46 protein-coding genes and 1 tRNA gene are annotated in these 57,671 nt (G+C 70.3%); 32 read left to right on the top strand and 15 right to left on the bottom strand.

What is annotated here, in order from left to right; translation table 11 throughout:
- Positions 1-150: 150 nt before the first annotated feature.
- On the top strand, positions 151-849 hold the full coding sequence (nth, locus tag H4F98_RS10020) for an endonuclease III (protein ID WP_182687295.1): 699 nt from the start codon (positions 151-153) through the stop codon (positions 847-849).
- A 36-nt stretch (positions 850-885) separates the two neighbouring features.
- On the opposite strand, the gene H4F98_RS10025 is transcribed toward nth, so the two are convergent.
- Positions 886-1,740, bottom strand: coding sequence for a 2OG-Fe(II) oxygenase (locus H4F98_RS10025; protein ID WP_182687297.1), 855 nt, complete (start codon positions 1,738-1,740; stop codon positions 886-888).
- A gap of 306 nt (positions 1,741-2,046) precedes the next feature.
- On the opposite strand from H4F98_RS10025, the gene H4F98_RS10030 reads away from it, so the two are divergent.
- The 24 genes from H4F98_RS10030 to rnt all read left to right on the top strand — a co-directional run bounded on the left by H4F98_RS10030 (position 2,047) and on the right by rnt (position 27,199).
- The gene (locus H4F98_RS10030; protein ID WP_182687299.1) at positions 2,047-3,480 is read left to right on the top strand and encodes a hypothetical protein; all 1,434 of its coding nucleotides are present in this window, start codon (positions 2,047-2,049) and stop codon (positions 3,478-3,480) included.
- A 139-nt stretch (positions 3,481-3,619) separates the two neighbouring features.
- Entirely contained in the window at positions 3,620-6,313 is a 2,694-nt protein-coding gene (locus tag H4F98_RS10035; RefSeq protein ID WP_182687301.1) for a TonB-dependent receptor domain-containing protein, read from the top strand.
- 171 nt (positions 6,314-6,484) lie between these two features.
- Positions 6,485-7,312, top strand: coding sequence for a type II secretion system protein N (locus H4F98_RS10040; RefSeq protein WP_182687303.1), 828 nt, complete (start codon positions 6,485-6,487; stop codon positions 7,310-7,312).
- Positions 7,309-9,387, top strand: coding sequence for a type II secretion system secretin GspD (gene gspD / locus H4F98_RS10045; RefSeq protein ID WP_425487591.1), 2,079 nt, complete (start codon positions 7,309-7,311; stop codon positions 9,385-9,387). The genes H4F98_RS10040 and gspD overlap by 4 nt, the downstream gene beginning before the upstream one ends.
- A complete protein-coding gene (gspE, locus tag H4F98_RS10050; protein ID WP_182687305.1) occupies positions 9,384-10,880 on the top strand; it encodes a type II secretion system ATPase GspE in 1,497 nt (498 codons plus the stop codon). Before gspD ends, gspE begins: the two co-directional genes overlap by 4 nt.
- Positions 10,867-12,075 carry a type II secretion system inner membrane protein GspF gene (gene gspF / locus H4F98_RS10055; protein WP_182687307.1) on the top strand — a complete coding sequence of 403 codons (1,209 nt, stop codon included), beginning with the start codon at positions 10,867-10,869 and terminating at the stop codon, positions 12,073-12,075. The genes gspE and gspF overlap by 14 nt, the downstream gene beginning before the upstream one ends.
- Positions 12,076-12,112: 37 nt before the next feature.
- The gene (gene gspG, locus H4F98_RS10060) at positions 12,113-12,571 is read left to right on the top strand and encodes a type II secretion system major pseudopilin GspG (protein WP_182687309.1); all 459 of its coding nucleotides are present in this window, start codon (positions 12,113-12,115) and stop codon (positions 12,569-12,571) included.
- Entirely contained in the window at positions 12,568-13,032 is a 465-nt protein-coding gene (locus tag H4F98_RS10065; RefSeq protein ID WP_182687311.1) for a GspH/FimT family pseudopilin, read from the top strand. The genes gspG and H4F98_RS10065 overlap by 4 nt, the downstream gene beginning before the upstream one ends.
- Positions 13,016-13,402: a type II secretion system minor pseudopilin GspI gene (gene gspI, locus H4F98_RS10070; RefSeq protein WP_182687313.1), complete on the top strand. Its 387-nt coding sequence runs from the start codon at positions 13,016-13,018 to the stop codon at positions 13,400-13,402. Before H4F98_RS10065 ends, gspI begins: the two co-directional genes overlap by 17 nt.
- 41 nt (positions 13,403-13,443) lie before the next feature.
- Positions 13,444-14,043, top strand: coding sequence for a type II secretion system minor pseudopilin GspJ (gene gspJ, locus H4F98_RS10075; protein WP_343064759.1), 600 nt, complete (start codon positions 13,444-13,446; stop codon positions 14,041-14,043).
- Positions 14,040-15,044, top strand: a complete 1,005-nt coding sequence (gene gspK / locus H4F98_RS10080; protein ID WP_182687315.1) for a type II secretion system minor pseudopilin GspK — start codon at positions 14,040-14,042, stop codon at positions 15,042-15,044. Before gspJ ends, gspK begins: the two co-directional genes overlap by 4 nt.
- Positions 15,041-16,219: a type II secretion system protein GspL gene (gene gspL / locus H4F98_RS10085; RefSeq protein WP_182687317.1), complete on the top strand. Its 1,179-nt coding sequence runs from the start codon at positions 15,041-15,043 to the stop codon at positions 16,217-16,219. The genes gspK and gspL overlap by 4 nt, the downstream gene beginning before the upstream one ends.
- Positions 16,216-16,722 (top strand): type II secretion system protein GspM, encoded by a 507-nt coding sequence (gene gspM / locus H4F98_RS10090; protein ID WP_182687319.1) that lies wholly within the window; start codon positions 16,216-16,218, stop codon positions 16,720-16,722. Before gspL ends, gspM begins: the two co-directional genes overlap by 4 nt.
- On the top strand, positions 16,719-17,453 hold the full coding sequence (gene gspN, locus H4F98_RS10095) for a type II secretion system protein N (RefSeq protein ID WP_182687321.1): 735 nt from the start codon (positions 16,719-16,721) through the stop codon (positions 17,451-17,453). Before gspM ends, gspN begins: the two co-directional genes overlap by 4 nt.
- 274 nt (positions 17,454-17,727) lie before the next feature.
- Positions 17,728-18,885: an OprO/OprP family phosphate-selective porin gene (locus H4F98_RS10100; protein ID WP_182687323.1), complete on the top strand. Its 1,158-nt coding sequence runs from the start codon at positions 17,728-17,730 to the stop codon at positions 18,883-18,885.
- A 402-nt stretch (positions 18,886-19,287) separates the two neighbouring features.
- Positions 19,288-20,379, top strand: coding sequence for a phosphate ABC transporter substrate-binding protein PstS (gene pstS, locus H4F98_RS10105; RefSeq protein ID WP_182687325.1), 1,092 nt, complete (start codon positions 19,288-19,290; stop codon positions 20,377-20,379).
- Positions 20,380-20,545: 166 nt separating this feature from the next.
- Positions 20,546-21,514 (top strand): phosphate ABC transporter permease subunit PstC, encoded by a 969-nt coding sequence (gene pstC, locus H4F98_RS10110; protein ID WP_182687327.1) that lies wholly within the window; start codon positions 20,546-20,548, stop codon positions 21,512-21,514.
- A 26-nt stretch (positions 21,515-21,540) separates the two neighbouring features.
- Complete coding sequence (pstA, locus tag H4F98_RS10115; RefSeq protein WP_425487597.1) at positions 21,541-22,401, top strand: phosphate ABC transporter permease PstA; 861 nt, start codon at positions 21,541-21,543, stop codon at positions 22,399-22,401.
- 34 nt (positions 22,402-22,435) lie between these two features.
- Positions 22,436-23,251, top strand: coding sequence for a phosphate ABC transporter ATP-binding protein PstB (gene pstB, locus H4F98_RS10120; protein WP_246373080.1), 816 nt, complete (start codon positions 22,436-22,438; stop codon positions 23,249-23,251).
- Positions 23,252-23,342: 91 nt separating this feature from the next.
- Complete coding sequence (gene phoU, locus H4F98_RS10125; protein WP_182687333.1) at positions 23,343-24,053, top strand: phosphate signaling complex protein PhoU; 711 nt, start codon at positions 23,343-23,345, stop codon at positions 24,051-24,053.
- Positions 24,054-24,426: 373 nt separating this feature from the next.
- Positions 24,427-24,843, top strand: a complete 417-nt coding sequence (locus tag H4F98_RS16845; RefSeq protein ID WP_182687335.1) for an HvfA family oxazolone/thioamide-modified RiPP metallophore — start codon at positions 24,427-24,429, stop codon at positions 24,841-24,843.
- A 13-nt stretch (positions 24,844-24,856) separates the two neighbouring features.
- Positions 24,857-25,729 (top strand): HvfB family MNIO-type RiPP peptide maturase, encoded by an 873-nt coding sequence (locus H4F98_RS10135; RefSeq protein ID WP_182687336.1) that lies wholly within the window; start codon positions 24,857-24,859, stop codon positions 25,727-25,729.
- Positions 25,710-26,483, top strand: a complete 774-nt coding sequence (locus tag H4F98_RS10140; protein ID WP_182687338.1) for an HvfC family RiPP maturation protein — start codon at positions 25,710-25,712, stop codon at positions 26,481-26,483. The genes H4F98_RS10135 and H4F98_RS10140 overlap by 20 nt, the downstream gene beginning before the upstream one ends.
- A 53-nt stretch (positions 26,484-26,536) precedes the next feature.
- Positions 26,537-27,199, top strand: a complete 663-nt coding sequence (rnt, locus tag H4F98_RS10145) for a ribonuclease T (protein ID WP_182687340.1) — start codon at positions 26,537-26,539, stop codon at positions 27,197-27,199.
- Between the two features lie 19 nt (positions 27,200-27,218).
- Here rnt and sugE read toward each other — a convergent pair whose 3' ends face one another.
- The 4 genes from sugE to H4F98_RS10165 all read right to left on the bottom strand — a co-directional run bounded on the left by sugE (position 27,219) and on the right by H4F98_RS10165 (position 31,448).
- Positions 27,219-27,536 carry a quaternary ammonium compound efflux SMR transporter SugE gene (sugE, locus tag H4F98_RS10150; RefSeq protein ID WP_182687341.1) on the bottom strand — a complete coding sequence of 106 codons (318 nt, stop codon included), beginning with the start codon at positions 27,534-27,536 and terminating at the stop codon, positions 27,219-27,221.
- A gap of 149 nt (positions 27,537-27,685) precedes the next feature.
- Entirely contained in the window at positions 27,686-28,444 is a 759-nt protein-coding gene (gene rlmB, locus H4F98_RS10155) for a 23S rRNA (guanosine(2251)-2'-O)-methyltransferase RlmB (protein ID WP_182687342.1), read from the bottom strand.
- A gap of 70 nt (positions 28,445-28,514) precedes the next feature.
- Positions 28,515-30,962 (bottom strand): ribonuclease R, encoded by a 2,448-nt coding sequence (rnr, locus tag H4F98_RS10160; RefSeq protein WP_182687343.1) that lies wholly within the window; start codon positions 30,960-30,962, stop codon positions 28,515-28,517.
- 399 nt (positions 30,963-31,361) lie between these two features.
- Positions 31,362-31,448, bottom strand: a tRNA-Leu gene (locus H4F98_RS10165).
- A gap of 261 nt (positions 31,449-31,709) precedes the next feature.
- Between H4F98_RS10165 and rnk the strand changes: the two genes are divergently transcribed.
- The 3 genes from rnk to H4F98_RS10180 all read left to right on the top strand — a co-directional run bounded on the left by rnk (position 31,710) and on the right by H4F98_RS10180 (position 35,136).
- Positions 31,710-32,123, top strand: a complete 414-nt coding sequence (gene rnk, locus H4F98_RS10170) for a nucleoside diphosphate kinase regulator (RefSeq protein ID WP_182687344.1) — start codon at positions 31,710-31,712, stop codon at positions 32,121-32,123.
- 89 nt (positions 32,124-32,212) lie between these two features.
- A complete protein-coding gene (gene parC, locus H4F98_RS10175) occupies positions 32,213-34,456 on the top strand; it encodes a DNA topoisomerase IV subunit A (RefSeq protein WP_182687345.1) in 2,244 nt (747 codons plus the stop codon).
- A gap of 23 nt (positions 34,457-34,479) precedes the next feature.
- Complete coding sequence (locus H4F98_RS10180; RefSeq protein ID WP_182687346.1) at positions 34,480-35,136, top strand: thiopurine S-methyltransferase; 657 nt, start codon at positions 34,480-34,482, stop codon at positions 35,134-35,136.
- A 43-nt stretch (positions 35,137-35,179) separates the two neighbouring features.
- Here the strand turns inward: H4F98_RS10180 and asnB are convergent, their stop codons facing one another.
- On the bottom strand, positions 35,180-36,889 hold the full coding sequence (gene asnB / locus H4F98_RS10185) for an asparagine synthase B (RefSeq protein WP_182687347.1): 1,710 nt from the start codon (positions 36,887-36,889) through the stop codon (positions 35,180-35,182).
- 400 nt (positions 36,890-37,289) lie between these two features.
- Between asnB and H4F98_RS10190 the strand changes: the two genes are divergently transcribed.
- A complete protein-coding gene (locus H4F98_RS10190; protein WP_182687349.1) occupies positions 37,290-39,698 on the top strand; it encodes a penicillin acylase family protein in 2,409 nt (802 codons plus the stop codon).
- Between the two features lie 16 nt (positions 39,699-39,714).
- Here H4F98_RS10190 and dapE read toward each other — a convergent pair whose 3' ends face one another.
- From dapE to map, 5 genes are read right to left on the bottom strand one after another with little or no spacing between them, the layout of a single operon-like run.
- The gene (dapE, locus tag H4F98_RS10195; protein ID WP_182687351.1) at positions 39,715-40,845 is read right to left on the bottom strand and encodes a succinyl-diaminopimelate desuccinylase; all 1,131 of its coding nucleotides are present in this window, start codon (positions 40,843-40,845) and stop codon (positions 39,715-39,717) included.
- 17 nt (positions 40,846-40,862) lie between these two features.
- Positions 40,863-41,216, bottom strand: coding sequence for an arsenate reductase (locus H4F98_RS10200; protein WP_182687353.1), 354 nt, complete (start codon positions 41,214-41,216; stop codon positions 40,863-40,865).
- 2 nt (positions 41,217-41,218) lie between these two features.
- Positions 41,219-42,100, bottom strand: coding sequence for a 2,3,4,5-tetrahydropyridine-2,6-dicarboxylate N-succinyltransferase (gene dapD, locus H4F98_RS10205; protein WP_182687354.1), 882 nt, complete (start codon positions 42,098-42,100; stop codon positions 41,219-41,221).
- Positions 42,097-44,718 (bottom strand): [protein-PII] uridylyltransferase, encoded by a 2,622-nt coding sequence (gene glnD, locus H4F98_RS10210; protein ID WP_182687356.1) that lies wholly within the window; start codon positions 44,716-44,718, stop codon positions 42,097-42,099. Before glnD ends, dapD begins: the two co-directional genes overlap by 4 nt.
- Positions 44,715-45,491, bottom strand: a complete 777-nt coding sequence (gene map / locus H4F98_RS10215) for a type I methionyl aminopeptidase (protein WP_182687358.1) — start codon at positions 45,489-45,491, stop codon at positions 44,715-44,717. The genes glnD and map overlap by 4 nt, the downstream gene beginning before the upstream one ends.
- A gap of 349 nt (positions 45,492-45,840) precedes the next feature.
- On the opposite strand from map, the gene rpsB reads away from it, so the two are divergent.
- Entirely contained in the window at positions 45,841-46,662 is an 822-nt protein-coding gene (rpsB, locus tag H4F98_RS10220) for a 30S ribosomal protein S2 (RefSeq protein ID WP_182687361.1), read from the top strand.
- Positions 46,663-46,811: 149 nt separating this feature from the next.
- Entirely contained in the window at positions 46,812-47,684 is an 873-nt protein-coding gene (gene tsf / locus H4F98_RS10225; protein ID WP_182687362.1) for a translation elongation factor Ts, read from the top strand.
- A 1,047-nt stretch (positions 47,685-48,731) separates the two neighbouring features.
- Here tsf and H4F98_RS10230 read toward each other — a convergent pair.
- From H4F98_RS10230 to H4F98_RS10245, 4 genes are all read right to left on the bottom strand, one after another.
- A complete protein-coding gene (locus H4F98_RS10230) occupies positions 48,732-51,950 on the bottom strand; it encodes an autotransporter domain-containing protein (RefSeq protein WP_182687364.1) in 3,219 nt (1,072 codons plus the stop codon).
- A 162-nt stretch (positions 51,951-52,112) separates the two neighbouring features.
- Positions 52,113-54,908: a TonB-dependent receptor gene (locus H4F98_RS10235; protein ID WP_182687366.1), complete on the bottom strand. Its 2,796-nt coding sequence runs from the start codon at positions 54,906-54,908 to the stop codon at positions 52,113-52,115.
- Between the two features lie 151 nt (positions 54,909-55,059).
- Positions 55,060-56,037 carry a FecR family protein gene (locus tag H4F98_RS10240; RefSeq protein WP_182687368.1) on the bottom strand — a complete coding sequence of 326 codons (978 nt, stop codon included), beginning with the start codon at positions 56,035-56,037 and terminating at the stop codon, positions 55,060-55,062.
- Positions 56,034-56,618: an RNA polymerase sigma factor gene (locus tag H4F98_RS10245; RefSeq protein WP_246373088.1), complete on the bottom strand. Its 585-nt coding sequence runs from the start codon at positions 56,616-56,618 to the stop codon at positions 56,034-56,036. Before H4F98_RS10245 ends, H4F98_RS10240 begins: the two co-directional genes overlap by 4 nt.
- Positions 56,619-56,915: 297 nt before the next feature.
- On the opposite strand from H4F98_RS10245, the gene pyrH reads away from it, so the two are divergent.
- The gene (gene pyrH, locus H4F98_RS10250; protein WP_182687372.1) at positions 56,916-57,638 is read left to right on the top strand and encodes a UMP kinase; all 723 of its coding nucleotides are present in this window, start codon (positions 56,916-56,918) and stop codon (positions 57,636-57,638) included.
- The last annotated feature ends 33 nt before the right edge of the window (positions 57,639-57,671 follow it).

Consider the following 57,671-nt stretch of genomic DNA (forward strand, 5'->3'; position numbering starts at 1 on the left):
GACTGCGCAGGCTGGCCGCCGCGCGCGCCGCGCGGCGTGCGATGCCGGCATCGCCGGGCGGCGAAAGCAAGCGGGCACCCTTGCCGGGCGCGGCGGCGGCCGCCCTCGCCCGCGCCCGGGCACGCGCGGCCGAACGCGGGAAGTCCTGACATGGCATCGCAGGCAAGCGCGTCGCCGGCGCGGCGATCGCGGGCACGGCGCCTCAAGCCGGCGCAGGTCGAGGAACTGTTCCGCCGGCTCAAGTGGCTCGACCCCAAGCCCACCACCGAGCTGGAATTCTCAAGCCCCTACGAACTGCTGGTGGCGGTGACGCTGTCCGCGCAGGCCACCGACGTGGGCGTCAACAAGGCGACCCGCAAGCTGTTCCCGGTCGCCAATACCCCGGAGGCGATCGCCGCCCTCGGCGTGGACGGGCTCAAGCCCTACATCTCGACGATCGGGCTGTACAACACCAAGGCCGCGAACGTGGTCGCGATGGCCGAACAACTGATCGAACGGCACGCCAGCGAGGTTCCGCGCGAGCGGGCCGCGCTCGAAGCGTTGCCCGGCGTGGGCCGGAAGACCGCCAACGTGGTCCTCAACACCGCCTTCGGCGAGCCGACGATGGCCGTGGACACGCACATCTTCCGCGTGTCCAACCGCACCGGCCTGGCGCCGGGCAAGACCGTCAGGGCGGTGGAGGATGGCTTGCTGAAGGTCGTCCCGGCGCACTACCTGCACGATGCGCACCACTGGCTGATCCTGCATGGTCGCTACGTGTGCAAGGCGCGCAGGCCCGACTGCCCGCGTTGCCCGATCCGCGACCTCTGCCTGTACAAGGACAAGACGCCCGGCGAGCCCGAAGCCTGACCGGTCGCCTCCGTCGCGACGCGGATGCCACCACGTTCAACGATGCGCGCGCTCGCGCAGCCACTTGGTCGCCACCCACTTCTCGCCTTCCAGGACCGGAGCGCCGCCGTGCAGGCTCAGGGTCATCGGGTGCGGACGGTCGTAGCTGAAGAACACCGCGTTGCCCTTGACCGCGGCCACCTCGAACCCCGCTTCGGGGAACGTCGTCGCACCGCCCCGCGAAGGCGTGTTGAGGTACATCACCAGCGACGCGACGCGTTGCCCTCCGCGCTCCAGCAACACGCCCGCGCCCGGTTGCGCGGGATCGAAGTAATCGTGGTGCGGCTTGTATTCGGCGCCCACGCCATAGCGCAGGACCTGCATGCCCTCGCCGTTCTCCAGCGGCCAGTCGAGCAGGCGGGACAGCCGGTCCTCCACGCGCTGCAGCAAGGCATTGGCGCCGCGCGCGAAGCAGGTGCCCTGGCTGGTGCGACCCACGTGCACCTCGTCGCCGCCGGTCGCCATGTTGACGGTCGCCGAACGCGACAGCCGCGGACGCGCCATCTCGACGAGCGCATCGCACTCGTCGTCGGAGAGCACGTTGGCGAATGCGATCACCCGCGGATGGCGCAGCTGCGAGACGACGCGCACCTCGCGGTCGCCCGCGCGCAACGAGGACGCATCGTTCAGTCCAAGCGGCGCGGGAACGCGACTGGCCGGCGGCAGGCCGTCCTCGCGCTCGCGCTGTTCGACGAAGCCACGCAGCGCATGCTCGACCGCATCGATCGCGGCCTGTTCCTGCCAACCGCGATCCAGCAAGGGCTTGAGTACGGCCTCGGGCGGCGAGCCCGCCCTCACCTGCTCGAATATCCACCGTTCGAGCGCATCGTCGATACGCGCCTGGCCTGCCATCGCGGTCGCTCCCGCAGGTCGTTCCGCCTGCCCGGCCTTCCACTTTGCTGCCGTTCGATGACAAACGCGTGTCGGTTCGAGCACGAATTCCCGCACGCGCTCGCTTCATGAAATCCATGCGAATCCTGCAAGCGATCTGTCACATCACGAGCCTATAACTTTTCACCGATTCGTCACCGGGCACGACATCGACACGCGTCGACACAGCGCCAACCAGGGGAGCGGAACAGGGCCGGCCTCGCGCCACGGCGGTCCTGTCCGGGCCATGCACGTTCGAACCCACTGAAACGATCGGAGAGCAACACGATGACTTCTGGCAACAACTACCGGACCTTGCTGGTCACGTTCGGCGCCGTGCTGGCGTTGACGGCCTGCGGCGGCGGCGCCGACCGCGTCGCCTCGCCGGGCGAAGGCTCGTTCCCGCCGCCGCCGGTAACGCCGCCGCCCCCGCCGCCGCCGGCCCCGCCGCCGCCGCCGAGCGGTGCCGTCTGCCCGACGGGTACCACCGACGTCGGCGAGATCGCCGGCCTGACCGCCTGCGAACTCCCGGCCCGCATCATCGGCGACGTCACCCTTGAGAAGCTCGACGGCATCGTGTATTCGCTCAACGGCCGTACCGACGTGGGCGAGGACATGGGCGGCGACGTCGCCAATCCGTACCCGCAGGCGCGCCAGGGCATCCTGCGCATCGAACCGGGCGTGACCGTGTTCGGTTCGGCGGGCGCCGACTTCCTGATGGTCAACCGCGGCTCGCAGATCTTCGCCGAAGGCACCGCCGCCGAACCGATCGTGCTGACCAGCCGCGAGAGCGTCGAGGGCACCACCGACGTGAACTCGATCGGCCAGTGGGGCGGCCTGGTGCTGCTGGGCCGTGCCGCGATCAGCACCTGCCCGGGTACCGCGCAGCCGGGCACCGCCACCTGCGAGGCGCAGGTCGAGGGCGCCAATGGCTACTTCGGCGGCAACAACGACACCGACAACAGCGGCGTGCTCAAGTACGTGCGCGTCATGCATTCGGGCTTCGAGGTCCTGCCGGACGTCGAGCTCAACGGCATCACCATGGCGGGCCTGGGCAGCGGCACCACGGTCGACTACGTGCAGGTGCACAACAGCTCCGACGACGGCATCGAGTGGTTCGGCGGCAAGGTCAACGCCAAGCACCTGGTGATGACCGGCAACGACGACGACAGCTTCGACACCGACTCCGGCTACCGCGGCGCGATCCAGTTCGGCCTGATCGTCCAGCGCGACGGCGGCGGCGACCGCGTCAACGAGATGAGCTCGCAGGACCTGCCCTACCGTTCCAACCCGGTGCTCGCCAACGTGACCTACGTCAGCAAGGGCCACGACAACGTGGTCGTGCTGAACCAGGGCACCCTGGTGAACTACTACAACGCCGTGTTCACCGGCGGCAACCCCGCCTGCATCGAGTTCCAGTCGGCCACGACGGAAGGCACGTTCGATTCGACCTACGCCTCGTGCGCCCAGCCGTTCGCCAACGGCGCCGGCGGTGCCGAAGCCGCGGCATTCGTGGCCGGCACCAACAACTCCACCGGCGCCTCGACGCTGACCAGCACGTTCATCAACGGTGCCAACGAATCGGCGGTCCCGGCCTATTCCGGCCTCTCGAGCATCAATCCGTTCTTCGAGGACGTCGACTACATCGGCGCGGTGAAGGACTCGGCCGACACCTGGTGGGAAGGCTGGACCTGCGGCCTGACCAGCAACGATCCCTGCTGATGGCACGCCCGCGGCCGCAGGGGGCGGTCGCGGGAGGACGGGGCCCCGATGTCCGGGGCCCCGCCCGCACCCCGATGCCGCGGCCCGACCGCGGCATCGGCATATCGGACACAACGGACCCATTGAAAGGCTGCCACTCATGACGCTCACCACCGCCCGCACGGGCCTGTTCCTGGCGATCGCCGCCCTGCTCGCGCCGCACGGCGCGCTGGCACAGGCAAGCACGGCCGAACCGGCCACTTCAGAACAATCGCCGCCCGCCGACGCCGGCACCCCGGACCAGGCGGCCACCGAACTCGACGCCGTCCAGGTGCGCGGCGAGTTCATCCCGCAACCGATGCTGACCAGCTCGGCGGTGATGACCCACGTTTCGCGCGAAGATCTCTCGCGGCAGGGCGACAGCACCGTCGCCGACGCCCTGGTCCGCGTCGCCGGGCTGAGCGTCAACGAAGGCAAGTACGTCTACGTGCGCGGCCTCAACGAACGCTACTCCTCTGCGCTGCTGAACAACTCGCCGCTGCCCAGTCCCGAACCGCTCAAGCGCGTGGTCCCGCTCGACCTGTTCCCGACCAACATGCTCGACACCGTCGAGATCCAGAAGACGTACTCGGTGCGCTTCCCCGGCGAGTTCGGCGGCGGCACCATCAACCTCACCAGCGCCGTGGTGCCCGAGGCGCCCTTCCTCACCCTGAAGGCAGGCATCGGCGGCAACAGCGAGACCACCGGACAGCCCGGCCTGACCTACTACGGCGGCGGCGCCTCGGACTTCTTCGGCTTCGACGACGGCACCCGCAAGATGTCCACGGAACTGCGCGATGCCCTGGCGACCGGCAAGCGCATCACGCCCGGCCCGGACTTCAGCAGCGAGGAGGTCAAGGCGATCGGCCGCAGCTTCGTCAACGCGCCGCTCAACCTGCTGCAGACCACCGACCATGTCGACCCCGACTACGAGTACGAAGTCAGCGGCGGCAATGCCTTCGACGTGGGCACGAACTCGCGCCTGGGCGTGATCGCCACCGCCGCGCTCAAGAACAAGTGGCGCACGCACGAGGGCGTCCAGCAGGACGGCGCCGTCGAGCAGGGCCAGATGGCCGTGCAGAGCGACTACGACTTCCTGTCGACGACCAACCAGGCGACCATCAACGGGCTCCTCGGCGTCACCCTGGACATGGAAGACCACACCATCGGCATCATGACGATGTACGTCCACGACACCGACAAGGAGACGCGCAGCACCGAGGGCTACAGCCTGCTCACCGGCGACAACATCCGCGACGACACCACCCGCTGGTACGAGCGCGAGCTGATCAACACCCAACTGACCGGCAAGCACGTCTTCGGCGAATTCCGCGACCTCACCATCGACTGGCGCGCAGGCCATTCGCGCGCCAGCCTCGACGCGCCGTACGAGAAGGGGTTCCGCTACCGGGAGGACCAGAACGGCAACTGGTTCCACGATGCCTCCCAGGCGCAGAACTACACCCGCTTCAGCGAGGTCAACGAGCGCATCGACTCCGCGGGGGTCGACGCGGCCTGGCGCCTGCCGACCGACATCGACTTCTACCTGAACTTCGGCGCGGCCTGGTCGGATACCGAGCGCGACGCGGTGCAGCGCGAGTTCCGCTTCCTGTCGCTGGGCAACCTGCCCTTCCCCAACCGCTACCAGCGCCCGGACTTCCTGCTCTCGGACTACAACATCAGCCAGGGCTACATCACCCTGCGAGAGACCACCGGCGGCACCGGTGCGGCGGCCTACGACGGCGCGCTGGAAACCAAGGCGCTCTACGTGGAAGCCGAGTCGCAGCTGACCGACAACCTGCGCGCGACCGCGGGCGTTCGCTACGAGGACGCGACGCAGTCGGTCGAGCCGATCGACCTGTTCGACATCGGCCCGCCGCTGCCGACGGCGCCGGCGCTGGAGAACGACTACTTCCTGCCGGCCGCCTCCGTCACCTGGAACTTCGCCGACAACCAGCAGTTGCGCCTGGCCGCCTCCAAGACCATCGCCCGCCCGCAGTTCCGCGAACTGGCGCCGCAGCAGTACCTCGACCTGGACACCGAACGCCTGGTCATCGGCAATCCCTTCCTGGTCGATTCAGAGCTGCTGAACTTCGATGCGCGCTACGAGTGGTACTTCAACCGCGGCGAGTACCTGAGCGCCGGCGTGTTCTACAAGAACATCGACAAGCCGGTCGAGGTGGTGCTCAACGGACGCTCGGGATCGAGCTGGCAACAGAGCTTCATCAACGCACCCGAGGCGGTGGTCTACGGCCTGGAGCTGGACTTCCGCAAGTACTACGACAGTCCCTTCGAGTGGACGGGCGACAGCCGCTTCTTCGTCAGCGCCAACTACACCTACTCGGACTCGGAAGTCCGCGTCGACGACGGCGACGTCGCCTACACCCTGGCGGGCAACGGCAATCCGCAGCCTGCCTCGGAGCTGGTGATGGACGGCAGCCGCCTGCAGGGCCAGTCCGAGCACCTGGCCAACCTTCAGCTGGGCATGGAGGACTCGCGCGGCAGCCAGGCGACGCTGCTGGTCGGCTATGCCAGCGAGCGGATCAATGCCCGCGGCATCAACGGCTTCGATCCGGCCACCGGCAACACCATCGTCGTCCAGCCCGACTACGTGCAGGACCCGGGCACGACCGTCGACCTGGTGCTGAAGAAGGTCTTCACGCTCTGGAACGTCGACATGGAACTGGGCCTGGAGGCGCGCAACCTCTTCAACCAGGAGTACCGCGAGTACCAGGAGTACGGCGGCGGTCGCGCCGACGTGATGCGCTACGACCTGGGCACCAGCTACATGCTCAGCCTGTCGGCGTCGTTCTGAAGCCCGCCGGGGCTTGCGAGGCGAAGGCCCGGGCGGGTGCCCGGGCCTTCGTGCATTTCATGTGTCAATTGAAGTCATAGCGTCACAAATCCGTCTCATCCTGTTCGCGTCGCTGAAATCTCGCGCCGCCGCGCCCGCACCGGGCTCCCCAGGACCGAAAACGGACCGTACGTGATCCATGCCCTCCCCATCCTGGACGACGACACCCGCAGGCGCCTGGCCCACCAGGCCCGCGTGGCCGCCGAGGTGGCGCTCGTGGCGTTGCTTGCGTTCCAGGCGGCACGACTCGCCTGGACGCTGGCCGTCCCACCGGCACCGGTCGGCGCCATGACCACGCGCCAGGCCTCGCCGACGTCGCCGTCGGGTTTCATCGACGCCTTCCATCCGGCGATGCCGGGGGTTGCCGGCGACGCCGACTCCCAGTTGGCGGGTTTCCGTGTACACGGACTGCGCGTGGACCCGACACCGGGTGGCACGCTGGGCGCGGCCATCATCGCCGGACCCGACACGTCGCAGCAGGCCTACCGCGTCGGCGACGCCATCGCCGACGGCATCGTGCTGGCGGAAGTCGAACCCGGGTACGCGGTGCTGCGCCGTGGTGGCCGGGAGGTCCGGCTGGCGCTGGTCGCCGGTCCCGACGCGCCATCGGGCACTGCCGGTGGCCGATTGCCCGCCTCGCCCAGCAGCGGCGGCGCGCCGGCGGTGACGCCCCCCGCCGCGGAGCCGGTCGCGATGGCCCCCGCGCAACTGATGTCCCAGGCCGGCATGCGCGCCACCCTCGACGGTGGCTACGCGCTGGTGCCCCGGGGAGACGGGGCCTTCTTCCGCCAGGCCGGGCTCGAACCAGGCGACGTGCTGGTGGCGGTGGACGGACGTCCCCTCGACCTCGAACGCCTGCGCGGGCTCGAGGCCGAACTCGGCACCCGCGCATCGACCGTGCTCACGGTCAAGCGCGGCGACCAGACCCGAACGATCACCTTGCAGGCCACGCCACCTTGAACCGATCCCTCCTCTCCACCCTGTTGATCGCCAGCCTGGCGCTGCAACCGGTCGCCGCGCCGCGGGCGCAAGCCGTGGCGCCGCCCGCCTCCGGGGCCCTGGACATGCAGGGCGCGGACATCCGCGCCTTCATCCAGGACGTCGCGCGCGCCACCGGCACCACCTTCATCGTCGACCCGCGGGTGCAGGGCACGGTCAACGTCAACCGCAGCGCCCCCATGTCCGAACAGGAGCTGCTCGGCGTGCTGCTCGCCGTCCTGCGCGCGAACGGGCTGGTCGCCGTCCCGGCCGGCGCGGGCGCCTACCGCGTGGTCCCGGACGACACCGCCGCGCAGCAGCCGGGATCGGCGGGCGGCGGCGCCATGGGCTTCGCCACACAGGTCATCCCACTGCGCACGGTCGATGCGCGGATCGCCGCCGAGACGCTGAAGCCGCTGGTCGGACGCGGCGGCGTGGTCCTGCCCATGCCGCAATCCAACAGCCTGCTGGTGGCCGACTACGCCGACAACCTCAGGCGCATCCGCGAACTGGTCGCGCAGGTCGACAGCGATCGCGCGACCATCGACACCGTCACCCTGCGCAACAGCTCGGCCCAGGAGATCGCGGGCACCGTATCGCGCCTGTTCGGCATCGGCGGCGCCGACGGCGGCAGCACGGCCTTGTCGATCCTGCCCGTGGAGAGCAGCAACTCGATCGTGGTGCGCGGCGACGCGGCGCTCATCCAGCGGGTCACGGCGATGATCCTGGAGCTCGACCGCCGGGCGGAGAGCAGCGGCGACGTCCGCGTGGTGAAGCTGCGGCACGCCAACGCCGAACAGTTGCTGCCGGTACTGCAGCAACTGGTGGGCCAGGCGCCCGACGGTGCGACGTCCGCCGACCGGCCGGCCAGCAATGCCGTCGATCCCGCGGGCGCGGACGCCCAGGTGATCGCGGGCACCGCCGGCAAGCGCCCGACCATCGTGCGCTACCCGGGCTCCAACTCGCTCATCATCAATGCCGATCCGGAAACCCAGCGAACCCTGCTCGACGTCATCAACCAGCTCGACACGCGCCGCGAACAGGTGCTGGTCGAAGCGATCGTGGTCGAGATATCCGACGAGGCCGCGAAGGAGCTGGGCGTGCAGTTCCTGCTGGCCGGCAAGGACGGCCGCATACCGTTCACCGCCACCCAGTACCCCAGTTCCAGCGTGGGCATCATGCCGATCGCGGCCGGGGTCGCCGCCGGCGCGCCCGGCGAGGACGACGACGGCAACCCCCTGCTCGACGCCGCCCGCACCGCCGCCCTGAACTCGCTGCTCGGCCTGACAGGCGGCCTGGCCGGCATCGCCGGCAGCAGCGGCGACGCGGTCTTCGGCATGATCATCAACGCGGTCAAGTCCGACACCGGCTCGAACCTGCTGTCGACGCCGTCCATCCTCACCCTCGACAACGAGCAGGCGCGCATCCTGGTGGGCCAGGAAGTGCCGATCACGACCGGCGAGGTCCTGGGCGACTCCAACAGCAATCCCTTCCGCACGATCCAGCGCCAGGACGTCGGCGTGCAGCTGGAGGTCAAGCCGCAGGTCAACAGCGGCGGCGGCATCACCCTGTTCCTGCGGCAGGAAGTGTCGTCGATCGCCGGGCCGGTGAGTTCCAGCCTCAACGAGCTCGTCCTCAACAAACGCGAGATCGAGACCCGCGTGCAGGTCGACGACGGCGCCATCGTCGTCCTTGGCGGCCTGCTCGACCAGACCGACCGGGTCACGGTCGACAAGGTCCCCGGACTGGGCGACATCCCGCTGATCGGCGGCCTGTTCCGCAGCACCGCGCGCCGCAACGACCAGCGCAACCTGATGGTGTTCATCCGGCCCACGGTGATCCGCGATGCCAGCGACGCCCAGCGCGCGACCTCGCAGCGCTACGACTATATCCGCGACCGCCAGTTGCAGGCCCAGGATCCGCGCCAGCAACGCGCCACCCTCGATGCCCTGGTCCAGGATTACCTGCGCGCGAGCCCGCCGGTGGCGCCGCCCGTGCCCCTGCCCGCCGCCCCGGCCGCGCCGCCCCTGGAACCGGCGCCGTCGTCCACGCCATGAGCACCGTCGCGCCCGCCCGCCTGCCGTACGCCTTCGCCAAGGCCCATGGCATCGTCGTCCTGGACAGTGGCGAGGATTTCGTGCGGATCGGCCTGCGCGAAGGCGCCGACGCCGGTGCGTTGCTCGAGGCCCGGCGCGCCCTGCAGCGGCGCCTGCAGGTCGAGCGGCTCGATCGCGCGGCCTTCGACCGGCAGCTGTCGGAAGCGTACGCCGATGCGGGGCTCGAGCGCGCGAGCGACGCCGACGCCTTCGATGCCCATGGCAGCCTGGACGCGCTGGTCGACGACATGCCGGCCACCGCCGACCTGCTCGAAAGCCAGGACGACGCGCCGATCATCCGGCTCATCAACGGCCTGCTCGCGGAAGCCGCCCGCCTGGGCGCATCCGACGTGCACGTGGAACCTTCCGAAGCCCACCTGCGGGTGCGTTTCCGCGTGGACGGCGTCATGCGCGAGATGCTCCGCCTGCCGGCGCGGATCGCGCCGCTGCTGGTCTCGCGGGTGAAGGTGATGGCGCGCCTGGACATCGCCGAGAAGCGCGTGCCGCAGGACGGTCGCATCTCCGTGTCGATGGGGGCGAAGGCGCTGGACGTGCGCGTCTCCACGCTACCGGCCCGGGGCGGCGAGCGCGTGGTGCTGCGCCTGCTCGACAAGGACCAGGGCATTCTTTCGCTGCGCGAACTGGGCATGCCGCCCGGGGTGTCGCGGGCGGTCGAGCGCGCGCTTGGCCTGCCCAACGGCATCATCCTGGTCACCGGCCCGACCGGCTCGGGCAAGACCACCACGCTCTACGCCGGGTTGGCCGGGCTGAACGACGGCAGCCGCACCATCCTCACCGTGGAGGACCCGGTCGAGTACGCGATCGACGGCATCGGACAGACCCAGGTCAACGCCAAGGTCGGCATGAGCTTCGCGGCGGGCCTGCGCGCGATCCTGCGACAGGATCCGGACACGGTGATGGTGGGCGAGGTCCGGGACCCGGAAACTGCGCGCATCGCGGTGCAGGCCAGTCTCACCGGCCACCTGGTGCTGTCCACGGTGCACACCAACGATGCCGTCGGCGCGATCACCCGCCTGCGCGACATGGGCGTCGAGCCGTTCCTGCTGGCCTCCACCCTGCGCCTGATCCTGGCCCAGCGACTGGTGCGTCGCCTGTGCCCGGCCTGCCGCGCGCCGCGGGAACCGGACGCCCTCGCGGCGCGCGTACTCGGCACGGGCGTCGCCGCCACGCTCTATCGAGCGACCGGTTGCCAGGCCTGCAACCACACCGGCTACTCGGGTCGCCTGGGGGTCTACGAGGCGATCACGATCGACGACACGCTGCGCCGCCTGATCGGCGAGAACGCCGACGAGGGCAGCATCGCCCGCGCCGCGTTCGCCGAGGGTGCCCGCCTCTCGCAGGCCGCCCGCGACTGCGTGCTCGCCGGTCACACGACACTGGAAGAAGCCTTGCGCGTCACCCACCAGGGGAGCGGTGTCGATGGCGAGGTTTGAGTACGCCGCGCTCGACGTCCGTGGACGACCGCGACAGGGCGTGGTCGACGCCGCCGACCCCGAATCCGCACGTGCGCGACTGCAGGCGCGGCGCCTGTCGCCCACACGGCTCGAACCGGCCCGCGCCTCCCGACCCGCCGCGCGCGGACGCAGCCTGTTCGATCGCTTCAGCGGGCGCGACGCGACCCTGTTCACCCGCCAGCTGGCGACACTGGTCACGGCCGCGCCACTGGAGGAAGCGCTGCGCACGATCGGTTCGCAGGCCGAGAAGCCCGCCGTGCGCCGGGTCGTCATGGCGACCCACGCGCAGGTGCTCGAGGGCTTCCGCCTGTCGGATGCGATGGCGCGCCAGGGCAAGGCTTTCCCGCCCCTGTACCGTGCCATGGTCGCCGCCGGTGAGGGTTCGGGCGCGCTGCCCGACGTGCTCGAGCGGCTGGCCGACCTGCTCGAACGCGAACAGCAGGTCCGCGGGAAGCTCGTCACCGCGCTCGTCTATCCCGCGGCACTGGCGATGACCGCGATCTGCGTGGTGATCGCGCTGATGCGCTTCGTCGTACCGCGGGTGGTCGACCAGTTCGACTCCATGGGCCGCGAGTTGCCGGCGCTGACGCGCGCGATCATCGCCGTCTCCGACCTGATGACCCAGTGGGGCCTGCCAGCGCTGTTGGTTCTCGGCCTGGGCCTGGCGGCATTCCGCGGCCTGCTGGCGCGCGACGCGTTCCGCTTGCGATTCGACGCACTCGTGTTGCGCACGCCCCTGCTGGGACGACTGGTGCGCGACGTCCATGCCGCGCGCATGGCGCGAACGCTTTCGATCATGGTCGACAGCGGCCTGCCGATCATGGAAGGCCTGGCCATCACCGCGCGCACGGTGCACAACCGCGTGCTGCGCGGCGCCACCGACGACATGGTGGCGTCGATCCGCGAAGGCGGCAGTCTGTCCGCGGCGATGAAGCGCGCCGGCGTGTTCCCGCCCACCCTGCTCTACATGGCCTCCAGCGGCGAGAACAGCGGACGCCTGGCGCCGATGCTTGCGCGCGCGGCCGACTACCTCGAGCGCGAGTTCAACACCTTCACCACCGCCGCGATGAGCCTGCTGGAGCCGGCGATCATCATCCTGCTCGGCGGCGTGGTCGCGGTGATCGTGCTCGCCATCCTGCTGCCCATCCTCCAGTTCAACTCGCTCGCCCTGTAGCGGGCGGCCCCATGCCCACCCCGGACCCGATGCCGACATGAACCCGACTCCCTCGCCCCACAAGACACCCCGGCCCCGCCCAGCGGCCGCCGGCTTCACCCTCGTCGAACTGATGGTGGTGATCGTCATCATCGGCCTGCTGGCGACGGTGGTGATGATCAACGTGATGCCCAGCCAGGACCGCGCCATGGTCGAGAAGGCACGCGCGGACGTCTCCGTGCTGGAGCAGGCCACCGAGACCTACCGCCTCGACAACCTGGCGTATCCCACCACGGCGCAGGGCCTGCAGGCACTGCTGCAGGCGCCCGCCGGCCTTGCCCGTCCCGAGCGCTACCGTCGCGGCGGCTACATCCGCCGGCTTCCCGAGGATCCTTGGGGGCAGCCGTACCAGTACCGCGCGCCGGGACGTCGCGGTCCGTTCGACGTGTATTCCCTGGGCGCCGACGGCGTCGAGGGCGGCGAAGACGACAATGCCGACATCGGCAACTGGGAATGACCCCGCGCTCGCCCCGGCACTCGCGCGGCTTCACCCTGGTGGAGCTGATGGTCGTGCTCTTCGTCATCGGCCTGGCCGGGGCCGCCGTGGCGATGACCGCGCCGGGCCGTGATCCGTTGCGCGAACAGGCCGACCGCTTCGCGGTGCGCCTGGCGCTGGCCCGCGACGAGGCCATCCTGGGCGCGCGCACGATCGAAGTCACCGTGACCTCGCAGGGCTACGGTTTCTCGCGACGCCAGTTCGAAGGCTGGCAGGCGCTGGGCGAGCCGCCGTTCGCGAACGTCCTGTGGGAGGACGACGTCGGCGCGCGCCTGCCCCGCGAGGACGCCCGCTTGCGTTTCCACTTCGATCCAACCGGGGCGGCGCTGCCCCAGGCCCTCCGCCTGGAACGCGAGGGCGGCGTCATGACCGTAGAGGTCGATGCCGCCGGCCAGGTACAGGTCCATGCAGCGAACCGCTGACATGCGCGCCCGCGGATTCTCCCTGATCGAGGTGTTGGTGGCGCTCGCCATCTTCGGCCTGGCGGTGATCGCCCTGCTCAACCTGGCGGGCGAGAGCACGCGCAACACCGCCTGGATGCGCGAACGCATCCTCGCCGGCGTGGTGGCCGACAACCGAGCCGTCGAGGCGAGCCTTGCCGGGCGCGCCGAGCTCGACGCGATGATGGCGATCCGGGAAGGCGTGGAAGAGGCGGGCGGCCAGGACTGGCGATGGACGCGGCGTTTCGAGGCGACCGACGTCCCGGGCCTGATGCGGGTGGACGTGACCGTCGTGGCCGCGGACTCGGACCGGATCGCCGCCGAGCTGACCCTGTACCGGACGTCGCCGTGAACGTCCGTGTCGACCCGTCGCGCCCCAACGACCGGAGGCTCATCCGTGGGAGGTGCCTGGAGGCGGGCTTCACCCTCGTGGAGATGCTGGTGGCCCTTTTCGTCTTCGGACTCATCGCCGCGTCGGCGGTGGCGGTGATGGCGTATGCCGTCGACGGCCAGGAGGTGGTGCGCGGGCATGCCGGGGAAATCGCCGCGTTCCAGCGCGCGCGCGCCCTGCTGCGCGCCGACCTGGGCCAGGCGGCGCCAAGGCGCGTGCGGGACGCCAGCGGCCAGCCCGCGCGCCGCGCGTTCGTCGCCGGCGCACCGGGGGCGCCGGTGCTGCTGGGCTTCGTGCGACGCGGGTGGAGCAATCCGGAGGGCGAAGCACGCGCCTCGCTGCAGTACGTGGAATACCGCATCGTCGAAGGCCGCCTGGAGCGTCGCACCCGCCCCGCCCTGGATGGCGCCGCGCTGTCCGCGCCGCAGGTCCTGCTGGAGGGGGTGCGGTCGGCACGGCTGCGCTTTCGTTTCCGCGGCGACTGGCTCGACGGCTGGCCGGGCGGCGCGGAAACGCTGCCGGATGCCATCGCGCTGGAACTCGAGCTCGACGGCTTCGGTCGAATCGAACAACTGTTCCTGGTCCCGGCGGTGCCGGCATGAACCGCGCGCGCCGGACGCCCCTGCCGGCGCAGCGCGGGGTCGCGCTGTTGACCGTGCTCCTGCTGGTCGCGGTGATGTCGGTGCTGGCGATGGCGATGCTCGACGACGTCCGCTTCGCGACGCGACGTGCGCGCAACGTGCAATCGGTGACGCAGGCGCAGTGGCATGCGCTGGGCGCCGAGGCGCTCGCGCGACAGACGATCCTCCGCATCGACGCGGCCCAACCCGGGCGTACCACCCTGGCGGGGGGCTGGAACGGGCGCAGCGTGCCGCTTCCCATCGAAGACGGCGAGCGCGGGATGGCGACGCTGCGCATCCGCGATGCCGGCAATTGCTTCAACCTCAACAGCGTCGTCGAGGGCACCGTGGAGCAGTGGCAACGACGCGAGTTGGGCGCGCGCCAGTACTTCGCGTTGCTGCATGCCCTGGCGTTCGACGATGCGCAGGCCCGGCAACTGGTCGACACCCTGGTCGACTGGATCGACACCGACGCGACGCCGTCGCCCGCGGGCGCCGAGGACGCCCACTACGCACACCGCGAACCCGCCAGCCGCACGGCGGCGGGCCTGCTGGCCGACACCAGCGAGTTGCGGGCGATCGCCGGCTATTCGGCATCCGCCTACGCACGCGTCCGACCCTACGTCTGCGCGCTGCCGGGTGCCGGGCTTTCGCCGCTCAACCTCAACACCCTGGGCCCCGACGACGCCCCCCTGCTGTCGATGCTCACCCTGGGGGCACTGGACGCCGCGCAGGCCCGGCGCGCCATCGCCGGTCGCCCGGCCGGCGGCTGGACCGATGCCGCCGCGTTCTGGAGCCAACCGCTGCTCGCCGCCACCGCACCGCCCAACCCGGTGCTGGAGCAGGTGGCCCTGCGCACCCGCTTCTTTGGCGTACGCGCGCAGGTCGAGTACGGCGATGCACAGGTCGTGCTGGACGAACTCCTCGAACTTCGCGCCGGCGCGCTGCTCCTGCGCGCCCGCCAATGGGACCCCGATCCATGACAAGCCTCATCCGCCTGCACCTGCTGGCACCCACCGGGACCCACGCCCACTGCCTGAGCCTCGACGAAGCCGGTCGCATCATCGGCCGCGAGACGTGGTCGGTGGACCCGCCGCAGCGCTGCCGGCCGCCGCGCAGCGATGCCCCCGTCCGCGACGTCCTTGCCGTGCCCGGTGCGGCCGTGGGAAGCACATGGATGGCGATCGACGCCGCCAGCGAGGCACAGGCCGTGGCGCTCGCCCGGCACCGGATGGAAGGCCGGCATGCGTCGGCGCCGGGCGCGCTGCACGTCGTGCTGGCGCCTGCGCATGAGGGCGAGCCCGAGCGCCAGGTGCTCGTCGTCGACCCCGACCTGATGCAGCACTGGCTCGACGCGGCAAGCCGCCTGGGCATCGAGGCTGACGTTGTCCTGCCCGACTACATGCTGCTCCCCGGCCCCGTCCCCGCCGGGGCCGACGACAGCGCCGCGACCGCCCCCGCGACCACGCGCCTCGAGCGGGCGGGCCAGTGGCTGGTCCGTGGAGACCGGCTGGCGTTCACCGCCGAGCCCGAGCTCGCGCGGCTGCTGCTGGACATGCCCGCGGACGGTGCAACCGGGACCGTCGTCCTCCCGCCCGACGCCGGCGATGAGTCCCTCGCAGCCGGCGCCCTGCAGCCATCGGTGAACCTGCTGCAGCACCGGTTCGCGCCTCGGCGTGGCGATGCCGGCGTGGCGTCCTGGCACCGCGTGGCGATCCTGGCGGCACTCCTGGTGCTCTCGCCGGCGCTGCTGGCCGCGGGCGACGCGGTCCGCCACGGGATCGCCGCCATGCGGCTCGAGCGCGAGGCAGACGACACCGCCCGCGCCCTGCTGGGCGCGTCGGCCGCGGACCTGCCCCCGGCCGTTGCGTTGCAGGACGCGCTCGACTCGGGCGCGTCCGGCACCACGACGCCCGCCGCGCTCGCGCCGTTGTTCGCTGCGGTGGGCCAGGTGCCCGGCCTCCATATCGAACGCCTGGACGCGACCGAAGGACGCCCGGTCTCCGCCTGCGTGGCGCCCGCCACCCCGGCGGACCTGGACGCATTGCGCGAGGCCCTGGCCCGCAAGGGACTCTCGATGGCGCCCGGTCCGGCCAGCCCGACGCCCGCCGACTGCGCGGGCCACGTCCTCATCCTCGCCCCGGAAGTCCATCAATGAACGCCATCCCGCCCCTGCAGCGCTGGTGGCGCGGTCGCGACCGCCGCGAGCACTGGCTGATCGGCACGATGTGCCTGATGCTCGCGGCCTTCGCCTACGCCTATGGCGTGCTGGCGCCCCTGCATGCCCTGGGTCGCGACGCACGCGCGCGCTACGACAGGGCCGCGGCCGATGTCCTCCGGGTCCGCGAGCAGGCCGAAACGCTCCGCCGGATGCCCGACGCGGCAAGCCGCCAGCCCGTCGACCTGGCGCGGGTGCTGGACACCCTGTCCGACGCCGGGCTCGACGACCGCACCACGCACCGGCTCGATGGCGACGCGATCGAGCTCGAACTGACGGACGTCGAGGCCGCGGCCGTGTTCGCCTGGCTGGACCGGCTGGAGCAGGGCCACGCGACGGCGCCCACGATGCTGCATGTCGAGCGACGCGCCACCGGCGTGGCGGCTCGCCTGCGACTGCCCGCAGGGCGCCCGCCCCCCGCTTCACAGGTGGGGACGCCATGAGCGGGCGACGGCTGCTGGCGGTGTTCTTCGTGCTGCTGGTCGTGTCGATGGCGGTCCTGGTGCCGTTGCGCCTGTTGCTCGCGGTCCCCGGTCTCCCCGCCCCGGGCTGGTCGGCGCGGGCCGTCGACGGAAGCGCGTGGCGGGGCACGCTGCGCGGGCTGCAATGGGGCGGGCTGCGGCTGGACACCGTGCGTGTCGCGCTCGAGCCCCTGCCGCTGGCGCTCGGCGAACGCCGCTGGGCGATCGACGCTCCCGCGCTGTCGGCGACCTGGCTGCAGGGCCGCACGCAGGGGCTGGACGATGCCGTCGGCGAGATCGCGATCGACCTCCCGGGCCTCGAGGCGCCGGCCCGGCTGGGCTTCGAGCAGACGCGCATCGTGTTCCGCGACGGCCGCTGCGCGGAGGCGGGCGGGCGGATGCGCGTCGAACTGCCGTTTCCCGGCCCCCCGGGGAGCGACGGCGAAACGGCCGCTGACGGCCTGCGTCTGGACGGCCCGATCGAATGCGACGGTGCTCGGGGGTTGGCGGTCCTGCAAGCCCTGTCGGCCGCCCTGCCCCCGGGTATCGACGCTGTCGAGTGCCGGCTGCACGTCGATGCGCACGGTGGCGTGGCCATCGATACGACCGCCGCGACCGAAGTGCCCGCCGCCCGACTCGCGCTGGAAGGGGCGGGCTTCGAGGCCGGGCCCGGGGGCATGCACCGGCGCGACCTCCTGCAGGCACCGCACTGAACGCCCGACCACGGTGTCAAACCACTGACATATGACAACCGTCTCGCGGCCAGGCGGGTATCGGGACGCGGTTCCATGATCGCCGACAGGACCCGCCATGGCATCAAGGGAGACCGGATCGCGCGCCAAGTCATTGTTCCTGAAGGGCTTGGCGCGGCTTTCTCAATTCCGCCACATGAACGAAAACTTCGTGAAATAAGACAGTCCTGTCATACATCCGTCACGTTCTTTAAATAGGCTGCGCGCATTCTTCCAACACCCCAACGGCACCGCCATGAAGATTTCCCCCACCCTCCTCTCCGTCGCCGTGCTCGCCTGCATGGCACCTGCCGCGAACGCCGCCGTCGATATCGACGAGATCGGCGGCTCGAAGGTGAGCTTCGAAGGCCTCGTCCAGACCGACGGTGCCTGGTACGACAGCGATGGCTTCGACCTCGACGCCGACCCGAACGACGGCGACGACACCGACTTCGAGCTGCGCCGCGCCGAACTGGTGCTCAAGGGCAAGGGGCCGGGCAACGTGGACTGGGTCCTGGGCTATGACGCTTCCGGCGACGGCAAGTGGCTCGACGCCAACATCAAGTACAGCTTCGACGACAAGCACCAGTACGTGCAGGTCGGCCAGTACAAGCAGTTCAACTCGATGGAAGAGCTGTCCTCGACCAAGAACAACGACTTCATCTCCAAGGCCATCGTGACCAACCTCTACTCGGTCGGTCGTCGCATGGGCGCGAGCTACGGCTACCGCGCCGACAACTGGAACGTCAGCGGCGGCTGGTACGGTCGCGAGATCACCGACGGACGCGGCCGAGGTTCCGGCTACGGCCTGCGCGGCAGCTGGGCCCCGGTCAACGAGGAAGGCAACATCTTCAACGTGGGCCTGTCCTACGTCAGCAACGACACCTACAACGACACCATCCGCGTACGCAGCCGCCCCGCGGCCGAGCTGTCCAACCGCCTCGTGGACACCAACATCCGCAACGCGGACAGCACCTCCACCCTGGGCCTGGAGAGCTTCTGGGTCCGTGGGCCGGTCAAGCTGCAGGCCGAGTACATGGTCAACACGATCGACCGCTACGAAACCGGCTTCGCCGACCAGCCGGGCGGCGACTACCAGACCCAGGGCGGCTACCTCAGCGGCGTGTGGAACGTCACCGGCGAGACCTGGAGCAACAAGGACGGCACCCCCGGCACGGCCAAGCCGGCCAACCCGTCGCGCGGCATGTGGCAGCTGGGCCTGCGCTACGACACGCTGGACCTGAACGACGGCGACACCCGCCCGGGCAAGATCGATGCCTGGACGTTCGGCGTCAACTACTACTGGCGCTCCAACTTCAAGTTCGCCCTCGACTACGTCGACGTCAGCGCCGAGCGCAACGGCATCGACGAGGACCCGAGCCTGGTCGCGGCGCGCGCGCAGTTCTACTGGTAATCCTTCTACTCTCCCCCTGAAGGCTTTCATGGGCGCGGTGCCTGCATCGCGCCCATTTTTTTGCACGGCCCGCCAGCGGTCGCCATGCGGCGCATGCCAGCGGGCCGCGGCTGCCGTATTCCCCACATCGCTACCCCGGTGCGCGTCGCTTGCCCGGGCGACGTGGCCGCGGCTGCCGCAGGCCTCGCATCGCGGACCGGGGGCCCCTCTCTTCCCGGATGGAGGATTTGTGTCCGCCGGTCCTCCGCACATCTGAGAAGGCTGCCGGACAGACCTTAAAAATCCTTTTAAATCAAAAAGATGAATATTCGCCCCTGGTGTGTAACAGGCGTGTAACAAAAACATCATTTCATAGCACCATCCGCCGGGCAGTCCGGCTCGAACCCCAGTCACGGAGTCATCATGAATTCCTCCCCGGCCCGTTTCGCCGTCCTCGCCCTCGCCACCACGCTGGCCCTGGCCGCCTGCAAGCCGTCGACCGATGCCCCGGCCACCGCCGACGGCGCCACCGCCCCGGCCAGCAGCGACGCCGCCGGCGACAAGGTCGCCGCCGAGATCACCGGTGCCGGCGCGACCTTCATCTTCCCGCTGATCTCCAAGTGGTCCAGCGACTACAACGCGCAGACCGGCGCCAAGGTCAACTACCAGTCGATCGGTTCGGGCGGCGGCATCGCCCAGATCAAGGGCGGCACGGTGGACTTCGGTTCGTCCGATGCGCCGCTGAGCCCCGAAGAGCTGGCCGAGGCCGGCCTGGGCCAGTTCCCGTCCGCGATCGGCGGCGTGGTGCCGGTGCTGAACATCGAGGGCATCGCGCCGGGCCAGCTGCGCCTGACGGGTGCGCTGCTCGCCGACATCTACCTGGGCAAGGTCGCCAAGTGGAACGACCCGGCCATCGCCGCGGCCAATCCGGGCGTGAGCCTGCCCGACGTCAAGATCACCCTGGTGCACCGCTCCGACGGCTCGGGCACGACCTTCAACTTCACCAACTACCTGTCCAAGGTCAGCCCTGCCTGGAAGGACAGCGTGGGCGAAGGCAAGTCGGTCAAGTGGGTCGACGGCGTCGGCGGCAAGGGCAACGAAGGCGTCGCCTCGTACGTCCAGCAGATCAAGGGCTCGATCGGCTACGTCGAGCTCGCCTACGCGATCCAGAACGACATGGCCTACACCACGCTGCAGAACGCGGCGGGCAACTGGGTGGCCCCGAGCGCGGAGAGCTTCCAGGCCGCGGCCGCCACCGCGGACTGGGCCAACACCCAGGACTTCCACCTGGTGATCACCAACGCCCCGGGCGCCGATGCGTGGCCGATCACCGCCACCAACTTCATCCTCATGTACAAGCAGCCCAAGGACGCCAAGCGCAGCGCCGACGCCATGGCCTTCTTCAAGTGGGCCTTCGAGAACGGCCAGGCTCAGGCCTCGGAACTGCACTACGTGCCGCTGCCGGCCGAGCTGGTGCAGCAGATCGAGTCCTACTGGGCGGCCGAGTTCAAGTAATGCACCACCCCGTGCCCGCATCGCGGGCACGGGGCAGGGTCCGACCGACGTCCCGGCGCAAGCCGGGATCCTGCTTTTCCCGCCGGCGCATGGCGCACCAGGCCAGCGCCGACCCGCCAGGCCCGTGCGGGCGCGGGCATGAACACGACGAGTGCCGGTATCCCCGATGAATGCGACGACTGCGTCCGCCTCAGCCCCCAGCGTCCGCGACATCAAGGACGCGCGACACGACCGCTGGTTCCGCTACCTGCTCGTGGCCACCGTGGTGCTGGTGCTGGTCGCGCTCGCAGGCGCGGCGCTCTCGATGCTCTGGGGCGGCCGCCAGGTCCTGGCCACCACCGGGCTGGACTTCTTCACCACCACCGAGTGGAACCCGGTGGAAGACAAGTACGGTGCGCTCGTGCCGATCTACGGCACCATCGTCACCGCCATCATCGCCATGCTGATCGCGGTCCCCGTGAGTTTCGGCATCGCCTTCTTCCTGACCGAGGTCGCGCCGCGCTGGGCGCGCGGTCCCATCGGCACCGCGATCGAGCTGCTGGCCGGCATCCCGTCCATCATCTACGGCATGTGGGGCCTGTTCGTGCTGGTGCCGGTGATGACGGAGTACGTCACGCCCTGGCTCAACGACCACCTGGGCACGCTGCCGGTGCTGGGCGCGGTGTTCCAGGGCCCGCCCCTGGGCATCGGCATGCTCACGGCCGGCATCGTGCTGTCGATCATGGTCATCCCGTTCATCTCCTCGGTGATGCGCGAAGTGTTCCTGACGGTGCCCACGCGCTTGAAGGAGTCGGCCTACGCGCTCGGCGCGACCCGCTGGGAAGTCAGCTGGGACATCGTGCTGCCCTATACGCGCTCGGCCGTCATCGGCGGCATCTTCCTCGGCCTGGGCCGCGCACTGGGCGAGACCATGGCCGTGGCCTTCGTCGTCGGCAACAGCGTCCGCTTCTCGCCGTCCCTGCTCGAACCGGGCACCACGATCGCCGCCCTCATCGCCAACGACTTCGGCGAGGCCACCGAGACCTACCGCTCGGCGCTGCTCCTGCTGGGCTTCGTCCTGTTCATCGTCACCTTCGTCGTGCTCGCCATCGCGCGGCTCATGCTCCACCAACTGTCCAAGCGGGAGGGCAACTGATGGCTGCCGCCACCCACGACGCGCGGATGCGCACCGCCGACGCCCTGTACCGCCGGCGCCGCCTGATGAACGCGCTGGCAATGGTGCTGGCGTGCAGCGCCGCGGCGTTCGGCCTGTTCTTCCTGGGCTGGATCCTGTGGACGCTGTTCGCGAAGGCGATCGGCGGCATCGACTGGGCGCTGTTCACCCAGGACACGCCGCCGCCGATGCAGGAAGGCGGCCTGCGCAATGCCTTCTTCGGCAGCGCGGTGATGTGCCTGATGGCGATCCTCATCGGCACCCCGCTCGGCGTCGCCGCGGGAACCTGGCTGGCCGAGTACGGCGCCGGCCGCCGGCTCGGCACCGTGGTGCGCTTCGTCAACGACATCCTCCTGTCCGCGCCCTCGATCGTGCTGGGCCTGTTCGTCTACACCCTGATCGTCGCGCAGAGCGGCGGCAATTTCTCGGCGCTCGCCGGTTCGGTGGCGCTGGCCTTCATCGTGCTCCCGGTCGTGGTGCGCACCACCGACGAGATGCTGCGCCTGGTGCCGGGGCAGATGCGCGAGGCCGCGCTGTCGCTGGGCGTACCGCAGTGGAAGGTGATCGTGCAGGTGATGTACCGCAGCGCCTCGGCGGGCATCATCACCGGCGTGCTGCTGGCGCTGGCGCGCATCTCCGGCGAGACCGCACCGCTGCTGTTCACCGCCTTCGGCAACCAGTACTGGAGCACCGACGTCATGCAGCCCATGGCCAGCGTCCCGGTGGTGATGTACCAGTTCGCCGGCAGCCCCTACGAGTCCTGGCAGACCCTCGCCTGGGCCGGTGCGCTCATACTGGCCCTGTTCGTGCTGGTCGTGAGCCTGCTCGCCCGTGCCCTGCTGGTACGCAAGAGGATCGCCCATGACTGACCTCTCTTCCCCTTTCGCTTCACGGACCCCGGCCATGAACGATGCCCGTATTTCCCTGGCCACGCCGCAACGCGATGCCGCCGCCCAGGCCGACGCCCCGGTCAAGCTGTCGGTGCGCGGGCTGGATTTCCACTACGACGCCTTCCACGCGCTGAAGAACATCGACCTGGACATCCCGGAGAAGCGCGTCACCGCGCTGATCGGGCCGTCCGGCTGCGGCAAGTCGACCCTGCTGCGCATCTTCAACCGCATCTACGCGCTGTACCCCAAGCTGCGGGCGACCGGCCAGGTCCTGCTGGACGGCGAGAACATCCTCGACCCGAAGTACCCGATGAACCGCCTGCGCAGCAAGGTCGGCATGGTGTTCCAGAAGCCGGTGCCGTTCCCGATGACCATCTTCGAGAACGTGGCCTATGCGATCCGCCACCACGAGAAGCTGTCGAAGTCGGAGATGAACGACCGCGTCGAACAGGCGCTGCGCCAGGGCGCGCTGTGGGACGAGGTCAAGGACAAGCTCGGGCAGAGTGCGCTCGGCCTGTCCGGCGGCCAGCAGCAGCGCCTGTGCATCGCCCGCGCCGTCGCGCTGCGCCCGGACGTGCTGCTGCTCGATGAACCGACGTCCGCCCTCGACCCCATCTCGACCAGCCGCATCGAGCAGCTGGTCGAGGAGCTGAAGGTCGACTACACCATCGCGATCGTCACCCACAACATGCAGCAGGCCGCGCGCGTGTCCGACTACACCGCCTTCATGTACCTGGGCGACCTCATCGAGCATGGTCGCACCGACGACATCTTCTCCTCGCCGACCAAGCAGCAGACCGAGGACTACATTACCGGGCGCTTCGGCTGAAGCGCCCTCCCGCCGCCATCCGGCGCCTCCCTCCCCTTTCCCGTCCACGCCCCGCCCATCGCGAACCCGGGCCACGAGACAGGAGCCGCACATGAGTACCGACATGCACGAGCACATCGTCAAGAGCTACGACGACGAGCAGAAACGCCTCCTCGATGAAACCCTGCGCATGGGCGAGATGGCCGCCTCACAGCTGGAGGCCGCGCTCGACGTGGTCGAACGGCGCGACGACAAGGCCGCCGAGCGGATCATCGCCAACGACGAGGCGATCGATGCGCTGGAGCAGGAGGTCAGCCACGACGTGATGAAGCTAGCGCTGCGCGGGCCGATGGCGCGCGACCTGCGCGAGATCCTCGCCGCCATCCGCATCGCCTCGGACATCGAGCGCATCGGCGACTACGCCGCCAACGTGGCCAAGCGGTCCACCGCGCTGAACATGATGCCGGCCCTGCCGCACGTGGCCGGCCTGCACGCGATCGGCACGCTGGCCGTCAAGCAGGTCCGCGACGTGCTCGTGGCCTACCGCGACAGCGACGTGGACGCAGCCAAGCACATCCGCGTCCGCGACGCCGAGATCGACATCGCCTACACCGGGCTGTTCCGCGAGCTGCTGACCTACATGATGGAGGATCCGCGCAGCATCACCGCCTGCACGCACCTGCTGTTCATGGCCAAGAACATCGAGCGCATCGGCGACCATGCCACCAACATCGCCGAGAACGTCTGGTTCCTGGTCAAGGGCGAGGACGAACTGCCGCCGCGCGAGAAGCGCGACGAATCGAGCACGACGACGAGCCCCTGAGGGGCGCCCGCCCAGGGGCGGGTGGACACCACGCCGGGACCGGGCACGACCCGCGCCCGGCAGCCAGCCGGGGCCGCGCATGTCGCGGCCCTCGTCGTCGTGGCGCAGCAACGGCGATGCCGCGGTGCAACACGTCCAGACGGGGCCGCACGCGGTGAACGGATACTGAACGAAGCCCTGCGCATGCGCCGCGGGAAGCGCAATCATGTCCCCGGGGTGTAACCGCCCGGCGCGGGCCTGCGTAAGCAGTACTGTGTCGAGCAAGCCTGCCGTCTTCCCCCGACGGTCCCGGTCACGCGACATGCAGCTGTACGACTTCAATCCCAACGGATCGGCGCCACGTGCGTCCACCACCCAGAGAAGGAATCCCGTCATGAACAGCAACAAGAAGCCCATCGCCCTCGCCGTCGGCGCCACCCTCCTGGGCGGCCTCGCCCTGTCCTCCTCCGCTTTCGCGATGAGCGAGCTCGCGGCCGGCTACATGCAGGGCGCCGCCCAGGCCGAGAAGGCCGCCGAGGGCAAGTGCGGCGAAGGCAAGTGCGGCGTCGAGAAGATGGACGCCGACAAGAACGGTTCGGTGTCGATGGCCGAGTTCGCCGCCGCCCACGATGGCGACGACAGCCGCTTCGCGCGCTACGACGCCAACCACGACGGCCAGATCAGCGCCGACGAGTTCAAGGCGGGCCACGAAGGCTCCTGCGGTGCCGACAAGGGCGCCGAAGGTTCCTGCGGCGGCGACAAGGGCGCCGAGGGCAAGTGCGGCGAAGGCAAGTGCGGCGGCATGGCCTGATCGAGCCCGTGCGATGACCGCCCTCCGATCCCTGCCGTCCGATGCCGCCGGCCTCGGCCTGCGGCGTGCCCTGCTCGATCCCCTGTGCGGCGCGGACGCCGGCGCCTTCGATTTCCTCGAATGCGCGCCGGAGAACTGGATCGGAGTCGGCGGTCGACTCGGCGAGGCGCTGGACGCACTCAGCGCCCGCCATCCCATCACCTGCCATGGTCTCTCGCTGTCGCTGGGCGGCTGCATGCCGCTCGACGAGACCTTCCTCAAGCGCACGCGACAGTTCCTGGACCGCCACCGCGTCGCGCTGTACAGCGAGCACCTGAGCTATTGCAGCGACGACGGCCAGCTCTACGACCTGCTGCCGATCCCGTTCACCGACGAAGCCGTACACCACGTCGCCGCGCGGATCCGCCAGGCCCAGGACATCGTCGGCCGCCGCATCGCCGTCGAGAACGTGTCGTACTACGCGGCACCGCATCCGGGCATGGACGAGGCGACTTTCATCAACGCGGTGCTGGCGGAAGCGGACTGCGACCTGCTCCTCGACGTCAACAACGTCTACGTCAACGCCATCAACCATGGCTACGATGCCGAGGCCTTCCTCGCGGCCATGCCGGGCGAGCGCATTGCCAGCATCCACGTGGCCGGACACTACGACGAAGCCGAGGACCTGAAGGTCGACACCCACGGGGCCCCCGTCAAAGCCGACGTCTGGCACCTGCTCGATGCCGCCTACCAGCGCTTCGGCCCGCGTCCGACCCTGCTCGAGCGCGATTTCAATTTCCCGCCGTTCGGCGAACTGCTGGACGAACTGGGCATGGTGCGTGCGTGCATGCAGCGCCACGCCGGACGCGACGCCAGGCCCGCGCGCGATGACCGCGTCCGCGCCTGACAGCGGTGCGCCGGCGAAGCTGCGCGACCAACAGTGGTCGCTGGCCCGGCACCTGCGCGACCCCGACGGCGTGCCTGCTCCGGCGGGCATCGAGCCGCGGCGGCTGCAGGTCTACCGCGAGTTGCTCTTCAACAACATCGAGTCATTGCTGGCCGGGAACTTCCCGGTGATCCGGCGCATCTTCGGCGCGCAATGGCCGGTGCTGGTGCGCGCCTTCTTCCGCGAGCACCGCTGCCAGACGCCGCTGTTCCCGGAGATCGCGCGGGAATTCCTGCGTTACCTGGAAGCGCGTCCCGACCCGGCGCGCCCATGGCTGCAGGAACTGGCGCATTACGAATGGGTCGAACTGGCCCTTCAGATCGCCGAGGCCCGCGAAGAAGATGCCGGTGCCGATCCAGGCGGCGACCTCCTCGACGGCCGCCCCTGCCTGTCGCCGCTGGCCTGGCCGCTGGCCTACGCCTGGCCGGTGCACCGGATCGGCCCGGACTGGCAGCCCGGGCACGCGCCCGACGCACCGACGCTGCTGCTGCTTCGCCGGCGCGCGGACGGCAGTGTGCATTTCTCCGAACTCAGCCCGCTCGCCTTCCGCCTGGCCGGGCTGCTCGGCGAGGACTCCGGCCACAGCGGTCGGCAATGCCTGGCGCAACTGGCCACCGAAGCCGGGCGGCCCTTCGACGACGCCTTCCTCGCCCAGGGCCGCACCATGCTCGAACAGATGCGTGACAGCCGGGTGGTCCTGGGCACCGTGGACTGAACGTCCCACCACCGACGTAGGGCCCGGCCTCGCGGGTCTGCTAGGCTTTCGGGATGCAGATCCCCCGTGAAATCGCCGCCGCGGTCCGCCCTACCGGCGCCCGGGCCGCCGCCATTTCCCCGCTCGCGACCCGCTTCCGCGGCTACCTGCCGGTCATCGTCGACGTCGAGACCGGTGGTTTCGACTGGAACCGCCATGCACTGCTTGAGATCGCGGTCGCACCCATCGACGTCGACGCCGACGGGCAACTGGTCGTCGGCGAAGTGACCGGCAGCCACGTCGAGCCGGCCGAAGGCACCGAGATCGACCCGAAGTCGCTGGAGGTCACCGGCATCGACATCGGCCACCCGTTCCGCGATGCCCTGCCCGAGCGACCGGCGCTCGAGCGCGTGTTCGCGCCGGTGCGCGCGGCGCTCAAGAAGCACGGCTGCCAGCGCGCGATCCTGGTCGGCCACAACGCCCACTTCGACCTCAACTTCCTCAATGCCGCGGTCGCCCGCTGCGGGCACAAGCGCAATCCCTTCCATCCCTTCAGCGTGTTCGACACGGTGTCGCTGGCGGGCGTGGCCTACGGGCAGACGGTGCTAGCGCGCGCGGTGCAGGCGGCCGGCATGGAATGGAACAGCGACGAGGCGCACTCGGCGGTCTACGACACCGAGCGCACCGGGCAGCTGTTCTGCCGCATCGTCAACGCCTGGCCCCGCGCCGGGGCCTGAGTGGGGTTCGCGGACGCGCTCAGGGCGTCGCCAGTTTCAGGCCCACCAGGCCGGCGACGATCAACAGCAGGCTGATGCCCCGCAGGGCGTTCAGGGGTTCGTTGAACAGGACGATGCCGCAGATGACCGTGCCTACCGCGCCAACGCCGACCCAGATCGCATAGGCGGTGCCGACCGGCAGGGATTTCATCGCCAGGCCCAGCAGACCGATGCTCACGACCATCGCTGCGACAGTGCCCACCGAGGGCCACAGGCGGGTGAAGCCTTCGGTGTACTTCAGGCCAATCGCCCACACGACCTCGAGCAGGCCGGCAAGAACCAGGATGAACCAGGACATGGAACGCGCTCCGTAGGAGGGGCCGTCCCCGGTTGTCGTCGAGAGGCAGGGCCGTCCCCGCTTCGCTCCACCGCCCTCACCGGAGGTGGACGCCACTAGTCTCCCACGCTGGGTGCGTGGCAGGGCGACCCGGAGATGAACGGTGGACCTCAGGTCGCGCGCTGGCGCACCGCTTCGAACAGGCTCACGCCACTGGCTACCGAAACGTTCAGGCTCTCCACGCCCCCCTCGGCATCCGCGCCAGGCATCGGGATGTTGACCAGCTGGTCGCAGTTTTCCCGGGTCAGGCGGCGCAGGCCGTCGCCTTCGCCCCCCAGCACCAGGGCGACGTTGCCGCGCAGGTCCAGGTCGTACAGCGATGCACCGGCCTCCCCGGCGAGCCCGTACAGCCAGACGCCCAGCTTCTGCAGGTCGCGCATGGCGCGCGCGAGGTTGGTCACCGGGACGACGGGCACCCGGTCCGCGGCGCCCGCGGAGGTCTTGCGGACGGTCGCGTTGACCTGCACCGCCTTGTCCTTGGGGATCAGCACCGCGGTGGCGCCGGCGGCAGCGGCACTGCGCAGGCAGGCGCCCAGGTTGTGGGGGTCCTGCACGCCGTCGAGCACGAGCAGCAGCGCGCGCCCTCCGGCGGCTTCCACCAGGCCCTGCAGCTCGTTCTCGTTCCAGGTCTTGGCGGCGGCATAGCGCGCGACGGCGCCCTGGTGGCGCAGGCCACCGGCCACGCCATCGAGCGCCTGCTGGGCCACGCGGCGCACGTCGATGTCGCGGCGCCGCGCCGCGGTTTCGATCTCGGCCAGGCGCGGGTTCTTCGCGCCGGCCTCGATCAGGACCTCGCGGACGTTGTCGGCGTCGTGTTCGATCGCGGCGGCGACGGCATTGATGCCGGCGATCCATTGTTTCTGGCTCATGGGAACGAGGTGTCCGGGGGGCGCCCATTGTAGCGCCGGCGGCCATGGCCGCCGACGCCTGCCGGGCGCGTCAGTACTTCTGCTTGCCGCGCCTGGCCGGCTGTCCCCGTGGGGGCGGCGGGCGCACGCCGCGCTCCTCGACCAGGCGGAAGTCGATCTTGCGGTCCTCGACGCTGGCCTTCATCACCACGATCTCGACCCGGTCGCCAAGCCGGAACTCGCGGCCGGAGCGCTCGCCGGTCAGGGTCTTGCGGATCGGGTCGAAGTGGTAGAAGTCGTTCGGCAACTGGGTCACGTGGACCAGCCCATTGACCTTGGATTCGTCGAGTTCCACGAACAGGCCGAAGCTGGTCACGCCGCTGATGACGCCAGCGAACTCGCCGCCGACGTGTTTTTCCATCCAGGCCGCGCGATAGCGCTCGTCGACCTCGCGCTGGGCCTCGTCGGCGCGGCGCGAACGCTCCGAGCACTGCAGCGACAGCGCCGCCATCTGGCTGGGCGCATAGGTGAACTTCTCGGCCGCGGCGCCGGACAGGGCGTGCTTGATCGCGCGGTGGACCATGAGGTCCGGGTAGCGACGGATCGGCGACGTGAAGTGGGCGTACGCCTCCAGCGCCAGGCCGAAGTGGCCCTGGTTGTCGGGCGAATACACCGCCAGGCTCTGGCTGCGCAGCAGCACCGACTCGAGCAGGGTGGCGTCGGGGCGTTCGCGGATCTTCCTGAGCAGGTGGGTGAAATCGCGCGGCTGCACCTTCGACCATGGCGGCATGCGCAGCTTGAACTCCTTCAGGAACTCCTGCAGGTCGGCGTACTTCTGCTCCGGCGGCCGCTCATGGATGCGGTACGGCGCGGGCACCGCGTGGGACAACAGGAACCGCGCCGCCTCCACGTTGGCCGCGATCATGCATTCCTCGATCAGCTTGTGCGCGTCGTTGCGCTGGAGCATGCCGGCCTGGACGACGTCGCCGGTATTGTCGAGCACGAAGCGCACTTCGCTGCTCTCGAACTCGATCGCGCCGCGGCGCGCGCGCGCCTTGGCGAGGATGGCGTAGAGCTGGTGCAGGCGCTGCACCTGCGGCAACAGCTCGCCCACCGTCGCGAGCGCGGCGGCGTGGTCCTCGTCGGGGATGCCCTCGCCCACCGCGTTCCAGACCTGGGTGTAGGTGAGGCGGGCATGCGAATGCATCACCGCTTCGTAGAAGCGCGAACCGGTGACCTCGCCGTCGCGGTCCACCTGCATGTCGCAGACGAAGCACAGGCGGTCGACCTTGGGCTTCAGCGAGCAGATCCCGTTCGACAGGGTCTCCGGCAGCATCGGCACGACGAAGCCCGGGAAATAGACCGAGGTGGCGCGCAGCTGCGCCTCCTCGTCGAGGGGACTGCCCGGCCTGACGTAGTGCGAGACGTCGGCGATCGCCACCACCAGGCGGAAGCCGTCGCGGTTGGGTTCGCACCAGACCGCGTCGTCGAAGTCCTTGGCGTCCTCGCCGTCGATGGTCACCAGCGGCAGCGCGCGGATGTCGACCCGCGCCGCGGCCGTCGCGGCGTCGACCTCGAGCGGCACCGCGGCGGCCTGGTCGAGGACTTCCTGCGGGAACTCGTGCGGGATGTCGTGCGCATGCAGCGCGGCCTGCACCGCCAGCGAGGCGGTCAGGCGCTCGCCGAGCACGGTGAGGATGCGCCCGATCGGCGGGCGCCGGGCGTCCGCCGGCTGGGTGATCTCGGCCACCACCAGTTGCCCGGCGCGGGCCTCGCCGCGGGCTTCCGCGGGGATCATGACGTTGCGCTGGATGCGCGGGTCGTCCGGGACCACGTAACTGATGCCCGCCTCTTCGGTGAAGCGACCGATCAGGCGATTGAGGCGGCGCTCGAGCACCTCGACGATCGCCCCCTCGCGACGCCCGCGGCGGTCCATGCCGGTGACGCTGGCCAGGACGCGGTCGCCATGCATCGCCTTGCGCATCTCGTAAGGCGGCAGGAACAGGTCGTCGCCGCCGGCGTCCGGGCGCAGGAAGCCGAAGCCGTCGGGATTGGCGATCACCACGCCCGGCACCAGGTCCATCTGTTCGGCGGGTGCGTAGTCGCCCTTGCGGTTCTGCAGCACCTGGCCGTCGCGCACCATCGCCCGCAGGCGGGCATTGAGGGCGTCGAGCCGGTCGCCTTCCTCGAGCGAGAGGCGCGCGGCGAGCGCCTCGCCCGACATCGGGCCGTCGGCGGCGACCAGCAGGCCCAGGATCATTTCCCGGCTGGCGATCGGATTGTCGTAGCGGGCGGCCTCGCGCGCGGCGTGCGGGTCATGCCCGCCCGTGGCCTCGACCGGCTTGAGGACACCGCCGGCCGGCCTGGACGCGACGCGCGGCTTGAATCCCTTGGGCGGTGGCTCGGGCATCCACCCGGGTCGCTTGGATTTCGGGGACTTGCCGGCCTTCTGGCCGCTGGGGGCGCCACGCTTGGCGCCGGGTTTGCCGGCCTTCGAGCCGGCCTTGGATTTACCGCGCGATGTCGGTTTCTTGGTCATATGGGCAATAGTCGCACACCGGCCTGAAGCCGGCGTCAGCAGGAGGAGTGGGCCACGTCGGCCTGGATGGCGCGTGGCAAGAGCGGCCCGGACGCGGAAGCGGGCCTTGGTTCGTCGCGCGCAGGCGCGTGCGGCGCACGGCATGGCGACGTGGCGGCAACCGACGGGCGCGCCGTCAGGCGCCCGGAGTCGCGTCGGCGCGGTCGAGCGTCAGGGATCGTGGACCGCCGTGGATCGGGCGCGTGCGCCCGGCCGGTGGAGGCACTGTGGACCCGGCCACATGGACCGGAGGTGAAGCCGGCGGTCCGGCGCGCTGGCCGGCCCGGGGCCGGGATGCAAAAAACCCCGCGCGGGGCGGGGTTTCCCGTCGCCTGGCTGGTAGTGCCAGTGCGAAATGTATGGTGCCCAGGAGAGGACTCGAACCTCCACGGAGTTGCCCCCGCTAGCACCTGAAGCTAGTGCGTCTACCAATTCCGCCACCTGGGCAAATCGCGCTGCAGCAGCAGTGCGAGCCGCGTATGTTGCGTTGGGTCGGCCGGCTTGTCAATGCCCCTAGATGAATTTTTTTCGTCGAGGCGAATGCGCCCGCATGGCCGCCACGCGGGGCGCGTCGCGGCCGGGAACCGCCTGTCCACGCACCTCGCCACGCGCTTGCCGGACGCGTGGGCCGGGGCTATGGTCGGGGCTCATCGACCTTCCACGGGCGGCGCCTGGCATGGCGCCGCCCGTCCTGCATTGGAGCCCCGCATGACCCGCCCCATCCCCCCGCCCCTGGTCCTCTCCCGCCTGGACGTGCAGCGCATCGAAGCCTTGCTCGAGACGCCGCCGGCTGGCGTCGATACATCGGCCCTCGAAGCCGAACTCGCGCGTGCCGAGGTCGTCGAACCCGCCGCGATGCCGGCGGACGTGATCAGCATGAATTCGACCGCGCGCTTCCGCGACGAAGAGAGCGGCGCGGAACACGAACTGACCCTCGTCTATCCCCGCGACGCCGACGGCAGCACGGACCGGGTCTCGATCCTCGCGCCGATCGGCAGCGCCCTGCTGGGGATGCGCGTGGGCGAATCGATCGACTGGCCGCTGCCCGGTGGACGCCACGCCCGGCTGGCCGTGCTGTCCATCCGCTACCAGCCCGAGGCCGCCGGCGACCTGCACCGCTGAGTCCCGCCCGTCGCGACCCCGCCCCCGCCGGCTCCACCGGTGGCGGCGGCCCGATAGAATGTCCCCCTGCCTCACAGACCGTCCCGCACATGACCGAAACCGTACGTCCGGCATTCCATGGCTTCGAACAGATTCCGCTGAAGGAATACGCCGAGCGCGCCTACCTCGACTACTCGATGTACGTGGTGCTCGACCGCGCCCTGCCCTTCCTGGGCGACGGCCTCAAGCCGGTGCAGCGCCGGATCATCTACTCGATGAGCGAGCTGGGCCTCAACGCCGGCGCCAAGCCCAAGAAGTCCGCGCGCACCGTCGGCGACGTCATCGGCAAGTACCACCCGCATGGCGACAGCGCCTGCTACGAGGCCATGGTGCTGATGGCCCAGCCCTTCTCCTACCGCTACCCGCTGGTCGAGGGCCAGGGCAATTTCGGCTCCAGCGACGATCCCAAGTCGTTCGCCGCGATGCGCTACACCGAGTCCAAGCTGACGCCGATCGCCGAGGTCCTGCTGGGCGAGCTCGGCCAGGGCACGGTGGACTGGACGCCCAACTTCGACGGTACCCTGGAAGAGCCCACCTGGATGCCGGCGCGCCTGCCGCACCTGATGCTCAACGGCACCACCGGCATCGCCGTGGGCATGGCCACCGACGTGCCGCCGCACAACCTCAACGAGGTCGTCAGCGCCACGGTGCGCCTGCTCGACGACCCCGACGCCAGCACCCGCGACCTGTGCGAGCACGTGCTGGGGCCGGACTACCCGACCGAAGCGGAGATCATCACCCCGCGCGCCGACCTGGTCGCCATGTACGAGACCGGCCTGGGCAGCGTGCGCGCACGCGCCGTCTACGAGAAGGAAGGCGGCAACATCGTCGTCACCGCGCTGCCCTACCAGGCCTCGCCCGGCAAGGTGATCGAACAGATCGCCACGCAGATGCGCGCCAAGAAGCTGCCGTGGCTCGAGGACCTGCGCGACGAATCCGACCACGCCACGCCGACGCGCATCGTGCTGGTGCCGCGCAGCAACCGCGTGGACGTCGAGCAGCTGATGGGCCATTTGTTCGCCACCACCGACCTGGAGAAGAGCTACCGGGTCAATTTCAACGTCATCGGGCTCGACGGCCGTCCGCAGGTCAAGGGCCTCAAGGCCTTCCTGTCGGAGTGGCTGGTCTTCCGCACCGACACCGTGACCCGGCGGCTCAAGCACCGCCTCGACAAGGTCGAGCGTCGCCTGCACCTGCTCGAAGGCCTGCTGGTGGCCTTCCTCAACCTCGACGAGGTGATCCGGATCATCCGCAGCGAGGACGAACCGCGGCCGGTGCTGATCGCGCGCTTCAAGCTCAGCGAGGAACAGGCCGACTACATCCTCGAGACCCGCCTGCGCCAGTTGGCGAGGCTGGAGGAGATGAAGATCCGCGGCGAGGAGGCCGAGCTCGACGCCGAGCGCGACAAACTCATCGCGACCCTGGGCAGCAAGGCCAGGCTGAAGAAGCTCGTCAAGGACGAACTGCTGGCCGACGCGAAGAAGTTCGGCGACGCACGTCGCTCGCCGCTGGTGGCGCGCGGCGCCGCCCAGGCCATGTCCGAGTCCGACCTGGTCCCCAGCGAACCGATGACCGTCGTGGTCAGCGAGAAGGGCTGGGTACGCGCGGCCAAGGGCCACGACATCGACGCGGCCGCGTTGAGCTACCGCGAGGGCGACACCCTGCTGGGCGCCGCGCGCAGCCGCAGCACGCAGCAAGTGGCGTTCCTCGACTCGACCGGGCGCGCCTACTCGACCATCGTGCATTCGCTGCCCTCGGCGCGCGGCAACGGCGAGCCGCTGACCGGGCGCTTCTCGCCGGCGGCCGGTGCCTCGTTCCAGGCCGTGGCCAGCGGCGAGAACGACACGCGGTTCGTGCTGGCGTCCAGCCATGGCTATGGCTTCGTGACCCGGTTCGAGAACCTCACCAGCCGCAACAAGGCCGGCAAGGCCATGCTCTCGCTCACGCCGGGCGCACGCGTCGTGCAACCGGCGGCGGTCGGCGACGTCGCGCAGGACCGGGTCGTCGTGGCGACCACCGCCGGCCACCTGCTCGCCTTCCCGGTCGCGGAGCTGCCCGAGCTGGACAAGGGCAAGGGCAACAAGTTGATCGACATCCCCAAGGCCAAGCTCGGGACCGAGCGGGTGGTCGCCGTCGCCGTGGTCGCGCCCGGCGCGACGCTGAGCGTGAAGTCCGGCGCGCGCACCATGAGCCTGTCGTGGAAGGACCTCGACGCCTACGTCGGCAGCCGCGCCACCCGCGGCGGCCTGCTGCCGCGCGGCTGGCAGAAGGTCGAAGACCTGTCGGTCGAATAGTCGCGCGGTCGCCGGGAACGTCCATGCACGCCGATTTCTGGCACCAGCGCTGGCAGGAGGGCCGCATCGGCTTCCACCAGGACGTGCCGACGCCGCTGCTGGTCGAGCACTGGCCCGCGCTGGCACTGCCGGCGGGGAGCCGGGTCTTCGTGCCCCTGGCCGGCAAGTCGCTGGACATGGCATGGCTGGCCGCGCGCGGCCATCGCGTGCTCGGCGTGGAGTTGTCGCGGCTTGCCGTGGAACAGTTCTTCCAGGCCCAGGGACTGGAACCGGCGATCGAGACCGTCGGCGCCGCCCGCCATTACCGGGCCGGCGGCATCGAGCTGGTCTGCGGCGACGTGTTCGAGCTCGATCCCGCCCTGCTCGCCGACTGCGACGCGGTGTTCGACCGCGCGGCCCTGATCGCCCTGCCCGCGGCACTGCGCCTTCGCTATGCCCGTGAGGTCTACGGCCGGCTGCCCCGCGGTTGCCGCGGCCTGCTGGTCAGCCTGGAGTATCCCCCGCACGAAAAGGAAGGGCCGCCCTTCCCGGTCGAGCCGGCGGAGGTCGAGGCCCTGTTCGCGCCCGACTGGTCGGTCGAGTCGCTGCAGCGCCAGGACATCCTCGCCGAACAACCGCGCTTCATCGACGAGGGCGTCACCCGCTTGTGGACCGCCGCCTACCGGCTGCAGCGCGACTGAGGCAGGCCGCCGCGCCATGGCGGCGGCCCGGCCGCGATCCGGTTCAGGTCGCGAACGCGGATGCGTGCACGCCCGCGACCGCACGCCCGGAAGGGTCCGCGGCGTCGGCGAACGCGGCGTCCCAGGCGATCGCCGCAGGCGAGGAACAGGCGATCGACTTGCCGCCGGGCACCGTCGCCGCGCAGGCGGGACCGGGGAAGTACTGCTCGAAGATGTGGCGGTAGAGGTAGGCCTCCTTCGTCTGCGGCGGATTGACCGGAAAGCGGCTGGCGGCCGCCGCGAATACCCGGTCGCTGACCTGCGCGGCGGCATGGTCGCGCAGCCCGTCGATCCAGCCGTATCCCACGCCGTCGCTGAACTGCTCCTTCTGCCGCCAGAGGATCGAGTCGGGCAGGTAGCCCTCGAAGGCCTCGCGCAGGATCGCCTTTTCCATCCGCCTGCGGCCGTCCCGGCCGGTGCCGGCCATCTTGTGCCGGGCATCCATCGACATCGCCACGTCCAGGAAGTCGACGTCGAGGAAGGGCACGCGGCCCTCCACGCCCCAGGCCATCATCGACTTGTTCGCGCGCAGGCAGTCGTAGTTGTGCAGGGCGTCCAGCTTGCGGATCGTCTCGTCGTGGAACTCGCGCGCGTCCGGGGCCTTGTGGAAATACAGGTAGCCCCCGAACACCTCGTCGCTGCCCTCGCCCGACAGCACCATCTTCACGCCCATCGCCTTGATCCGCCGGGCGAGCAGGAACATCGGCGTGGACGCACGGATGGTGGTGACGTCGTAGGTCTCGATATGGCGAATCACCTCCGGCAGCGCGTCCAGCCCTTCCTCGAAGGTGTAGGTGAAGCCATGGTGGACGGTCCCCAGCGCCGCCGCGGCCACTTCGGCCGCGGCCAGGTCGGGCGAGCCCTCCAGGCCGATCGCGAAGGAATGCAGGCGCGGCCACCAGGCCTCCGAGGCGTCGTCCTCCTCGACCCGCCGACGTGCGAAGCGGGCGGCGACGGCCGCGACCAGCGAGGAGTCCAGCCCACCGGAGAGCAGGACGCCGTAGGGCACGTCGCACATCAGCTGGCGGTGCACGGCCTGCTCGAAGGCCTCGCGAAGGGCCTGGCGGGAGACGTCGACGCCGCGGGTGGCGTCATGGTCGCGCCACGGCCGGTGGTAGTAGCGCACCAGCTCGCCGCTGGCGCTGTCGTAGTAGTGCCCGGGCGGGAACTGCGCGACATCGGCGCAGGTGCTGGCCAGGGCCTTCATTTCCGATGCCACGCACATGCGACCGGTGGCGTCGTGGCCCCAGTACAGCGGGCACACGCCGATCGGGTCGCGGGCGACCAGGTAACGCTTGCGCTCGCTGTCCCAGAGCGCGAAGGCGAAGATGCCGTTGAGGCGATCCAGCCAGGTGGCGATGTCGCCGCCGGTGGCCACCGCCTCGCGGTACAGGGCATTGATCACCTCGCAGTCCGACCCGCTCTGGAAGGCATACGGCGTGGCCAACGCCTGCTCGAGCTCACGGTGGTTGTAGATCTCGCCATTGACGGCCAGCACCAGGCGACCGTCCTGGGAGCGCAGCGGCTGGGCGCCGCCGGCGGGGTCGACGATGGCCAGGCGCTCATGCACCAGTATCGCGCCCTCGTCCATGTAGACACCGCTCCAGTCGGGGCCGCGATGACGCTGGCATTGCGATTGCTCCAGCGCCTGGCGACGCAGGGCCGGGATGTCGTCGCCGGCCTGGAGGCCGAAGATTCCGAGGATCGAGCACATGCGGGTGGAGCTCCTTGTAGGTCGGGGCGGGCACCTTTCCCGGGTGCCGGCGTCCATTGCGGGGGTGGGATGGATGGAGGGCGCGGGGTTCGACAGGCAATAAAAAAGCCCACACTTCTCAGTGCGGGCCGGGGAGAGCGACGTCTTTTCTTTCGACTACGCGCTAATCACCGGCCCCATGGAGGCTGGTGTTGGTATTCGCATTGCGGATGCACGCCACGACGCAAGCCGCGGCCCTGGGGCGGCGGCAGGTCGGATCGGGCTTGGCGTGGCGCGGATGCATGGGCCGATCCTGCCCCAGCTTCCCGGGCGACGCAAGCGACGCTTGCAGATGAAACCGCTTCCGGCCCGGAGGGCGACGCCGCGCCTTTGGGCTAAGCTGGCCCGAAAAAGGGGACGGATGGTGAAACGATCGAGGCGCATCCTGGCGTGGGGCGCGGGCACGCTCGCGATACTGCTGGCGCTGTCAGGGCTGGCCGCCTGCCTGGCGCTGCGCGGCAGCCTCCCTTCGCTGGAGGGCGAGCGCTCGCTGCCCGGCCTCGCGGCGCCGGTAAGGATCGAGCGCGACGCCATCGGCACGGTCACCATCGATGCGTCCAGCCAGATCGATGCGGTACGCGCGCTGGGCTACGTGCACGGCCAGGAGCGCTTCTTCGAGATGGACCTGATGCGGCGTACCGCGGCCGGCGAGCTGGCGGCGCTGTTCGGCCCGGCGGCGGTCGAGACGGACAAGCGGCGACGCGTGCATCGCATGCGCCAGCGCGTGCGCACGCACCTGGCGTCGTTCACCCAGGGCCAGCGCGAGGCCGTCGAGGCCTACGTGGCCGGCGTCAACAGTGGCCTGGCCGCGCTCGACGCACGCCCATGGCCCTACCTGCTGGTGCGCAGGACGCCCGAGCCGTGGACGGTCGAGGACGTCGCCCTGACCGGCTTCGCGATGTACTTCGACCTGCAGGACGCCGGCAATGCCAACGAACTCGCGCTGTGGCAGGCGCGGCCTTACCTGCCGGTACCGCTGTGGAACCTGATCGTCCATGACGGTAGCCAGTGGGATGCCCCCATCATGGGCGGCCCGCGCGGCGACGCCGTCCTGCCCGGGCCCGACGACCTGGACCTGCGGACGCTGGCGCACCCGGCCACGTCGCTCGCTGCGGCGGGCATTGGCGACCGGCCCGCGCTGGGCAGCAACAACTTCGCCGTGTCCGGGGCGATGAGCGCCACCGGCAGCGCGATCGTGGCCGACGACATGCACCTGGGCCTGCGCGTGCCGAACATCTGGTTCCGCGCGCGGCTTCGATATCCGGACACCGAGGCCCCCAACGGACGGGTGGACGCGACCGGATTCACCCTGCCCGGCCTGCCCGCCATCGTGGTGGGCAGCAACGGACACGTCGCCTGGGCCTTCACCAACAGCTACGGCGACTGGCTGGACTGGCAGGAACTGCCCGCCTGCCCGACCGACCCGCAAGCACCCGCCGACGACGCGGCCTGCCCCGCCGTGCAGCGCGTACGCGAACGCATCGACGTTGCCGGCGCCGACCCGGTCGAGCTCGAGATCGAGGAAACCGACTGGGGCCCGATCCTCCACCGCAGCGCCGACGGCCGGCGGCTGGCGCTGCGCTGGGTCGCCCATCGCCCGGGCGCCCTGACGGTCGGCCTGATGGACGTCCTGCGCGCCGGCTCGGTGGCGTCGGCCCTGGAGATCGCCGACCGCTCGGCGATCCCGGCGCAGAACCTGCTCGTCGGCGATCGCGACGGGACGATCGCCTGGCGACTGCTGGGCGTGCTGCCGCAGCGCGCGGACGGCTGCCGGGCGACGCCCTTGCATGCCGCACCCGGTGCCCCGCTCGATCCGCCCGGCCGCTGCCCGCCCTGGGGCCTGGGCACGTCCGCCGGCGTCGCGCTGGTGGCACCCGACGACGGCCGCCTGTGGACGGCCAACAACCGTGTCGCCGACGGCGAAGCGCTGGCGCGGATCGGCGACGGCGGCTACGTGCTGGGTGCGCGCGCGAAGCAGATCCGCGACGGCCTGCGCGCAAGCGAACGCTTCGACGAGCGCGGCCTGCTCGACATCCAGCTCGACGACCGCAGCGTGTTCCTGGAACGCTGGTGGCGGCTGCTGCAGGCCGAGGCCACGCGCGACGGCACCCCGGCCCTGCGCGAGGTCGCCGCGGCCGCGAGCGACTGGTCGGGCCACGCGGACGTCGACTCGGTCAGCTACCGCCTGGTCCGCGGCTGGCGCCAACATGTCCACGAGCGCATCGCCGACGGCCTCACGGGCCCGGCCCGGGCCGCACTGGGCGATGACTTCCTGATGCCCAACCTCTCGCAGCTCGAGGGCGTGGCCTGGCCCATGGTGAGCCAGCAGCCCGCGCACCTGCTGCCGCCCCGGTTCGGGACCTGGCAGGCGCTGTTCGAGGACGCGGCCTTGCAGTTGCGCAACGAGCTGCAGGCGCAGGGGCCGCTGGCCGAACGCACGTGGGGCGAGCGCAACACCGCGCGGATCTGCCACCCGCTGCAACGCGCCCTGCCCGCGCTCGCCCGCCACTGGCTGTGCATGCCGGCCGACCCACTGCCGGGCGACAGCCACATGCCGCGCGTGCAGGCGCCGGACATGGGCGCATCCGAACGGATGGTGGTTTCGCCGGGTTACGAGGAAAACGGCATCGCGCACATGCCGGGCGGCCAGAGCGGCCACCTGCTGTCGCCGTTCTGGGGCGCGGGCCACGAGGACTGGGTCCGGGGCAGTCCGACGCCCTTCCTGCCCGGACCGGCGCGCTACACCCTGACCCTGTCCCCTGCCCGCTGAGGGCGGGGCCGGCGTTTCAGGCGAGCAGGCGCTCCAGCAGCGCGCCGTACAGGTCCGGCAACGCCTCCAGGTCGGCCACCGCCACGTGCTCGTCGACCTGGTGGATGCTGGCGTTGACCGGGCCGACTTCGATGCACTGGGCGCCGAGGGGGGCGATGAAGCGTGCATCGGAGGTGCCGCCGCCGGTGCTCTCCTCCGGGTCGGCGCCCGCGAACGCCGCCAGCACCTCGCGCGCCGCAAGCCGCAAGGGGCCTTCGGGCGTGAAGAAGGGTTCGCCGCTGCGGTGCCAGCGGATGTCGAACGACAGGCCGTGGGCATTTAACATGCCCTCGCACTCGGCGACGAGGCGATCGGCGTTCCAGTGCGGGTTGTAGCGCAGGTTGAACAGCACTTCCAGCTCGCCCGGGATCACGTTGTTCGCGCCGGTGCCGGCGTGGATGTTGCTGATCTGCAGACTGGTCGGCGGGAAGCCCTCGTAGCCCTCGTCCCAGCGCCGCGACGCCAGTGCGTCCAACGCCGCCAGCGCGAGGTGGATCGGATTGCGGGCCTTGTCCGGATAGGCCACGTGGCCCTGGACGCCATGGACGTCCAGGCGCGCGGACAGGCTGCCGCGCCGGCCCACGCGCAGCAGGTCGCCCAGCCGCGCCTTCGAGGACGGCTCGCCGGTGATGCACCAGTCGATGCGCTCGCCGCGCTCGCGGAAGATGTCGGCGACACGGCGGACGCCGTCGATCGCGTCGCCCTCCTCGTCCGAGGTCAGCAGCACCGCGAGCCGGCCGCGATGCTGCGGATGCTCGGCGACGAAGCGCTCGGCCGCGACGATGAATGCCGCGACGCTGCCCTTCATGTCGGCCGCGCCGCGGCCGTACAGCAGGCCGTCGCGCAGCGTCGGCTCGAACGGATCGCTGTGCCAGGCCTCGCGCGGCCCCGGCGGCACCACGTCGGTGTGGCCCAACAGCACCAGGGTCGGCCCGTCGCACGTGCCATGCGTCGCCCAGAGGTTGTCGACCTCGCCCAGGCGCAGGTGCTCGCAGGCGAAGCCGGCGGCCTGCAATCGCGCGGCGAGCAGGGCCTGGCAACCGGCATCGTCGGGCGTCACCGACGGTCGCGAGATCAGCGCGCGGGTCAGTTCGAGAACGTCGCTCATGGGCGCCTCCATGCCGCTCAGGCGCCGAAGCGCTTCTTGAAGCCGTTGTCGCTGAAGCCCTGGCTGATCGCGCCGTCGCCGGTCACCACGACCGGCCGCCGCACCAGCTGCGGATGCTCGCGCAGCAGCAGCTTCCACTCGGCGTCGGAGCCGGGCGACTTGCGCGCTTCCGGCAACTGGCGCCAGGTGGTCGAGGACTTGTTGACCATCGCATCCCAGCCGCCGAGCGCATCCTTCCACCCGACCAGGGTCTCGGGGCTGCGCGGCGCGTCGCGGTAGTCGACGAACTCGTGTTCGACGCCGAAGCGGTCGAGCCACTTGCGCGCCTTGCGGCAGGTATCGCAGTTCTTCAGTCCGTACAGCGTGACCATGTTCAATCCGCCAGCCCGCGCAGGAGGTCGTTGATGCTGGTCTTGGAGCGCGTCTTCGCGTCCACCTGCTTGACGATGACCGCACAGTAGAGCGAGTGGCTGCCGTCGGCGGCGGGCAGCTGGCCGGAAACCACCACGCTGTAAGGCGGCACCGAGCCATAGCTGACCTCGCCGGTGGCGCGGTTGTACACCCGGGTGCTCTGGCCGAGGAACACGCCCATGCCGATGACGCTGTGGTGGCCGACGACGAAGCCTTCGACGACCTCCGAGCGCGCGCCGATGAAGCAGTGGTCCTCGATGATGGTCGGCGTCGCCTGCAGCGGCTCGAGCACGCCGCCGATGCCGGCGCCGCCGGACAGGTGGCAGTGCGCGCCGACCTGCGCACAGGAGCCGACGGTGGCCCAGGTGTCGACCATGGTCCCTTCGCCGACATGGGCGCCGATGTTGACGAAGCTCGGCATCAGCACCACGTCCTTGCCGATGTGCGCGCCGCGACGGGCGATCGCGCCGGGCACGACGCGCGCGCCGAGCTGGCGGAACGCGGCCTCGTCGTAGCCCTCGAAGCGCGCCGGGATCTTGTCCCAGAACGGCGCGGGGTCGGCATCGACGACCTCCATCTCCTGGGTGCGGAAGTACAGCAGCACCGCCTTCTTCAACCACTCGTTGACCTTCCAGCCGCCGGCGCCGTCGGGCTCGGCGACGCGGAACTCGCCGCTCTCCAGGCCGTCCATCACGCGCTCGACCGCCGGTCGCGTGGAGCCGTCGATCTCGTCGCCGGTCAGCGCGGCGCGGCGCTCGAAGGCGCTCTCGATCACGAACCTGAGTTCATCCGCACCGTCCAGGCGGGCGGTTCCGGGGGCGTCCTTGAGGGACTTGGGACTCATCGGGCATCTCCTTCCAGGCAGGCGAGCAGCGCATCCCTCAGGGCCTGCCGCCGGGTTTCGTCAAGGGGTTGGTCGTTGCCGTCCGCATCGACGGCGGTGACCTGGAACAGGTCCTCGGCGCGCGCGCCGAAGGTCGCGATCCGGGCATCGTGCACGCGCAGCGACTGGGTGCGCAGCGTGCGGGTGACGTCGGCCAGCAGTCCCGGCCGGTCGGTGCAGACCAGGCTGAGCTGGGTGCGGCCACCGCGGGTGTCGTCGAAGCCGACCTGCGGGGCGATGCGGAAATGGCGCAGGTGGCGCGGCTGCGTGCGCCGCGGCGGCCTGACGTCCTCCAACGTGCCCGACAGGGTGGATTCGAGCTTCTGCTCGACGTCCGGGCCGGCGGGGATGTGGCGGCTGTCGGCCGGGATCACTTCGAAGCTGTCGAAGATCGTGCCGTCCGGGCCGTCGTGGACGCGCGCCTGCTGGATCGCCAGGCCGAGGCGGTCGAGGGTGGCGACGATGGCGTCGAACAGGCCGTCGCGGTCGGGCGAATGCACGAACACTTCCATCGCGCTCGCATGGGCGGCCACCGGCCGCACGCGGACCCGCACGTCGCCGGGCCGGACGCCGCGCAGCGACACCGCCTGCCAGGCCAGGTGGTCCGGACGCCCGCGCTGGAAGCCGATATCCGGCATCCGCGCGAACAGCGCCTCGATCTCCTCGTCCTCGGTGCCGAAAGCGGCGAGCATCGCGCGCGCCGCCTCGCGGTTCTCCGCCGCGCGCTCGGTCGCCGCAAGCGGGTGCTCGAGGCCACGGCGCAATGCCAGCCGGGTGGCGGTGTAGAGATCCGCCATCAGCCGGTCCTTCCACGCATTCCACAGCTTGGGCGAGGTGCCCGCGATATCGGCGCAGGTCAGCAGGTAGAGATGATCCAGGCGGTCGCGGTCGGCGACCTGGGTGGCGAAGCGGTGGATCACCTCCGGGTCGGTGATGTCCTGCTTCTGCGCGGTGGTCGACATCAGCAGGTGCTTGCGCACCAGCCATTCGACCAGCGAGGCCTCGGTGGGGTTGAGGCCGATGGTGTCGCAGAACAGGCGGGCGTCGTCGCCGCCGAGTTCGGAGTGGTCGCCGCCCCGCCCCTTGCCGATGTCGTGGAACAGGCCCGCCAGCAGCAGCAGTTCCGGCTTGCGCAGCCGCGGCCAGACCTCGTGCGCCAGGGTGAAGCGCTCATCGTGCTCCTCGGACGCGAACGAGGCCAGGTTCTTGAGCACCGCCAGCGTGTGCTGGTCGACGGTGTACACGTGGAACAGGTCGAACTGCATCCGGCCCGACACCCGCGCGAAGGCCGGGATCCAGCGGCCGAGCACGCCCAGCCGCGCCATCCGCGTCAGCGTGGCGACCGGCCGCGGGCCGCGCAGCAGCTGCATGAAGCGCGCATGCAGTTCGGACGGCGCCGAGGCGTAGTCGGGGAAGGCCGACAGCGCCTCGGCCAGGGCACGGGCGGTCTGCGAATGCAGGCCGCGGACGTCGTCCCGGGACGCCCAGGTGGCGAACAGCGCCAGCACGTCGCCAGGGGTCGCGGGCCACTGCTCGTCGCGGGCGGCGAGATAGCCGCGGCGAAGCTCGAAATCGGCATCGATCGGCTCGGCGACCGGCTCGCCCTCGATCTGTTCTTCGAAGCGCTGCAACAGCCGTTCGCCGATGCGCTGCACCAGCGAGGCGCTGCGATAGAAGCCCTGCATCATCTTCTCGACCGCGAGCACGCCGTCGCTGTCGGTATAGCCCAGGCGCTCGGCGAGGATCTTCTGGTAGTCGAAGCGCAGGCGCTCCTCGTGCTTGCGCGCCAGCAGGTGGAGGCCGAAGCGCAGCCGCGACAGGAAGCGGCGCTCGCGCTCGAGCGAGGCCACTTCGTCCGCGCCGAGCTGGCCGACCGCGATCAGCGATTCCAGGTCCGAGGTCCCGATGATGCGCAGGGCCATCCAGTGCAGGGTCTGCACGTCGCGCAGGCCGCCGGGACCGTCCTTGAGGTTGGGCTCGAGGTTGTCGGAGGTGTCGCCGTGGCGGGCGTGTCGCTCGCGCAGCTCCTGCCGCTTGGCCTGGAAGAACGCCCGGGCCGGCCACACCAGGGATGGCGCGATCGCCGCCTCGAGCGCCTGCCGCACCGGCAACGGCGCGGCCAGCGGGCGCGACTCGAGGATGGCCGTCATCACGGTGATGTCGGCCTCGGCCACCTCGGTGCACTGGCTGGCCGAACGCACTGCGTGGCCGAGCGGCAGGCCGGCGTCCCACAACAGACTGAAGAAGCGCGCCAGGGCGTCCTCGTGCTGCCGCTGCGCCGTGGGCTCGGCGAGCACCAGGAGGTCGATGTCGGAGTGGGGAAACAGTTCCCCGCGGCCGTATCCGCCGACCGCGAACAGGGCCAGGGCGCCGTCGTCGCCGATGCAGCGCTGCCATGCCCCGGTCACGTGGCGATCGACGACCCTGGCGCGCTCGGCGACCAGGCGATCGACGTCGACCGCCGCGTCGAAGCGCTCTGCCAGGGCCTCGGCATGCCGGCCGAGGGCGTCGCGCGCGGCGGCGGCCCACTCCGCGTCGGAGCCGGCCGAGGGCGCCTCGCCGGCATGCGGCCGGCTCATAGGTCGTTGTCGTCGCCCGGCAGGCGGGTCAGGATCTCCACGCCGTCGTCGGTCACCGCGACCGTGTGTTCCCACTGCGCCGACAGCTTGCGGTCCTTGGTCACCACGGTCCAGCCGTCGGGCAGCAGGCGCGTATGCCGGCCGCCCTCGTTGATCATCGGCTCGATGGTGAAGGTCATGCCCGGCTTGAGTACCACCCCCGTGCCCGGGCGGCCGTAGTGCAGGACCTGGGGCTCGTCGTGGTAGACCTTGCCGATGCCGTGGCCGCAGTACTCGCGCACCACCGAGAAGCGCTCGGACTCGGCGTACGCCTGGATCGCGTGCCCGATGTCGCCCAGGGTCGCCCCGGGCCTGACCGCACGGATGCCGCGGAACATGGCCTCGCGGGTGACGTCCACCAGGCGCTGGGCCATCACCGACGGCTTGCCGGCGATGTACATGCGGCTGGTGTCGCCATGCCAGCCGTCCTTGATGACGGTGACGTCGATGTTGACGATGTCGCCTTCCTTCAGGACCTTGGCTTCGCTGGGTATCCCGTGGCAGATCACGTTGTTCACCGAGGTGCACACGGTCTTGGGGAAGCCCTTGTAGCCGACGTTGGCCGGGATCGCCTTCTGCACGTTGACGATGTGGTCGTGGCAGATGCGGTCCAGCTCCTCGGTGCTGACGCCCGGCTTCACGTGCGGGGCGACGACCTGGAGCACCTCGGCGGCCAGGCGGCCGGCGACGCGCATCTTCTCGATGTCTTCTGGGGTCTTGAGGGTGATGGCCATGGCCCATTATTGCGCATTCGGGGCCCGGGGCGGCGGGAACTTGTCCACAGGCCGGCCGGCGGCTATACTCCGTCGGCTGTCCCGGGACCCTTTCCCGGCACAGGCGCCCACGCCGGGCGGCAAGCACGGGGCCCCAGGCCCGGTAGCAGGCGAATACACACCCGCTGCCACGCACCGTGCCGGGGTGCCCCGATCGCCGCCTGGAGCCTCGCGCCCCGGTCCGGCAAGCGGGGTTCGGACACGGAAGCAGCGGGGAGGCCCAACCCCGGAACCCATGCCCCGCCGACCGGCGCGGCAGCCGCCCCAACCTTTCCGGCGGCCGGGTTCCACTGCCTTGGAGTTACCTGCAATGCCCCAGATCACCATGCGCCAGATGCTGGAAGCCGGCGTCCACTTCGGCCACCAGACCCGCTACTGGAACCCCAAGATGGGCCCGTACATCTTCGGCGCCCGCGGCAAGATCCACATCATCAACCTCGAGAAGACCGTTCCGCTGTTCAACGACGCGATGAACTTCATCTCGGGCATCGCCCAGAAGCGCGGCATGATCCTGTTCCTCGGCACCAAGCGCTCCGCGCGCGAGTCGATCAAGGAAGAGGCCGAGCGTTGCGGCATGCCGTACATGACCCAGCGCTGGCTGGGCGGCACGCTGACCAACTTCCGCACCGTCAAGCAGTCCGTCGCCCGCCTGAAGGAGCTCGAGTCCGCCGAGACCGACGGCACCTTCGAGAAGCTGGTCAAGCACGAAGTGCTCGGCCTGCGCCGCGAGCGCGACAAGCTCGAGGCCTCGCTGGGCGGCATCAAGGACATGAACCGCCTGCCCGACGCCATCTTCGTGATCGACATCGGCCACGAGGACATCGCGATCAAGGAAGCCAAGAAGCTCGGCATCCCGGTGATCGCGGTGGTCGACACCAACTACAACCCGGAGCTGGTCGACTACGCCATCCCGGGCAACGACGACGCCATCCGCGCCGTGCAGCTGTACGCCCGTGCCGCCGCCGACGCGGTGCTGGAAGGCAAGGCCGCCGCGCCGACCCCGGCTTCGGTCCGCGAGGAAGACTTCGCCGCCGAAGGCGACGGCGAGGCCAAGAAGCCGGCCCGCAAGGCCCCGGCCAAGAAGGCCGCCGCCAAGGCCGAGGACGCCTCCGAGGCGCCGGCCGCCGAGTAAGGCAGCCGTCATGCAGCCACGCGATACTGCGTGGCTGCGTTCTCCCGCCGCGACCGGCGGGATGGATACACCGCGCATGCCCGCGCCTGAACGGCCGGGCATCGCCCGCAAGTCGCACCGCGACCCAACCCCATTTTTGAGGTACCCCCATGGCTGAAATCACCGCATCCCTCGTCAAGGAACTGCGCGAGCGCACCGGCGCCGGCATGATGGAGTGCAAGAAGGCGCTGACCGAGACCAACGGCGACATCGATGCCGCCGCCGAGCACCTGCGCAAGTCGGGCCTGGCCAAGGCCGACAAGAAGGCCGGCCGCGTCGCCGCCGAAGGCCGCGTCGCGATGGCCCAGGCCGACGGCAAGGCCGTGCTGGTCGAAGTCAACTCCGAGACCGACTTCGTCGCCAAGGACGAGAACTTCGTCGCCTTCACCGACATGGTCGCCAACGCCGCCCTCGGCGCCAGCGACATCGAGGCGCTCAAGGGCACCAGCGTCGACGGCAAGACCGTCGAGGAAATCCGCGCCGCCCTGATCGCCAAGGTCGGCGAGAACGTGCAGCTTCGCCGCATGGTCCGCATCGACACCGACAACACCGTCGCCGCCTACGTGCACGGCGGCCGCATCGGCGTGCTGGTCGAGCTGCAGGGCGGCGACACCGACCTGGCGCGCGGCCTGGCGATGCACATCGCCGCGATGAACCCGCCGCACGTCAAGGCGTCCGACGTGCCGGCCGACTTCATCGAGAAGGAAAAGGAAATCGAACTGGCCAAGATGTCCGAGAAGGACAAGTCCAAGCCGGCCGACATCCTGGAGAAGATCATCGGCGGCAAGATCGCCAAGATCGTCAACGAAGTCACCCTGTACGGCCAGCCCTACGTGCTGGACACCAACCAGAACGTCGAGGCCGTGCTGAAGGCCGCCGGCGCCGAGGTGGTGAAGTTCGAGCGCCTGGCCGTCGGCGAAGGCATCGAGAAGGTGGTCGAGGACTACGCCGCCGAAGTGATGAAGCAGGCCGGCCTCGCCTGACCCTGCCCGTCCCTCGCCGGACATGGAAAAGCCGCGGAGCGATCCGCGGCTTTTTCTTGGGTTCTTCTCCCGGCCGAAGGGAGAATGATGGCGCGCGGCTGGCCCCGGCGCCCGTGGATGCCCAGGGCGACACGCTGGGGTCGACCAGGTGTGCAGCGGGCAGGAGCCGTGGAGCGATGCGCCTCGTTCATCGCCATTTGTCCGTCCGTTTCCCCGCGCCGACATCCCAGCGCAAGCCGTGATCCAGCTTCTGCGTCCAACGCTCGCCGCGCGGCGTTTGGCGAGATCCGCAGGGTGCAATAAGCCGAGCGCATTGCACCACGCAAGGTCGCGCTTCGAGCAAGGCTTATTTCACCCGCCGGTGATGACAGTCAATCGACGCGATCGCTTCGAGCCGTCCCCTCATGCCGGGCCCCGGGTGCGCTGCGCTGACCCGGGCCACGCGCTGCTCGAAGCAAAACCGATCGTGCGCCGCGGCCGGAAGCGATGGTGGGTATCGCCTTCGGCTCTACCCACCCTACGAGGCGGGAGGGGAGGCAGAACCGTAGGATGGGTAGCGCGAAGCAAAACCCATCGTGCATCTTGCGTGAAATACCGTGACGGTGGGTTTCGCCTTTGGCTCTACCCACCCTACGAGGCGGGAGGGGCGACGGAACCGTAGGATGGGTAGCGCGAAGCAAAACCCATCGTGCGTCTTGCGTGAAATACCGTGACGGTGGGTTTCGCCTTTGGCTCTACCCACCCTACGAGGCGGGAGGGGAGGCAGAACCGTAGGATGGGTAGCGCGAAGCAAAACCCATCGTGCATCTTGCGTGAAATACCGTGACGGTGGGTTTCGCCTTTGGCTCTACCCACCCTACGAGGCGGGAGGGGCGACAGAACCGTAGGATGGGTAGCGCGAAGCAAAACCCATCATTCATCGTGCATGCGAGCACGCGTCAGTGGGTATCGCCTTCGGCTCGCAGCCGCGACAAAGGATGAACGGCCGCCCGTGTGCAGGAAGACGCCGGGCACGGGCATGTGCCCGGCGTCTGTCGGCTTCGACGGTCAGAACTGCAACGAGTAGCGCGCGTTCAGCCCGTGGGCATCGGCGTCGTCGCCAAACTGGCCGCTGTAGCCGAACTCCAGCAGGCTGTTCTCGCCCAGGCGGGCGGCCAGGCCCAGCTCGGCGACGGTCGCGTCGTCGGCCAGCGGCGCGCCGGCCACCACGAAGGCATCGCTACCGTCCCAGGCCACGCGGGTGGTCGGCAACAGGTCGCCGCTGGCATCGCGATAGCCGATGCCACCGCGCAGGCTCAGCCAGCTCTCGGCCTGGTGCGGGGCCTTGAGGTTGACGTTGAAGCGCAGGCCGGCGGTCGCGAGATCGACGTCGCCATCGGCAGCATCGCCATGCAGCGCGGCGATCCCGCCGGCTTCATTGAAGCCGTCGGTGTCGACGCTGACGTGGGCGTACTGCAGGTAGGGCTCGATCTCCCAGGCGCCGCGCCCGAAGCGGTAGCCCGCTTCGACGAAGGCCTGGGTGCTGGTCGCGTCGTACTCCGCCCAGGTGGCGTCGGTGAGACCCGGGAAAGCGATGTTGCGGCGCACGTCGACTTCGCTGCTGTCGTGGGTGACGCCGCCGCGGACGCCGAAGCCGCCCCAGGCCTTGCCCGCGTAGACACCCACGCGATAGCCGGTCAGGTCGCCCTTGCTGGCGCGATCGCGGGCGTTGAGGTCGCTGCGGCCGGTGCCGCCCATCACGCCCAGGCGCAGGCCGTTGTCGAACCGGTAGTCGTAGCCCACCAGCGTGGTATTGCCGTTGTACTCGACGCGGGCCGCGTTGCCGTCGCCCTGGAGCGTGCCGCCGTCGCGGGAGGCCTGGACCCAGGCCGAGGACCCGGCCTCGTCCTGGCGAGCGAAACCGCCCTGCCCCGCGGCCGCGCGCGCGAGCGCACTGTCGCGAAGCTGGCGCTGGCCCTCGACCATCACCGAACGCGCGCTGGCGTGCAGCTCGCCGCTCAACTGGTCCAGCGCATCCATCGCCTGCGCCGGGAACAGCTGGGTCAGCCGTTGCGCGAGCGCCTGGTCGAAGGCCAGGCCATCGACGGCCGCGCCCACGGCCCGCTGGTTGCGGGTGCCGGCGGCATCGGCGAGCAACTGCCCGCGCAGGACGTCGAGCGCGACGCGGTCGTCCAGGTAGGAGAACGAGAACGAGAGGAACGGCGAGATCGCGCTGGCGTCCAGGCCGTCGAAGGCACCGGTGACGCCGCCGCTGGCGCTGAGGATGTTGTACTGGCGACCGAGCAGGTAGGCGTCGGCGCCGCGAAGCAGCTTGACCGTGCCGCCCTGCAGGTCGGCGCTGCCGCTGACGTCGATCAGGTCGACCGCGCCGGGCGCCTCGAACTCCACCTCGAACACAGAGCCGGCCAGTTGGGTGTAGTCGCCAGCCACGCGCAGCGTGCCGACCGAGTTGCCCGGGGCGATCGTGCCCGCCACGCGGGTGTCGCCGAGCACGCCGGTACCATGCAGGCGTCCGCCGACGCCAACGGTGGTCAGGCCGCCAGTGACCGTGCCCTGGATGCTGGCCAGGCCATCGTTGACCGTCAGGTCGGTGTCGCGCAGGGTGCCGTTGAGGACGAAGAAGCCGCCATTGACCTCGGCCGCGCCGGTCAGCGCATTGTCGCCGTCGAGCTCGAGCACGCCGTCCTCGACGCTCAGGCCGGCGAACGTGTTGTCGCCGCTCAGGCGCAACCAGCCGATGCCGGACTTGGTCAGGCGACCGGGACCGCCGATGTCGTTGCGCCAGTCGTCCCAGGCCGGGCCGTCCCAGACCTTCTGCCCGCCGGCGAACACGTTCATCTCGACGTTGGTGTCGACGCGCAGCATGCCGGGGCCGTCGATCGCCTTCTTGAGGTCGATCAGGCCCCAGCCGTAGATCTCGTCGACGCCCTTCGCGCCCAGGTCCGTCGCGGTGGTCAGCAGGACGTCGCGGACCTGCGGATTGTCCAGGTAGGGGAAGCGCTCCATCAGCAGCGCCAGGGCGCCAGTGACGTGCGGAGTCGCCATCGAGGTGCCGGTCAGGTCGCCGTAGCCGAAGAGCGGGTTCTCCTCGGTGGGCTGGAAGCCGATCACGTTGCCGTCGGCGTCGTAGACCAGCTCGATCTCGGTGTCGCCGCCGATGACCGTCGAGGTGATGTCGGTGCCCGGCGCGGCCACGCACCAGTCCATCGTCTGGCCGCAGATGCTGGAACTGCCGTCGATGCCGCCGCCCTGGTTGATGTTGACCACGCTCAGCCAGTACTTCTCGGCCTCGGGGACCCAGCGCGGCAGGCTGGCATAAAGCCCGGCGATGTCGCCCGAACCGTTGCCCGCCGCCCAGACCTGCAGCATGCCGTCGCGCAGCGAGGCATTGGTGTAGGTGGACAGGTACTCGGCAGCGCCCTCGGAGCCGTAGAGCGCATCCATGTCCTCGACCGTGGTCGGCTCTGTGGCCAGGCCCCAGCTGTGGTTGATCGCGCGCACGCCCTGCGCGGCCATCTGCTCGTACATCGAGTTGACCGCCTCGCCGCCCGGGCCGATACCCAGGCGGGTGCCGCCGAAATCGACGCCGAAGATGTCCGACAGCAGCGAGGTCACGTCCTGGTAGCTGTTGCCGAACAGGCGGGCGGTGGTCAGGTCCGAGCCGAAGGCCACGCCATGGGTGCCGCTGCCGTCGCGGTTGGCCAGCATGGTGCCGGCGACGTGGGTGCCGTGGGTGTTGTAGGACACGCCGGCCAGGCCCTCGAGGATCTCGTTCGCATCCGGCACCAGCCAGCCGAACTGGATCAGCAGGTCGACCAGCTCGCGGTCGGCCTCGGTGTACAGCAGCACTTCGATCTGTGCGCGGTCGCCATCGCTGCTGAAGCAGGCGTCCGGACCGGCGAGCACCGCCTCGGTGGTGCAGTCGGGGTCGGCCATGTGGATCGAGCGATGGTCCTTGCCGGCGAAGTCGCCATGGCGCTGGTCCGCGCCGCTGTCGAACACGCCCAGGCGAATGCCACGGCCGGTGAGGCCGCGCGCGTAGGCGTGGTCGGCGCCGATCGCCGCCAGGCCCCAGTCGGCCTTGAACTCGTCGCTGTGCCAGCTGTCGGCATCGCCGGCGCGGCCTTCTTCCTGGTAGTCGGCGGCGTCCTGCGCGAGCGCGTTGCCCGCACTGCCGAGCAGCAACGCGACGACGATCGCCGACGAAAGCACCGAACGCACCTGGCCGCGCCCCGCGGTCGAAAAATCCCTGCTGTACTGCTTCAAACCCGTACTCCCCTTCAGATGGAAAGACAGGTCGCCGTGGCTGCGCGTGCACTTGCGCCGCCGACATGGACCTGCGCCGGCCCGGCATGGGCGGCAGGAATGTCAACGCAGCTGGCGTGGTGCCCCCTACCCCATGTGGGCGCTGGCGCGCCCACCGCGCCATCAGAAGCGGTAGCGCGCGCTCAGCAGGAAGAAGCGGCCACGCGGGTCGTCGAACGCGACGTTGTAGCCATCCTGTCGCGTGTCGTAGTTGACCGGATCGCGGTCGGCGAGGTCGCGCACGTTCAGGCTCAGGCGTAGGTTCTGGAAGCCGGTGTAGGCCAGGTCGAGGTCAAGCACGCCCCGGCCCGGCGTCTCGCAGCGGTTGCCGTTGTAGCCGGGACACGCGAGTCCGTCGCCGGTGACATGGAAGGGGCCGCGCGCGCGCAGACCCAGCGTGGTTGCCCAGTTGCCCTTCAGCCACTGCAGCGAGGCGAGCAACTGGGTGTTGGGGGCGTCGTAGCCCGCGCTGTCCACCCGCGGCGCGCTGGGCCAGCTCTGGCGTTCGATGCTGGAGGTGTGGTGGGCCGACACCAGCAGCGACAAGCGCCCCGCGTCGCCGGCGTCGAGCTGCGTGCGCATCTCCGCTTCCCAGCCGCGCACGTCGGTGCGGCCGGTGTTCTCGAAGTAGCTGTCGATCGCGACCAGGCGCCCCAGGGCATCGCGCCGCAGCGAGTCCGGGAACGCATCGACGTCGTCGAAGGCATTGCCCGCGAGGATCTCGTTGTCGCGGCGGATCCGGAAATGGTCGAAGCTCAGGCTGAAGTCGGCCGAGGGCGCCCAGACGAAGCCGAGGGTGTGGCCGCGCGAGGTCTCCGGCTCGAGGTCGGGATTCTCGAACGCACCCACGTCCACCAGGCAATAGGCGAGCTCGCGGGAGATCGCGAATTCCACGGCGCAGTCGCCGACGACGGGCACCTTGCGCACGAAGGTCCGGCTCTCGAACACATTGGGCCGCCGCAGCTCGAACAGCGAGGGCGCGCGGTAACCGGTGGCCGCCGTCGCGCGAAGGGTCAGCGATTGCCAGGGCGACCACTTCAGGCCGAGCCTCGGCGAATACCGGCTGTCGTAGCCCTGCTGGCGGTCGTAGCGCACCGCCAGTTCGGCCTCCAGTCCCTTGCGCAGAGGCAGCACCATCTCCGCGTAGACCGCCCCGCCGTCGCGCTGGCTGTCGAGCGCGCGCTTGGGCGTTCCCAGCGCGAGGTCGTCCTGCTGCAGGCGGGCGTCGGGCTCGTGGACCAGGCGGTTGCGCGTGCCTTCCACGCCGGTGGCCAGGCGCGCGGGGCCGCCCGGCAGCGCGAACAGCGGGCCTTCGAAGCCCAGCGAGACCTGGTCCACCTGCGCGCGGCCGTCCAGTGCGAAGGTCGGCGACACCACGCCCAGCAGCGGCACCGGGTTGGGCGTGCCGTCGAAGCGGTAGCGGTCGACGAACACCGACTGCTCCACGCCCTTGGTGCTGACCAGGCCGTCGATGCGGCTTTCGACGACATTGGTGTGGTGCGACAGCGCGGCCTCCCAGGTCCAGTCGCCCATCCAGCCGCTCACCGACGCGGTCCCGTCGAAGCTGCGGTTGCGATTGCGGTTGTGGACGGGGCCCACCTCGAAGTACGCATAGTCCAGCGAGCCGCCCGGGAGGCTGTCGGGATGCCCTGGCGGCAGGGTCACCCGGGCGCGGAACGGCGGGTTCTGCAGGGCCTGGCGCGCTTCGCTGTAACGCAGGTCGAGCTCGAACGTGGCACCTTCCCACAAGGGTTCGGCAAGCGCGCCGTAGACCGAGGTGCGACGGCTCTCGGGTTGCAGGCTGATGTAGCGTGCAGGATCGAACAGGCAGGTCGCGGCGATGTCCGGCGGCGCGTTGCCGCACTGCAGGCGCACCAGGCGCAGGTCGGCGTCGCGATATCCCAGCGGGATCCGCCAGTCCGGCAGGCCATGGCGGCCGTGGTCGTAGGTGTGCCAGTCGCGACTGTCGCCCGCCAGGGCATCGCGGTCGAACCAGTCCAGCGCCACCAGGCCATTGCCGCCTCGCGGAGTGGAGAAACCGTGGCTGAGCGACACCCGCTGCTCCTGCGCGTCGCCCTCGCCCGACTGGCCGTGGCGCACGATCAGCTCACCGCCGTCCTGCTGCTTGCGCAGGATGATGTTGACCACGCCGGCCATCGCGTCGGCGCCATAGATCGCCGAGGCCCCGCCGCGCAGGATCTCGACGCGCTCGACCATGCTCAGCGGGATCACGTCCAGGTCGGTCAGGCCGCCCAGTTCCGAGGACGTGAGGCCATAGTTGGCCACGCGCCTGCCGTCGACCAGGAACAGCGTGGCGCGCGGTCCCAGTGCGTTGAGGCTGGTGGTCGCGGCGATATTGAAGGGCTGCTGGAAGTTCGGCCCGCCGTCGGCCGCCACCGCGACCGGGTGGTGGCCGGTCATGCCCGGCTGGAAACGCAGCAGTTCGAAGAGGGTCTGGTAGCCGCTGGCCTCGATCTCGTCGCGCCCGATCAGGGTCATCGGCGAGGTGGTCACCGCGTCGATGTCGACCCGGGGGATGCGCGAGCCGATCACTTCCAGGCGGGCCATGTCGACGGTCCGCTGGCGCGGTGGAGGGTCGGGTTCGCGGGGTGTTGCGGGCGCCGATTCCGGGGCCTGCGCGATCTCACGCAGGACGTAGGTGCCGGGCCCGCTCCGGACTGCCTTCAGGCCGCTGCCCTCCAGCAGGTAACGCAGGGCCTGCTCGACGTCCATCCGGCCCTGCAGCGCGCGCGCCTGGCGACCCCGGACCACGGCCGGCGCGTAGAGCACCTGCAGGCCCTCCTGCAGCGCGAGCCGCTTCAGGGCCTCGTCGAGGGTGCCCGCGGGCAGGTCCAGCATGCGCGCCGGCGGCGGCACGGCGGCCCCGCCCCATGCCGGCAGCGCCAGTAGCCCGCTCATCGCGAGGACCAGACTTGACCGTCGCCACGCGGAGGGAGCCGTCACCATCCGTTAACATTAAGCGGCGCAGACATCGCGGCGCAACGCACCGCGCGCCCAGAACCGGACCCAGGCCCGGGGCCGGCACCGCGTGGGCCCTGCCCCGCCCTGTTCAGCGTGGCGCTGCTCTCAGCACGATGGCATCGCCCTCGTCCTCCGCGCCCAGGCCCCAGCCTTCCTGCAGGGCGGCGACCAGCTCGCCCTGGGCATTGGCGCGGAACACGCCGCTGACCGAGAGGCCCGCCAGCGAGGGGTCGCCCAGGCGCAGCGGCTTGGCCGAGTAGCGGTTCATCTCGAGGACCAGGTCCTCCAGGCGGCGGTCGCGGAACACCAGCTCGCCCCGCGGCCAGCCTTCGGCCATCGGCAGGTCGAGGGCCTGCACGCGTGAGAAGCGGCCCTGGGCATCGACCCGGACGCGCTCGCCCGGCGCCAGCCGCACCGAGGCGGCGCCGTCGTTGCGGCTCACGTCCACTTCGCCCTCCACCAGGCCGACATCGACATCGTCGCCACGCCGGGTGACCTGGAACGTGGTGCCGATGTCGCGGATGGTGCTGGCGGCCGCCTGCACCCGGAACGGGCGCGCGGGGTCCTCGCCCACCTCGAAGCGCACGCGGCCCTGCACCAGCTCGACCTCGCGCGTGTCGCGGCCGAAGGCGGTCGCGACGACGGTGCCGGTGTCCAGGGTCATGCGGGTGCCGTCCTCGAGCACGACCTGGCGGGTCTCGCCGACCGCGGTGGCGTACTCGGCCGTGGCGACCGGCCCCGGCTGAAGGCGCATCCATCCCAGCACGCCAAGCGCCAGCACCAGGCTCGCGGCCAGCGCCAACGGCCAGCGGCGCGATGCCGGGCGCACCGGTCGACGCGGCCGCATGACCGGCACCGGCACCGCCGCGCGCAGCGCGGGGTCGGCACGCAGGCTCGCGGCCATCGCATGCAGCCGCTCGGCCTCCAGGAAGGCCTCCACGTGCTGCGCGGACGCGGCCAGCCAGTCCTCGAACGCGGCCCGTTCGGCAGGCGTGCATTCGGGCGACTCCAGGCGCGCCAGCCAGTCGGCCGCCGTTTCGTGATGTTCCCTGGCCACGATGTTCATCGGCTCCCTCCCTGCGGCAAGGTGGCTTCGTCCGGCAACATGCCCTCGCGCAGACCCTTCAGGGCGCGGCTGACGTGCTTCTCGACGGCTTTGACGGAAATGCCGCAGCGTTCCGCGATCTGGGTGTAGCTCATGCCTTCCATTCTGTTCAGCAGGTAGACCTCGCGACAGCGATCCGGCAATTGCAGGATCAGCTCGCGCATGCGCGCCAACTGTTGTTGCGTGTCCACGCGTTGTTCGTGGCTGGGCTCACCCGAAGGCAGCCAGTCGTGTTGTTCGGACAGACTCACTTGCGCCTGGGCGTCAACGCTGGTCGCCATCCTTCGCCCCCTGTCGAGCAGTGCATTGGTCGCTATCCGGTACATCAGGCGCCGGAGCTGGTCGTCCGGCAGGCCGCGATAACGCATCAACCGGACCAGTGCTTCCTGCGCCACGTCCTTGGCGTCCTCCTCCGGCACGCGGCGGCACAGGTAGCCCACCAGCACCTGGCGCTGGTCGCGGACGAACGCGTCGAAGCCGTCGGACTCGCCTCCCGGCCCGGACGTGCCCGCTCCTTCCCGGCCCACCGGGCGATCGATCAAGCCGATCGCCCCGCCGCCAGCCCGGGGCGCGACCCGGTACAAGCCCTGTTGAAGTGGATCATGCGTGGTCCCGCCTCCCTGGAAAGGCCGCCGAGCCGGCGCCCGGCTCCCGGAGGATAGCCCGTCGCCACGGCCGGCGGCCGCCTGTGCGGCACGCCGGCGCCCGCACGACGGCCCGCCCTCGCCGGGAGCGGGCCGCAGCGGCGCGAACCGCACTGCACACCCACGACAACGCATCTCGTGCCCGCCCCCCTACCTCGGCTAGAATCGTCGCGTTCACCCACCATCGAGACCTCAATGTCCGCACTCGCCCACCGCCGCGTCCTGTTGAAACTTTCCGGCGAGGCCCTGATGGGAGACGAGGACTACGGCATCGACCCGAAGATGATCGGCCGCCTGGCGCGCGAAGTGATCGAAGCGCAGCAGGCCGGGGCCGAGGTCGCGCTGGTGATCGGCGGCGGCAACATCTTCCGCGGCGCCGGCCTCGCGGCCTCGGGCATGGAGCGCGTCACCGGCGACCACATGGGCATGCTGGCCACGGTCATCAACGCGCTGGCCATGCAGGACGCGCTGGAGAAGCTCGGCGGCAAGGCCCGGGTGATGAGCGCACTGAAGATCAACGACGTCTGCGAGGATTACATCCGCCGACGCGCGATCCGCCACCTCGAGAAGGGCCGCCTGGTGATCTTCGCCGCCGGCACCGGCAACCCGTTCTTCACCACCGATTCGGGCGCGGCGCTGCGCGCGATCGAGATCGGCGCGGACCTGCTGCTGAAGGCGACCAAGGTCGACGGCGTCTACGACAAGGACCCCAAGAAGCATCCCGACGCGGTCCGCTACGACACCCTGACCTACGACCAGGTCATCCAGCGGGACCTGCAGGTCATGGACACCGCGGCCTTCGCACTGTGCCGCGACAGCGGCCTGCCGCTGCGCATCTTCGACATGAGCCAGCCGGGCATGCTGCTGCGGATCCTGCAGGGCGAGGACATCGGCACCCTGGTCAGCGGCCGGGACTGAGCCGCCGGCCCCGTGCGCCGCCCCTGCCGGGGC

The sequence above is a fragment of the Marilutibacter spongiae genome, assembly GCF_014145325.1.
Taxonomy (GTDB): domain Bacteria; phylum Pseudomonadota; class Gammaproteobacteria; order Xanthomonadales; family Xanthomonadaceae; genus Marilutibacter; species Marilutibacter spongiae.

Bases quoted from the DNA above. Each gene is read 5' to 3' on its own strand.
- pstB (WP_246373080.1), top strand. From the start codon at position 22,436: ATGAACGATGCCCGTATTTCCCTGGCCACGCCGCAACGCGATGCCGCC.
- pstC (WP_182687327.1), top strand. From the start codon at position 20,546: ATGAATGCGACGACTGCGTCCGCCTCAGCCCCCAGCGTCCGCGACATC.
- gspL (WP_182687317.1), top strand. From the start codon at position 15,041: ATGACAAGCCTCATCCGCCTGCACCTGCTGGCACCCACCGGGACCCAC.
- rlmB (WP_182687342.1), bottom strand. From the start codon at position 28,444: ATGAGCCAGAAACAATGGATCGCCGGCATCAATGCCGTCGCCGCCGCG.
- H4F98_RS10180 (WP_182687346.1), top strand. From the start codon at position 34,480: ATGCACGCCGATTTCTGGCACCAGCGCTGGCAGGAGGGCCGCATCGGC.
- glnD (WP_182687356.1), bottom strand. From the start codon at position 44,718: ATGAGCCGGCCGCATGCCGGCGAGGCGCCCTCGGCCGGCTCCGACGCG.
- H4F98_RS10190 (WP_182687349.1), top strand. From the start codon at position 37,290: ATGGTGAAACGATCGAGGCGCATCCTGGCGTGGGGCGCGGGCACGCTC.
- gspI (WP_182687313.1), top strand. From the start codon at position 13,016: ATGCAGCGAACCGCTGACATGCGCGCCCGCGGATTCTCCCTGATCGAG.
- H4F98_RS10235 (WP_182687366.1), bottom strand. From the start codon at position 54,908: ATGAGCGGGCTACTGGCGCTGCCGGCATGGGGCGGGGCCGCCGTGCCG.
- asnB (WP_182687347.1), bottom strand. From the start codon at position 36,889: ATGTGCTCGATCCTCGGAATCTTCGGCCTCCAGGCCGGCGACGACATC.
- gspK (WP_182687315.1), top strand. From the start codon at position 14,040: ATGAACCGCGCGCGCCGGACGCCCCTGCCGGCGCAGCGCGGGGTCGCG.
- gspE (WP_182687305.1), top strand. From the start codon at position 9,384: ATGAGCACCGTCGCGCCCGCCCGCCTGCCGTACGCCTTCGCCAAGGCC.
- dapD (WP_182687354.1), bottom strand. From the start codon at position 42,100: ATGAGTCCCAAGTCCCTCAAGGACGCCCCCGGAACCGCCCGCCTGGAC.
- H4F98_RS10135 (WP_182687336.1), top strand. From the start codon at position 24,857: ATGACCGCCCTCCGATCCCTGCCGTCCGATGCCGCCGGCCTCGGCCTG.
- pyrH (WP_182687372.1), top strand. From the start codon at position 56,916: ATGTCCGCACTCGCCCACCGCCGCGTCCTGTTGAAACTTTCCGGCGAG.
- gspG (WP_182687309.1), top strand. From the start codon at position 12,113: ATGAACCCGACTCCCTCGCCCCACAAGACACCCCGGCCCCGCCCAGCG.
- pstS (WP_182687325.1), top strand. From the start codon at position 19,288: ATGAATTCCTCCCCGGCCCGTTTCGCCGTCCTCGCCCTCGCCACCACG.
- rpsB (WP_182687361.1), top strand. From the start codon at position 45,841: ATGCCCCAGATCACCATGCGCCAGATGCTGGAAGCCGGCGTCCACTTC.
- phoU (WP_182687333.1), top strand. From the start codon at position 23,343: ATGAGTACCGACATGCACGAGCACATCGTCAAGAGCTACGACGACGAG.
- H4F98_RS10065 (WP_182687311.1), top strand. From the start codon at position 12,568: ATGACCCCGCGCTCGCCCCGGCACTCGCGCGGCTTCACCCTGGTGGAG.
- sugE (WP_182687341.1), bottom strand. From the start codon at position 27,536: ATGTCCTGGTTCATCCTGGTTCTTGCCGGCCTGCTCGAGGTCGTGTGG.
- gspM (WP_182687319.1), top strand. From the start codon at position 16,216: ATGAACGCCATCCCGCCCCTGCAGCGCTGGTGGCGCGGTCGCGACCGC.
- dapE (WP_182687351.1), bottom strand. From the start codon at position 40,845: ATGAGCGACGTTCTCGAACTGACCCGCGCGCTGATCTCGCGACCGTCG.
- tsf (WP_182687362.1), top strand. From the start codon at position 46,812: ATGGCTGAAATCACCGCATCCCTCGTCAAGGAACTGCGCGAGCGCACC.
- parC (WP_182687345.1), top strand. From the start codon at position 32,213: ATGACCGAAACCGTACGTCCGGCATTCCATGGCTTCGAACAGATTCCG.
- rnr (WP_182687343.1), bottom strand. From the start codon at position 30,962: ATGACCAAGAAACCGACATCGCGCGGTAAATCCAAGGCCGGCTCGAAG.
- H4F98_RS16845 (WP_182687335.1), top strand. From the start codon at position 24,427: ATGAACAGCAACAAGAAGCCCATCGCCCTCGCCGTCGGCGCCACCCTC.
- H4F98_RS10240 (WP_182687368.1), bottom strand. From the start codon at position 56,037: ATGAACATCGTGGCCAGGGAACATCACGAAACGGCGGCCGACTGGCTG.
- map (WP_182687358.1), bottom strand. From the start codon at position 45,491: ATGGCCATCACCCTCAAGACCCCAGAAGACATCGAGAAGATGCGCGTC.
- pstA (WP_425487597.1), top strand. From the start codon at position 21,541: ATGCGCACCGCCGACGCCCTGTACCGCCGGCGCCGCCTGATGAACGCG.
- gspN (WP_182687321.1), top strand. From the start codon at position 16,719: ATGAGCGGGCGACGGCTGCTGGCGGTGTTCTTCGTGCTGCTGGTCGTG.
- rnt (WP_182687340.1), top strand. From the start codon at position 26,537: ATGCAGATCCCCCGTGAAATCGCCGCCGCGGTCCGCCCTACCGGCGCC.
- H4F98_RS10025 (WP_182687297.1), bottom strand. From the start codon at position 1,740: ATGGCAGGCCAGGCGCGTATCGACGATGCGCTCGAACGGTGGATATTC.
- H4F98_RS10035 (WP_182687301.1), top strand. From the start codon at position 3,620: ATGACGCTCACCACCGCCCGCACGGGCCTGTTCCTGGCGATCGCCGCC.
- rnk (WP_182687344.1), top strand. From the start codon at position 31,710: ATGACCCGCCCCATCCCCCCGCCCCTGGTCCTCTCCCGCCTGGACGTG.
- nth (WP_182687295.1), top strand. From the start codon at position 151: ATGGCATCGCAGGCAAGCGCGTCGCCGGCGCGGCGATCGCGGGCACGG.
- H4F98_RS10140 (WP_182687338.1), top strand. From the start codon at position 25,710: ATGACCGCGTCCGCGCCTGACAGCGGTGCGCCGGCGAAGCTGCGCGAC.
- H4F98_RS10030 (WP_182687299.1), top strand. From the start codon at position 2,047: ATGACTTCTGGCAACAACTACCGGACCTTGCTGGTCACGTTCGGCGCC.
- H4F98_RS10200 (WP_182687353.1), bottom strand. From the start codon at position 41,216: ATGGTCACGCTGTACGGACTGAAGAACTGCGATACCTGCCGCAAGGCG.
- gspF (WP_182687307.1), top strand. From the start codon at position 10,867: ATGGCGAGGTTTGAGTACGCCGCGCTCGACGTCCGTGGACGACCGCGA.
- H4F98_RS10100 (WP_182687323.1), top strand. From the start codon at position 17,728: ATGAAGATTTCCCCCACCCTCCTCTCCGTCGCCGTGCTCGCCTGCATG.